The 57,671-nt window shown below is 30.0% G+C and carries 61 protein-coding genes and 1 pseudogene (1 of these 62 running past the window's edge); 23 read left to right on the forward strand and 39 right to left on the reverse strand.

Translation table 11 applies throughout. From position 1 onward, the window contains the following. The first annotated feature begins 161 nt into the window (after positions 1-161). The 16 genes from EG240_RS08780 to EG240_RS08845 all read left to right on the forward strand — a co-directional run bounded on the left by EG240_RS08780 (position 162) and on the right by EG240_RS08845 (position 17,243). The gene (locus tag EG240_RS08780; protein ID WP_125019021.1) at positions 162-479 is read left to right on the forward strand and encodes a hypothetical protein; all 318 of its coding nucleotides are present in this window, start codon (positions 162-164) and stop codon (positions 477-479) included. 52 nt (positions 480-531) lie between these two features. Continuing rightward, positions 532-1,263 carry a GLPGLI family protein gene (locus EG240_RS08785; protein ID WP_125019022.1) on the forward strand — a complete coding sequence of 244 codons (732 nt, stop codon included), beginning with the start codon at positions 532-534 and terminating at the stop codon, positions 1,261-1,263. A 220-nt stretch (positions 1,264-1,483) separates the two neighbouring features. Further along, on the forward strand, positions 1,484-1,792 hold the full coding sequence (locus tag EG240_RS08790) for a hypothetical protein (protein WP_148096343.1): 309 nt from the start codon (positions 1,484-1,486) through the stop codon (positions 1,790-1,792). 35 nt (positions 1,793-1,827) lie between these two features. Then, positions 1,828-2,595 carry a GLPGLI family protein gene (locus tag EG240_RS08795; protein WP_158612013.1) on the forward strand — a complete coding sequence of 256 codons (768 nt, stop codon included), beginning with the start codon at positions 1,828-1,830 and terminating at the stop codon, positions 2,593-2,595. A gap of 217 nt (positions 2,596-2,812) precedes the next feature. Next, positions 2,813-3,151, forward strand: a complete 339-nt coding sequence (locus tag EG240_RS08800; protein ID WP_125019025.1) for a hypothetical protein — start codon at positions 2,813-2,815, stop codon at positions 3,149-3,151. A 204-nt stretch (positions 3,152-3,355) separates the two neighbouring features. Continuing rightward, complete coding sequence (locus EG240_RS16965; protein ID WP_262674742.1) at positions 3,356-3,487, forward strand: hypothetical protein; 132 nt, start codon at positions 3,356-3,358, stop codon at positions 3,485-3,487. A 2-nt stretch (positions 3,488-3,489) separates the two neighbouring features. Continuing rightward, a complete protein-coding gene (locus tag EG240_RS08805; RefSeq protein WP_125019026.1) occupies positions 3,490-4,230 on the forward strand; it encodes a GLPGLI family protein in 741 nt (246 codons plus the stop codon). Then, positions 4,218-6,878, forward strand: a complete 2,661-nt coding sequence (locus tag EG240_RS08810; RefSeq protein ID WP_125019027.1) for a carboxypeptidase regulatory-like domain-containing protein — start codon at positions 4,218-4,220, stop codon at positions 6,876-6,878. Before EG240_RS08805 ends, EG240_RS08810 begins: the two co-directional genes overlap by 13 nt. A gap of 521 nt (positions 6,879-7,399) precedes the next feature. Beyond that, positions 7,400-10,801, forward strand: a complete 3,402-nt coding sequence (ileS, locus tag EG240_RS08815) for an isoleucine--tRNA ligase (RefSeq protein ID WP_125019028.1) — start codon at positions 7,400-7,402, stop codon at positions 10,799-10,801. Between the two features lie 11 nt (positions 10,802-10,812). Beyond that, positions 10,813-11,199, forward strand: a complete 387-nt coding sequence (locus tag EG240_RS08820; protein WP_125019029.1) for a TraR/DksA family transcriptional regulator — start codon at positions 10,813-10,815, stop codon at positions 11,197-11,199. 91 nt (positions 11,200-11,290) lie between these two features. Then, the gene (locus EG240_RS08825) at positions 11,291-11,884 is read left to right on the forward strand and encodes a lipoprotein signal peptidase (protein ID WP_125019030.1); all 594 of its coding nucleotides are present in this window, start codon (positions 11,291-11,293) and stop codon (positions 11,882-11,884) included. A gap of 63 nt (positions 11,885-11,947) precedes the next feature. After that, positions 11,948-12,229: a hypothetical protein gene (locus EG240_RS08830; RefSeq protein WP_125019031.1), complete on the forward strand. Its 282-nt coding sequence runs from the start codon at positions 11,948-11,950 to the stop codon at positions 12,227-12,229. Positions 12,230-12,869: 640 nt separating this feature from the next. Next, the gene (gene porZ, locus EG240_RS08835) at positions 12,870-15,164 is read left to right on the forward strand and encodes a type IX secretion system anionic LPS delivery protein PorZ (protein WP_125019032.1); all 2,295 of its coding nucleotides are present in this window, start codon (positions 12,870-12,872) and stop codon (positions 15,162-15,164) included. Then, complete coding sequence (gene recO / locus EG240_RS08840) at positions 15,164-15,877, forward strand: DNA repair protein RecO (protein ID WP_125019033.1); 714 nt, start codon at positions 15,164-15,166, stop codon at positions 15,875-15,877. Before porZ ends, recO begins: the two co-directional genes overlap by 1 nt. Positions 15,878-16,165: 288 nt before the next feature. After that, complete coding sequence (locus EG240_RS16485) at positions 16,166-16,336, forward strand: hypothetical protein (protein WP_158612014.1); 171 nt, start codon at positions 16,166-16,168, stop codon at positions 16,334-16,336. Between the two features lie 145 nt (positions 16,337-16,481). Then, positions 16,482-17,243: a GLPGLI family protein gene (locus tag EG240_RS08845; RefSeq protein WP_125019034.1), complete on the forward strand. Its 762-nt coding sequence runs from the start codon at positions 16,482-16,484 to the stop codon at positions 17,241-17,243. A gap of 115 nt (positions 17,244-17,358) precedes the next feature. Here EG240_RS08845 and EG240_RS16840 read toward each other — a convergent pair whose 3' ends face one another. From EG240_RS16840 to EG240_RS08855, 3 genes are all read right to left on the reverse strand, one after another. After that, a complete protein-coding gene (locus EG240_RS16840; RefSeq protein WP_235830359.1) occupies positions 17,359-17,520 on the reverse strand; it encodes a hypothetical protein in 162 nt (53 codons plus the stop codon). A gap of 25 nt (positions 17,521-17,545) precedes the next feature. Next, on the reverse strand, positions 17,546-17,719 hold the full coding sequence (locus tag EG240_RS16845; RefSeq protein ID WP_235830360.1) for a hypothetical protein: 174 nt from the start codon (positions 17,717-17,719) through the stop codon (positions 17,546-17,548). Between the two features lie 286 nt (positions 17,720-18,005). Beyond that, positions 18,006-18,962 carry an NAD-dependent epimerase/dehydratase family protein gene (locus EG240_RS08855; RefSeq protein WP_125019035.1) on the reverse strand — a complete coding sequence of 319 codons (957 nt, stop codon included), beginning with the start codon at positions 18,960-18,962 and terminating at the stop codon, positions 18,006-18,008. Between the two features lie 198 nt (positions 18,963-19,160). Between EG240_RS08855 and EG240_RS08860 the strand changes: the two genes are divergently transcribed. Both EG240_RS08860 and EG240_RS08865 read left to right on the forward strand, forming a co-directional pair. Further along, positions 19,161-19,772 (forward strand): hypothetical protein, encoded by a 612-nt coding sequence (locus EG240_RS08860; RefSeq protein WP_125019036.1) that lies wholly within the window; start codon positions 19,161-19,163, stop codon positions 19,770-19,772. Then, positions 19,769-20,101, forward strand: coding sequence for a hypothetical protein (locus tag EG240_RS08865; RefSeq protein ID WP_125019037.1), 333 nt, complete (start codon positions 19,769-19,771; stop codon positions 20,099-20,101). Before EG240_RS08860 ends, EG240_RS08865 begins: the two co-directional genes overlap by 4 nt. 145 nt (positions 20,102-20,246) lie before the next feature. Here the strand turns inward: EG240_RS08865 and EG240_RS08870 are convergent, their stop codons facing one another. The 13 genes from EG240_RS08870 to EG240_RS08930 all read right to left on the reverse strand — a co-directional run bounded on the left by EG240_RS08870 (position 20,247) and on the right by EG240_RS08930 (position 28,061). Further along, a complete protein-coding gene (locus tag EG240_RS08870; protein ID WP_125019038.1) occupies positions 20,247-21,026 on the reverse strand; it encodes an NYN domain-containing protein in 780 nt (259 codons plus the stop codon). A 95-nt stretch (positions 21,027-21,121) separates the two neighbouring features. After that, positions 21,122-21,460: a cupin domain-containing protein gene (locus EG240_RS08875; RefSeq protein ID WP_125019039.1), complete on the reverse strand. Its 339-nt coding sequence runs from the start codon at positions 21,458-21,460 to the stop codon at positions 21,122-21,124. Further along, complete coding sequence (locus EG240_RS08880) at positions 21,441-22,124, reverse strand: hypothetical protein (protein WP_125019040.1); 684 nt, start codon at positions 22,122-22,124, stop codon at positions 21,441-21,443. The genes EG240_RS08875 and EG240_RS08880 overlap by 20 nt, the downstream gene beginning before the upstream one ends. Before the next feature lie 17 nt (positions 22,125-22,141). After that, positions 22,142-22,585 (reverse strand): DinB family protein, encoded by a 444-nt coding sequence (locus tag EG240_RS08885; RefSeq protein ID WP_125019041.1) that lies wholly within the window; start codon positions 22,583-22,585, stop codon positions 22,142-22,144. Between the two features lie 9 nt (positions 22,586-22,594). Then, on the reverse strand, positions 22,595-23,137 hold the full coding sequence (locus tag EG240_RS08890; protein ID WP_125019042.1) for a hypothetical protein: 543 nt from the start codon (positions 23,135-23,137) through the stop codon (positions 22,595-22,597). A 60-nt stretch (positions 23,138-23,197) separates the two neighbouring features. Beyond that, entirely contained in the window at positions 23,198-23,497 is a 300-nt protein-coding gene (locus tag EG240_RS08895; protein ID WP_125019043.1) for a hypothetical protein, read from the reverse strand. 93 nt (positions 23,498-23,590) lie between these two features. Continuing rightward, complete coding sequence (locus tag EG240_RS08900; RefSeq protein ID WP_125019044.1) at positions 23,591-24,229, reverse strand: tetratricopeptide repeat protein; 639 nt, start codon at positions 24,227-24,229, stop codon at positions 23,591-23,593. Positions 24,230-24,303: 74 nt separating this feature from the next. Further along, the gene (locus EG240_RS08905) at positions 24,304-25,056 is read right to left on the reverse strand and encodes a hypothetical protein (RefSeq protein WP_125019045.1); all 753 of its coding nucleotides are present in this window, start codon (positions 25,054-25,056) and stop codon (positions 24,304-24,306) included. A gap of 1 nt (position 25,057) precedes the next feature. Next, positions 25,058-25,765, reverse strand: coding sequence for a hypothetical protein (locus EG240_RS08910; protein ID WP_125019046.1), 708 nt, complete (start codon positions 25,763-25,765; stop codon positions 25,058-25,060). Next, positions 25,762-26,436, reverse strand: a complete 675-nt coding sequence (locus EG240_RS08915; protein WP_125019047.1) for a hypothetical protein — start codon at positions 26,434-26,436, stop codon at positions 25,762-25,764. Before EG240_RS08915 ends, EG240_RS08910 begins: the two co-directional genes overlap by 4 nt. A 2-nt stretch (positions 26,437-26,438) precedes the next feature. Continuing rightward, a complete protein-coding gene (locus tag EG240_RS08920; protein ID WP_125019048.1) occupies positions 26,439-27,059 on the reverse strand; it encodes a hypothetical protein in 621 nt (206 codons plus the stop codon). Continuing rightward, positions 27,060-27,716: a hypothetical protein gene (locus tag EG240_RS08925; RefSeq protein ID WP_125019049.1), complete on the reverse strand. Its 657-nt coding sequence runs from the start codon at positions 27,714-27,716 to the stop codon at positions 27,060-27,062. It abuts the gene before it with no gap. Then, entirely contained in the window at positions 27,717-28,061 is a 345-nt protein-coding gene (locus EG240_RS08930; RefSeq protein ID WP_125019050.1) for a PadR family transcriptional regulator, read from the reverse strand. It lies immediately after the preceding gene. A gap of 150 nt (positions 28,062-28,211) precedes the next feature. On the opposite strand from EG240_RS08930, the gene EG240_RS08935 reads away from it, so the two are divergent. Then, entirely contained in the window at positions 28,212-29,261 is a 1,050-nt protein-coding gene (locus tag EG240_RS08935; protein WP_125019051.1) for a 2Fe-2S iron-sulfur cluster-binding protein, read from the forward strand. A 75-nt stretch (positions 29,262-29,336) separates the two neighbouring features. Here EG240_RS08935 and EG240_RS08940 read toward each other — a convergent pair whose 3' ends face one another. The 18 genes and pseudogenes from EG240_RS08940 to EG240_RS09025 all read right to left on the reverse strand — a co-directional run bounded on the left by EG240_RS08940 (position 29,337) and on the right by EG240_RS09025 (position 47,966). Then, entirely contained in the window at positions 29,337-29,993 is a 657-nt protein-coding gene (locus EG240_RS08940) for a response regulator transcription factor (protein ID WP_125019052.1), read from the reverse strand. Between the two features lie 28 nt (positions 29,994-30,021). Next, positions 30,022-33,933 carry a response regulator gene (locus EG240_RS08945; RefSeq protein WP_125019053.1) on the reverse strand — a complete coding sequence of 1,304 codons (3,912 nt, stop codon included), beginning with the start codon at positions 33,931-33,933 and terminating at the stop codon, positions 30,022-30,024. Positions 33,934-34,054: 121 nt separating this feature from the next. Next, positions 34,055-34,399 carry a hypothetical protein gene (locus tag EG240_RS08950; protein ID WP_125019054.1) on the reverse strand — a complete coding sequence of 115 codons (345 nt, stop codon included), beginning with the start codon at positions 34,397-34,399 and terminating at the stop codon, positions 34,055-34,057. Between the two features lie 50 nt (positions 34,400-34,449). Next, complete coding sequence (locus EG240_RS08955; protein WP_125019055.1) at positions 34,450-34,998, reverse strand: hypothetical protein; 549 nt, start codon at positions 34,996-34,998, stop codon at positions 34,450-34,452. A 115-nt stretch (positions 34,999-35,113) separates the two neighbouring features. Further along, on the reverse strand, positions 35,114-35,701 hold the full coding sequence (locus EG240_RS08960) for a hypothetical protein (protein ID WP_125019056.1): 588 nt from the start codon (positions 35,699-35,701) through the stop codon (positions 35,114-35,116). Between the two features lie 87 nt (positions 35,702-35,788). Continuing rightward, positions 35,789-37,123, reverse strand: coding sequence for an argininosuccinate lyase (gene argH / locus EG240_RS08965; RefSeq protein ID WP_125019057.1), 1,335 nt, complete (start codon positions 37,121-37,123; stop codon positions 35,789-35,791). Beyond that, the gene (locus EG240_RS08970) at positions 37,120-38,178 is read right to left on the reverse strand and encodes a M20 family metallo-hydrolase (protein ID WP_125019058.1); all 1,059 of its coding nucleotides are present in this window, start codon (positions 38,176-38,178) and stop codon (positions 37,120-37,122) included. Before EG240_RS08970 ends, argH begins: the two co-directional genes overlap by 4 nt. 7 nt (positions 38,179-38,185) lie before the next feature. Beyond that, positions 38,186-38,965 carry an acetylglutamate kinase gene (gene argB, locus EG240_RS08975; RefSeq protein ID WP_125019059.1) on the reverse strand — a complete coding sequence of 260 codons (780 nt, stop codon included), beginning with the start codon at positions 38,963-38,965 and terminating at the stop codon, positions 38,186-38,188. Between the two features lie 67 nt (positions 38,966-39,032). Continuing rightward, positions 39,033-40,031, reverse strand: a complete 999-nt coding sequence (locus EG240_RS08980) for a Rossmann-fold NAD(P)-binding domain-containing protein (RefSeq protein WP_125019060.1) — start codon at positions 40,029-40,031, stop codon at positions 39,033-39,035. A gap of 140 nt (positions 40,032-40,171) precedes the next feature. Beyond that, a complete protein-coding gene (locus tag EG240_RS08985) occupies positions 40,172-41,308 on the reverse strand; it encodes an aspartate aminotransferase family protein (RefSeq protein WP_125019061.1) in 1,137 nt (378 codons plus the stop codon). 77 nt (positions 41,309-41,385) lie between these two features. Next, a complete protein-coding gene (argC, locus tag EG240_RS08990) occupies positions 41,386-42,357 on the reverse strand; it encodes an N-acetyl-gamma-glutamyl-phosphate reductase (protein WP_125019062.1) in 972 nt (323 codons plus the stop codon). A 63-nt stretch (positions 42,358-42,420) separates the two neighbouring features. After that, positions 42,421-43,611: an argininosuccinate synthase gene (argG, locus tag EG240_RS08995; RefSeq protein WP_125019063.1), complete on the reverse strand. Its 1,191-nt coding sequence runs from the start codon at positions 43,609-43,611 to the stop codon at positions 42,421-42,423. 18 nt (positions 43,612-43,629) lie between these two features. Beyond that, positions 43,630-44,313 carry a GNAT family N-acetyltransferase gene (locus tag EG240_RS09000; protein WP_125019064.1) on the reverse strand — a complete coding sequence of 228 codons (684 nt, stop codon included), beginning with the start codon at positions 44,311-44,313 and terminating at the stop codon, positions 43,630-43,632. 590 nt (positions 44,314-44,903) lie between these two features. Next, positions 44,904-45,359: pseudogene (locus tag EG240_RS09005) on the reverse strand (DUF4494 domain-containing protein); the annotation flags it as partial. A 111-nt stretch (positions 45,360-45,470) separates the two neighbouring features. Further along, positions 45,471-45,983, reverse strand: a complete 513-nt coding sequence (locus EG240_RS09010; RefSeq protein ID WP_125019066.1) for an adenine phosphoribosyltransferase — start codon at positions 45,981-45,983, stop codon at positions 45,471-45,473. A gap of 6 nt (positions 45,984-45,989) precedes the next feature. Continuing rightward, positions 45,990-47,018, reverse strand: a complete 1,029-nt coding sequence (locus EG240_RS09015) for a glycosyltransferase family 9 protein (protein WP_235830361.1) — start codon at positions 47,016-47,018, stop codon at positions 45,990-45,992. Next, positions 47,018-47,317, reverse strand: coding sequence for a hypothetical protein (locus EG240_RS09020; RefSeq protein ID WP_125019067.1), 300 nt, complete (start codon positions 47,315-47,317; stop codon positions 47,018-47,020). Before EG240_RS09020 ends, EG240_RS09015 begins: the two co-directional genes overlap by 1 nt. A 43-nt stretch (positions 47,318-47,360) precedes the next feature. Continuing rightward, a complete protein-coding gene (locus EG240_RS09025; RefSeq protein WP_125019068.1) occupies positions 47,361-47,966 on the reverse strand; it encodes a DUF4254 domain-containing protein in 606 nt (201 codons plus the stop codon). A 68-nt stretch (positions 47,967-48,034) separates the two neighbouring features. Between EG240_RS09025 and upp the strand changes: the two genes are divergently transcribed. Next, positions 48,035-48,676, forward strand: a complete 642-nt coding sequence (upp, locus tag EG240_RS09030) for a uracil phosphoribosyltransferase (protein WP_125019069.1) — start codon at positions 48,035-48,037, stop codon at positions 48,674-48,676. Here upp and EG240_RS09035 read toward each other — a convergent pair. Then, positions 48,671-49,600 (reverse strand): DUF6427 family protein, encoded by a 930-nt coding sequence (locus tag EG240_RS09035; RefSeq protein ID WP_125019070.1) that lies wholly within the window; start codon positions 49,598-49,600, stop codon positions 48,671-48,673. The two genes, upp and EG240_RS09035, sit on opposite strands and share 6 nt — an antisense overlap. Positions 49,601-49,709: 109 nt before the next feature. Here EG240_RS09035 and EG240_RS09040 point away from each other — a divergent pair, with 109 nt between their 5' ends. The 3 genes from EG240_RS09040 (at position 49,710) to EG240_RS09050 (ending at position 53,381) form a co-directional block, all read left to right on the forward strand. Further along, a complete protein-coding gene (locus EG240_RS09040; protein WP_125019071.1) occupies positions 49,710-49,943 on the forward strand; it encodes a DUF6341 family protein in 234 nt (77 codons plus the stop codon). Between the two features lie 48 nt (positions 49,944-49,991). Beyond that, positions 49,992-50,414 (forward strand): GNAT family N-acetyltransferase, encoded by a 423-nt coding sequence (locus tag EG240_RS09045; protein ID WP_125019072.1) that lies wholly within the window; start codon positions 49,992-49,994, stop codon positions 50,412-50,414. A 153-nt stretch (positions 50,415-50,567) separates the two neighbouring features. Beyond that, entirely contained in the window at positions 50,568-53,381 is a 2,814-nt protein-coding gene (locus EG240_RS09050) for a M16 family metallopeptidase (protein ID WP_125019073.1), read from the forward strand. 42 nt (positions 53,382-53,423) lie between these two features. Here EG240_RS09050 and purD read toward each other — a convergent pair whose 3' ends face one another. The 4 genes from purD to EG240_RS09070 all read right to left on the reverse strand — a co-directional run. Next, a complete protein-coding gene (gene purD, locus EG240_RS09055) occupies positions 53,424-54,698 on the reverse strand; it encodes a phosphoribosylamine--glycine ligase (RefSeq protein WP_125019074.1) in 1,275 nt (424 codons plus the stop codon). 85 nt (positions 54,699-54,783) lie between these two features. Beyond that, positions 54,784-56,124: an exopolysaccharide biosynthesis polyprenyl glycosylphosphotransferase gene (locus EG240_RS09060; protein ID WP_125019075.1), complete on the reverse strand. Its 1,341-nt coding sequence runs from the start codon at positions 56,122-56,124 to the stop codon at positions 54,784-54,786. Then, positions 56,125-57,108 carry a UDP-glucuronic acid decarboxylase family protein gene (locus EG240_RS09065; protein WP_125019076.1) on the reverse strand — a complete coding sequence of 328 codons (984 nt, stop codon included), beginning with the start codon at positions 57,106-57,108 and terminating at the stop codon, positions 56,125-56,127. It lies immediately after the preceding gene. Between the two features lie 51 nt (positions 57,109-57,159). Then, positions 57,160-57,671 carry the final stretch of a glycosyltransferase gene (locus tag EG240_RS09070; protein WP_125019077.1) on the reverse strand. 589 nt of this gene lie beyond the right edge of the window, so the window shows 512 of its 1,101 coding nt (coding positions 590-1,101); the start codon falls outside the window, past its right edge — the gene reads right to left on this strand; its stop codon occupies positions 57,160-57,162.

Consider the following 57,671-nt stretch of genomic DNA (forward strand, 5'->3'; position numbering starts at 1 on the left):
TATACAACTATTTCTTTTTTTTACCAACTATTTTTCTTGATTTATTAATCGAACTCAGGTTATAAAATAATAATAAAAACACTTGTTTCGCATTATTATTATTATTGTATTATAAGTTTTAGAAAAGTTCTATAACATTTTAACTAATTACTTATAATATTATGAAAAAAATGATGTTTAGTGCATTAGCTTGCGTAGCTTTTGCTTTTAGTGGTTTTGCTTCGAGTGAAGTGGTAGAAACGGACAAGATCACTTCTGATTTAGATGTGGAAATAGTTGAGAAACCTGCGGCTGATCCAGTTGTAGGTGTGTATACATGTACTGTTAATGTAGAATTTCCTGACGGAAAGGGAGGGACAATTACTTTAACACATGAACAAAAGTATTATTTTGTGAAGGAGTCTGTTGGAAATAGTAATTGTGCTTCTTTTGTTAATAGTGTGTCTGAAAGGTATCAGAATGTGCTTATGCCAAGCTAAGATTAGAAATATAAACTTCACAGATTTTTTTGTGAAGTTTTAAATTTAAAATATGAAAAAACTTTTTTTAATCATTTTGTTGGTTAACAATCTTCTTTATTCCCAAAATCAATTAAAAGTTGATTATTTAGTGACCTATAATAGATTAAGTTATATTGAACGTTATGCAACACTTTTTATAAATGATAAAATTTCTGTTTTTAATGAAAAAATGGATACTTCTAAAGAAATAAAAAAAGAGATTGTAGATGATGTAATAGATGATAATACACTAAAATTTGACGTAAAATATAACGATAGATATTACAAGTATAGTTCAGAGACAAAAGAAATTGTTTTTGTTGATAATATCATAATGGTTGGTGATTTTATTGTCTATGATAAATTTCCAAATATAAATTGGCAGCTTGAAAGTGAAACTAAAATAATATCTAATTTAAAATGTTATAAAGCGACCGGTGTTTTTAGAGGAAGAAAATGGAATGCTTGGTATTCACCCGAAATCCCTTTTTCAACCGGGCCTTGGAAATTAAATGGTTTACCAGGTCTTATATTAGAAGCCTATGATGAAGATAAAAAATTCTCATTTGTTGCAACTAGCATAAAGTATGGTGTAGTCGATAATTTAGATATACCAACTGATAATCTTAAAAAAATGGACTTCCAAACTTTTATTGAAACTAAAGAAGAGATGCCGTATCTTAAAACAGATTTAAATAGAGATGAAAGTGTAAAAATTAATTTTCCTAGAGCTGAAGAATTAAAATACGAATGGGAAAAATAATTTTTTTCGCTTAAAAGTATATTTAACCTTTTATTTTTCTTTTGAATAATGAAATTGATGTTGGTTTAACTAAATTTATTTTTTTTGATAAATATTTATTTTTTAAGTTAAATTATTATAAAATAATAACAAAAACACTTGTTTTGTATTGTTATTGTAATGTAAGTTTTAGAAAAGTTCTAAAACATTTTAACTAATTACTTATAATATTATGAAAAAAATGATGTTTAGTGCATTAGCTTGCGTAGCTTTTGCTTTTAGTGAAGTATTTGAAACTAAAGATTTAAATCTAAAAATAATTGAAACTATTGAAAATGACGACCCATTTGTACCTGTTTATAAAGTGATTTGTACGGTTTATGTTCATTTAACCGATTGGTTTGGAAGAGAATATACAGTTGTTGAATCAAAAACTTTTTGGTTTGAAACTGAAATAAGTGGGAATTTAAAATGTGATGCTTTTGCAGGTGAAATGGCAAAAAAACATAACATATCTTATAAACAACCAAACGTAATTTCTCCGAACTAATTCGTTTATAAATAAATATTATCTTGAAAAATTTTTTGTTTTTTTTTATCATTTTTAGTTCATTAAATTGTAAGTCACAGAATGATGTTGTTTTTCTAAATTATAAGGTTTTTTATGATTTTAAAAGGCCTTTATCACGAGATGTTTATATGACTATTAGTGATCAGAAGGCACTTTATGTGGAAAAAAATAATTCTACTGTTTATCTTAAAAATGAAGCGGAATTTGTGATACCTGATAATAAAGATGATGAGAGTTTATATACAGATGTTAGTAACTATGTAATTCAATCAGAATATAAATACGATGATAAATTTATAGTTCAAAATTTAGTTTTAAATAAATTATTTGAAACAGTCCAAGATCCATATTTCGGAAATTTTATTTCAGAAGAATCAATAGCCAACATAACTTGGAATTTAGAAAATGAATTTAAAACTATAAATGAAGTTGAATGCCAGAAAGCAATTGGTAGTTTTCGTGGTTTACAATGGAAAATTTGGTTTTCGATGAAATATCCTATACCATTTGGTCCTTGGAAACTTTTTGGAGCTCCAGGTTTGATTTTCGAAGCTTCAACTTTAGACAAAAAAGTTACTTATCTTTTACAAAGTATAAAATCTGGTAATATGATTATAGATGATACTTTACCAAAATATAAATTAATGACTTTGGAAAATTTGGTGAAATTTATGGATGAAAACTCTGATGTTATTAACGATGCAAGTAGAAACTATGAAAATAGGACTAAAGTTGTTGGATATAGAAATTTACTAGAACCCAAATACGAATGGGAAGAATAATATTTTTTCGTTTAATATTAAGTTTCAAAAACTATATTTCTATTTGTGCTTTATATTTCAAATAAATAATCTAAAACACTATATTTTTACGTATTATTTATTTTTTAAGTTAAATTATTATAAAATATTTACAACAATAACTTGTTTTGTATTATTATTATTGTATTATGAGTTTTAGAAAAGTTCTAAAACATTTTAACTAATTACTTATAATATTATGAAAAAATTATTATTTAGTGCATTAGCTTGCGTAGCTTTTGCTTTTAGCGGTTTCGCTTCGAATGAGGAAGTTGAAGTAATAAATGAAATTATAGAAAATTCTAATTTGAATACTTCAATAATTTGTAAAAATAGCTTAAAAAGTGAAGATTTCTTTTTTTGTTATGTAACTATCCAACTTCTTGATTCAAAAGGAAATAAAACGGATGATATGAAATATGAATATAATGCAACAATAGATCGTGATGGTTGTTATAATTTTGCGAATAAAGTTGTTGCTTATTATATGGCAAATTTTAATGTTGGAGGAGTTGATGTAGATTATAATAATCATTAAAAGTTAGATTATGAAAAGATTATTTTTATTTCTATTTATAAGTATAAATATAAGCGTATTCGCCAATCAAATAGAAAAAACATATACAGAGGATTGTATCCTAAATAATCAATAAAAATTATTCAAGATGAAGATTTTTTCTTAGATTGTTATGCAAATGTAATTAAATTAGATAAAGAAGGTAATTATTTAGAAACATTAACAATGGAAACTTGTGTTGCAGAAAGATTTTCAGATTGTACAAGTCATGTAAAAGATTGGATTAAAGGGTTAGAGGCTCAAGGTTTTTATTTAGGAGCTTCTAGATATTCTTGGGGAGCTCCAATACCAAAATAATTATGAAATTTCTTTTTACTTTTTTGGGAATATTTATTTTAAATGTTACTCATAGTCAAAACATTCTAGCTGAATATGATATTTTTTATAATACAGACCATCCAATGAGAAGAGGTTCTGTTTTGTATTATGATTATAATTCGCAAACTTCAATTTTTAGAGAGAACTATAAAAATCTTCCTTGGGATATAAAAGAAAATGAACACGATGCGGATTTTATTGCAACTGTTGCTAAAAATTTAGATAATGAATTTGTTTTGTTTGATTTTAAAAAAAGGGAATGTTTTTTAATTGAAGATTTTGTTAAATCTACTTACAAAGTTGAGGAGATTTTCCCTGTTTTTGATTGGCAAATTACTTCTGATGAAAAACAAATTGGTAATCTTAATTGTAAGAAAGCAATCGGTAATTATCGTTCTCGAAAGTTTGAAGTTTGGTTTGCTGCGGAAATACCAATTCAAGTTGGACCATGGAAATTTAATGGTTTGCCAGGATTAGTTATTGAAGCATATTCTTTGGAAATGAGATATCATTATGTTTTAAGAAATATTAAATATAATGAAGATGTAAATATTGAATTACCGCAAATAGATAAATTAGTATCAATTCGTGATTATGTTACATTACAAAATGAATTTCATGAAAATTCAACAAAAGCTGCAACACCACGAGGTGCAACCGTGACTGTTATAAAAGCTGATAGAGCTAATTTTTTAGAACCCAAATACGAATGGGAAGAATAATATTTATAATCTTAACCTTATTAACAACCGTTCCTTTACTCGCACAAACCGAGTTTAAAGGTACGGTTTCTTCTATGGAAAATGAGGTTTTGCCAAACGTTTCTGTTATTGTAAAAAACACCGAAGACAAAATTTTGCATTTTGGTTTTACCAAACCAAACGGCGAGTTCTCAATTGCTGTAAACGACTTGGGTACATTCGTTGTCGAAGTAAATTCGTTAGGTTACGTTAAACAAATCGCACAAATTACAATAAAAGCAGAAGATAAAAAATTTACCAAAAACTTTGTTTTAGAGCAATCTACAGAAATCTTAGAAGATATGGTTATCGAGATTGACAATCCCATAAAACTGCGTGGCGACACTTTGGTTTACGATGCCAAAGCTTTTAGTACGGGCAGAGAAGTGGTGGTTGAAGATTTGCTTAAAAACATACCGGGAATTACCGTAGAAAAAGATGGTAAAATAAAATTTGAAGACAGAGAAATTGAAAAAGTCATGGTCGATGGCGATGATTTTTTCAATCGCGGCTATTCTATTTTAACAAAAAATATGCCTTCTAAACCTTTAGATAAAGTTGAGGTTTTACGTCATTATTCCAACAACAAATTACTAAAAGGCGTTGAAAACTCCGATGCTGTTGCGCTTAACTTAACTATTCAAGATGAATACAAAAGCATTTGGTTTGGCGATTTAAGTTTGGGTTATGGCATAGTAACCGAAAATCGCTATCAGATTTCGGGTAACTTAATGAACTTTGGTAAAAAGTACAAAACCTTTTTCACCTTTGGTTTAAACAACATCGGTTACGATAATGTTGGTAATATTGATGATATGTTTTACAATTCATCTGATATGATGAGCATTGGTTATGGCCAACAAAACCGCCAACAAATGTATCTTTCAGGTGGCGGAACCGTTTTAAAAGACCATCGCACACGTTTTAATAATGCTGAAATGCTTTCGTTAAATACTATTTTTCCAATCAATCCTAAAATGAAATTAAAATTAGGTGGATTCTTAGGTTATGATGAATTAGATGCTTTTCGTAATTCGGCTAGTTTTACACAAGTAGGCGAAACTAGTTTTGAAAACATCGAAGCTGAAAAATTTAAAAGCAAACTCCAAAAAGGATATTTGAATGCGTTTTTGACCTACGATATTTCTAAAACTAAAATGCTACAAATTGGTTCGTTATTTAGTTTCGGAAATGCCAACAATAAAAACGATTTGACGTTTAATGGCGTTTCTACTTTAGAACGTTTAGAAACCAAAAATATGTTTTTCGATGCCAAAGCTACGTTTACAACCAAATGGAAAGACAAAAATGCAGCTTTAGTTAAAGCGCGTTTTTTTACTAATAAAATTCCACAGTTTTATAACATTAATGATTATTTAATGGGCGATTTGTTTCCGTATGATGTGCAATCGGTTCGTAATGATATACAAAACAATAAAACCTATGGTGGTATTGAAACCGATTTAAAATTCAAACAGAAAAAAGATGATTTAATCGAGGTTAAAGTAGGTTACGAATTTTCGAACCAAGATTTAAATACGCAGTTTAAACTGTTTACTTCAGATACGCAATTTATAGAACCAACAGATTTTCAAGCAAACATTAATTTTCAAATGCACGATTTTTATGCAAAAAGTGGTTACACTTGGAAATGGAAAAAAGCGCAAATAACGGCCAACGCAGATGTGCATCAGTTGTTTAATACCTTTTCAAATTCGTTACACGAGCAAACCACTAAAGGCGTGTTTTTTGTAAACCCGAATGTGAATGCCAAATGGGATATTAATGCAACAAACATGTTGAGTGGATATTATTCGTATAATTTTTCGAATTTAGATATTCAGCAAGTGAATGATACGTATTTGTTGCAATCATCAAGAAGTTTTTCTAAAGGAGTTGGTGAATTTAATCAGCTTGAAAATTCAAATGCTTCGTTAAATTATTCCATTCGTCATTATTTAAATCGTTTTCGTTTTTCATTCGGAATTACGTATTCCAAACAAAACGATGCGTTGGCTTACCGAACTTCGTTAGAACAAAACAGTTCGCTTTCTGAAAGTTTTTTTATTAAGGGTGGCGATAATTATGGTTTAAATACCGAAGCGAATTTTTATTTACGAAAACTAAAAAGTAATTTAAATTTGAAGTTTAATGCAAGCAAAGGTTTTTCATTCAATGCGATTAACGGAAGCGATTTGCGTAAAAATGTATATGAATCTTTACGTTATAATTTAGCTTGGCGTACCAATTTTAAAACGGCATTTAATTTTCATTTAGGAACCGAATGGACTGAAAGTAAAGTGCAATCTCCAGGTTTTGAAAACACCAATTTAAACGGATTTAGTTTCTTGGATTTGTTTTATAAACTTAACGACCGTTTGGATGTAAAAGCGGTTACCGAACATTATTATTTTGGGAATTTAGAAAAAAATCAACGTGATTATTTTTTCTTGGATATCGAAGCAACGTATAAGTTGAAAGGCGATAAATACACCATTGGTTTAAAAGCAAATAATGTGTTTAATACCGAAAAATTCACAACGTTTAATGCATCAGATGTGGGTTATTCAACCACAAGTTATCGTTTGTTGCCACGTTATGTTTTAGGGAGTTTTAAATTTAGGTTTTAGTGTTTTAAAGTATTAAGATATTAGATTTGAGTATTAAGAAGTTAGAATTGAGGAACTGAATTTGAACGTTGAGAAACTGGATTTGAAAGTTGAGTAGTTGAATTTGAAAGTTGAGAATCTGAATTTGAACATTGAGGAATTGAATTTGAACGTTGAGGAACTGAATTCGATCGTTGAGAAACTGGATTTGAACATTCAGAAGTTTAAAACAAACTTTTATGTTTACTTTTAACTTTTAACTTTTCGACTTTCTTACTTTCTAACTAAATTTGCGTTAGGGATTGCAGTGGAAATCCTTTTTAAAGTTACTTGAGTGAAGCGAATGTAACATGAAAAGATTGTAGCGAAAAGCCCGCCCGAAGGGAACGCCCAAAGGATAAATTATAATATTGAAAAGTAATAACATAAAAAGCGATAATCATTTGAAGATTGTTGCTTTTTTTTGTGACTTGATTTCTAAATAAATAGGTCAGTTTGATAGAAATTGTGTAAATTCGCACTTTGATTACAAAAAATAGATAATGAGCACTAAATTCACAGAATATAAAGGACTTGATTTGCCAAATGTTGCATCGGAAATGTTACAATATTGGAAAGATCAAGCTATTTTCGACAAAAGTATCACGTCGAGAGAAGGGAATCAACCTTTCGTGTTTTTTGAAGGACCACCTTCAGCAAATGGTCAACCTGGAATTCACCACGTGATGGCACGTGCCATTAAAGATATTTTTTGCCGATACAAAACGCAAAAAGGATTTCAAGTAAAACGTAAGGCAGGTTGGGATACGCATGGTTTACCTGTTGAATTAGGTACCGAAAAAGAATTAGGAATTACTAAGGAAGATATCGGAACTAAAATTTCGATTGAAGAATATAACGAAGCGTGTAAACGTACCGTTATGCGTTATACCGATTTGTGGAACGACTTAACAGAAAAAATGGGATATTGGGTAGATATGGAAGATCCGTATGTTACCTACAAACCTAAATATATGGAATCGGTTTGGTGGTTGTTGAAACAAATCTATGACAAAGATTTAATGTACAAAGGCTACACCATTCAACCGTATTCACCAAAAGCCGGAACAGGTTTATCATCACACGAGGTAAATCAACCAGGTTCGTACCGTGATGTTACAGATACAACCATTGTAGCTCAGTTTAAAACGATTGAAAGCTCATTACCAGATTTCTTACAAGGTTACGGAGCTATTCATATTTTAGCTTGGACAACAACTCCTTGGACATTACCATCGAACACAGCGTTAACAGTTGGACCAAAAATAGACTATGTTTTAGTTAAAACATTCAATCAATATACGTTTGAACCGATTACGGTTATTTTAGGAAAACCATTAGTTGCTAAGCAATTTGCTGGTAAATTTTTTGCGATTGAAGATGAAGCTGAATTAACGAACTTCAATTCTGGTGATAAGAAAATTCCTTATTTCATTGTTAAAGATTTTAAAGGTGCTGATTTAGTAGGAATTCGTTACGAACAATTATTGCCTTACACGTTACCATATCAAAATCCAGAAAATGCATTCCGTGTTATTTCTGGAGATTTCGTTACTACAGAAGACGGAACCGGAATTGTGCATACAGCGCCAACTTTTGGTGCAGATGATGCTAAGGTTGCAAAAGAAGCAACTCCAGAAGTTCCGCCAATGTTGGTGTTAGACGAAAACGGAAATGCAGTTCCGTTGGTAGATTTACAAGGTCGTTTTGTGGCTCAAATGGGTGACATGGCTGGTAAATATGTTAAGAATGAATATTACAATGAAGGTGAAGCTCCAGAGAAATCGGTTGATGTTGAAATTGCGATTATGCTTAAAGAGCAAAACAAAGCTTTCAAAGTTGAAAAATATGTACACAGTTACCCACATTGTTGGAGAACAGATAAACCAATTTTATACTATCCGTTAGACTCTTGGTTTATTAAAGTAACTGAAGTTAAAGATCAGATGTTCGAATTGAACAATGACATCAACTGGAAACCAAAAGCAACCGGAGAAGGTCGTTTTGGAAACTGGTTGAAAAATGCAAACGATTGGAACTTATCTCGTTCTCGTTATTGGGGAATTCCATTGCCAATTTGGAGAACGGAAGACGGAATAGAAGAAATTTTAATTGGTTCTGTTGAAGAATTGGTTGCAGAAATTGCTAAGGCTAAAGCAGCAGGAATTGATAACGGAAATGTTTTTGAAGGATTCGTTGTTGGAGATATGTCTGAAACGAATTACGATAAGGTTGATTTACACAAAAACGTGGTAGATAACATTACCTTAGTTTCTGCATCTGGAAAACCAATGAAACGCGAAGCCGATTTAATTGACGTTTGGTTCGATTCTGGAGCAATGCCTTATGCACAATGGCATTATCCTTTTGAAAATAAAGAAATGATCGATGAGAATAAATCATTCCCAGCTGATTTTATCGCAGAAGGAGTAGATCAAACTCGTGGTTGGTTCTATACATTACATGCAATCGGAACTTTAGTTTTCGGAACTAATGCTTACAAAAACGTGGTTTCTAACGGATTGGTGTTAGATAAAAACGGGCAAAAAATGTCTAAACGTTTAGGTAATGCGGTTGATCCATTTACAACTTTAGCTGAACACGGGCCAGATGCTACGCGTTGGTACATGATTTCGAATGCAAATCCGTGGGATAACTTAAAATTCGATTTAGAAGGAATTACAGAAGTTCGTAGAAAATTCTTCGGAACTTTATATAATACATATTCATTCTTTGCTTTATACGCAAATATTGACGGTTTTACTTATAGCGAAGCTGAGGTTCCATTAGAAGAACGTCCTGAAATTGACCGTTGGATTTTATCTGAATTAAATTCATTAATCAAAAATGTTGATGATGCTTATGCAGATTACGAACCAACACGTGCTGCTCGTATGATTTCAGATTTCGTACAAGAAAACTTATCAAACTGGTATGTGCGTTTATGCCGTCGTCGTTTCTGGAAAGGTGATTACGCACAAGATAAAATTGCAGCTTACCAAACATTATATACATGTTTAATTACAGTTGCTAAATTATCTGCGCCAATTGCACCATTCTTTATGGATAAACTTTACAAAGATTTAACTGCTGCAACAAATAAAGATAGTTTTGAATCTGTACATTTGGCTGATTTCCCGAAATTTAATAGCGAAATTGTTAATAAGTCGTTAGAAAGTAAAATGGAGAAAGCGCAGATTGTGTCATCTTTAGTGCTATCATTGCGTAAGAAAGAAATGATTAAAGTTCGTCAGCCGTTACAGAAAATCATGATTCCTGTTTTAGATGAAAATCAAAAGGCAGAAATTGAGGCAGTTGCAGATTTAATCATGGCTGAGGTGAATGTTAAGGAAATTGAATTACTTGATGATGCTTCTGGAGTTTTGGTAAAACAAATCAAACCAAACTTTAAAGCCTTAGGACCTCGTTTCGGAAAAGAAATGAATAATATCGCTAAAGAGATTCAGAATTTAAGTCAAGATCAAATCAATGAAATTGATAAAAATGGAGAGATTTCTATTGTTGTTTCAGGAAATAATGTTATCTTAACCATTGCTGATGTTGAGATTTCTTCACAAGATATTCCGGGGTGGTTAGTGGCTAATTCAAACGGAGTTACGGTTGCGTTAGATATTACTATTTCTGATGAATTGAGAAAAGAAGGGATTGCTCGTGAGTTAATTAATAGAATACAAAATATTAGAAAAGATTCGGGATTTGAGGTTACAGATAAGGTAAAAGTGAAAATTTTATCGCAAGCTGTGATTGAAGAAGCTGTCAATGCGAATTTAGAATACATCAAATCAGAAACATTAACTGATGAATTAAAATTTGTTGATGTTTTAGAAAATGGTATGGAAATTGAATTTGACGAGCTTAATACTCAAATTTCAATAACCAAATAATATGAAAAGATATGGAACAAGAAAATTTACAAATACGTTATTCAGATGCTGATTTAGCTGAGTTTAAGCAAATCATTTTAAAGAAAATCGAAAAAGCGCAAGCGGATTTAGATTTGATTAAAAGTGCTTATATGAACGATTTAAACAATGGAACAGATGATACATCTCCAACGTTTAAAGCATTTGAGGAAGGTAGTGAAACAATGTCTAAAGAAGCGAATTCTGCTTTGGCAATTAGACAAGAAAAATTTATTCGTGATCTAAAGAATGCTTTAATTCGCATTGAAAGTAAAACTTATGGTGTTTGTCGTGTAACTGGAAAGTTAATTGAAAAGGAACGCTTGAAAGTTGTACCTCATGCAACGATGAGTATGGAAGCTAAATTGCAACAACGTTAATTTTTAACTTCTTAAAATAATATTAAAACGCTCTTCGGGGCGTTTTTTTTCTTTGTAAAATAGCCTATATTTGTCAATCAAAATAAAAATAATGTCTTTAAAAAAATCCATTCTATTTGTAATATTAGTACTTGTAATAGATCAAGTGTCCAAAATATATATCAAAACTAATTTTCAATTAGACCAAGAAGTTTATGTCTTTGATTGGTTCCGAATTCACTTTATAGAAAACGATGGAATGGCTTGGGGAGTTGAACTTCCAGGGAATTACGGAAAGTTGTTTTTAACCTTATTCCGAATTTTAGCTGTTGGAGGAATTTTCTGGTGGTTGAAAGATTCAATTGAAAAGAATTCATCTAAAATTTTAATCATTTCTATCTCTTTGATTTTAGCTGGAGCCTTAGGAAATATTGTTGATTGTGTTTTTTATGGTGTTATTTTTAACGATAGCAAACACGAAGTGGCAACATTGTTTTCAAACGAGCCTTATGGAACTTGGTTTCATGGAGAAGTGGTTGATATGTTTTATTTTCCTATTTGGAAAGGATATTTACCAGAATGGTTACCAATTTGGGGAGGTCAGTATTTTACCTTCTTCAATGCGATATTCAATGTAGCTGATGCGGCGATTTCAGTTGGGGTAGCATTGTTAATTATTTTTAATAAACGAATCTTTAAAGATTAATTATATAATAGAAAGTCCTTTTAGTAAGGGCTTTTTTTATGTTTAAATGTAAAATAATATCTGATGGATAAATTTAGTCAATTGCCTATTGTGGATAAAATTGCTGCGTTTTTAGTTTTTATTAGCCTAGCATTTTGGAGTTTATCGAAGCTGCCGCAAATTGCCAATTCAGCTGTTTTTAGTCTGTTTTATGAAATGAGTTGGTTGTATATGATTGTTATGACTTTGGTAACAACCTTCTACTTTTTGTATAAATGGATAAACATGAATTTGAAATTCAAGAATGTGTATTTCTATGGATTTGTAATCGGAGTTTTGACTTTAGTGATTATGCGGTTTATGTAGTTTTTTTATTTAATTTGTTAAATTCGATGTTTTTAAGTGTAGTTTTGAAAATGAAATAATTGAAACGAATATATCTAAATTTCTCTATTTTTCAGGTGTTCCTGATTACCATCAAGAACTCGTTTAGAGTATATTTATTTTGATGATGACGATAATGGATTTTTAAACATCAAATTGGACCCACTTATAATGAACAAGCTATAGAGATACAAAGTAAAGAAACACTTTTTGTAGATAAGGATTTTTCGTAAAAATTGTAAACTTTCAAAAGGCGAATATTAATTTGATTTAAATATAGGTAACTTTGGTGGGTATAAAGTATCTAGAGCGAAATATTATAGGTATAGACACAAAATATTATCAAACAAATCTAACTTCTAAATATTTAAAGTTGTTTTTCGAAGATGTTCTTTCAAGTGAAGAATATAATAGTTTATCTAATAAATACCTAGTTTTTGAAAAGGATAAATTCATTAAAGATTATTACTCTGTTTTTGATATAAAGTAATGTTTAAACAAAAAAGAAAGCTTTTCAGCTTTCTTTTTTTGCTTATAAAACGGAATGTAAAAAAAATCAACTTCAAAATGTACTAACTTTATATAACTTATCGTTTATATTTGTAAGTATTAAATCGTGAATATGAAATTTTTATACAACATATTATTTCTGTTTTTATCAGTAAGTGCATTTGCGCAAAATCAAATTTGGAAAGGTTATTTTTCTTATAACGAAGTTCGTGCAATTGCGTATTCATCCTCTAAAACTTATTTTGCAACAGATAACGCCGTTTTTGCATGGAGCGATGCAGACGAAACTTCTGAAATTTACAATTCAATAAACGGATTTAAAGCGTTTGATATTTCTGCAATTGCACATAGTTCAAATTTTAATAAAATTATTATCGGAAACACGAACGGGCAAATTGCAATTATTGATGAAGTTTCAGGGAATGTTATTTTATTAAACGATATAGTTAATAAAAATTCAATTCCAGATAATATCAAAAAGATCAATGATATTTATGTTGATGAAAATTTGGCCTATGTTTCAACGGATTACGGAATTAGTGTTATTCGATTGAATGATAATAATTTCGGGGATTCGTATTATATTGGTAATTCAGGAGAATATACAAAAGTACTTCAAACAACTGTTGTTGGTGGTTATATTTTTTCAATTACTGAAGATTATGGTTTAAAACGAATTTCAATTTCAAATCAAAATAAAATTGACTATGCTCAATGGCAGATTTACGATGCTTCGAAATGGTTAAGTATTGCAAACTTAGACGGATCTTTAGTCGGAGTTAAAGAAGATTTAACTTTAAATCGTTTTGAAAATGATTTGCCAATTGCTGTTGGTACCGTTTACGGTGGATTTTATAAAATTACTGCTTTCAATAAAGAGTTAACTGTTGTTACACACGAATCAGTTCGTTTATATAATCAAAATTTATCTTTTCAATTTGAATATTTGTTCAATGATAATACAGGGAGATTTAATTGCGCTTTAGTTAAAAACGGAACTTTCTTTTTGGGAACAAAACAAGATGGAGCAATGATTATTGACCGATCAACTAATTCGGAAAGGAATATTTCGCCTACAGGACCATATTCAAACAGAACTTATAAATTATTTTTTGATAATAATGATTTTTATGTTGTTTTTGGAGGAATGACTGTAGATTATGGACCAGTTTATACAACTTTTGGTATAAGTAAATATAACACTCAATCAGGTTGGAATTATTTAAAACCAGCAAACTTACATAATGTACGAGCTACAAATAATATTTCTATAAATCCTCGTAAAAAGGGACATATGTTTTTAAGCTCTTTTTTAGAAGGGATGGTTGATATTACATTAGATTCTGAAAATTTTTCACAAAGTACATCTGAATTGTATGATTATACAAATTCACCTTTGAGTTTTGTTGTTGATGGTAGTGTAAATACAACTCGTGTAAGCGGACCTACTTTTGACAGAAATGGAACAGGTTGGGTTTCAAATAGCTGGTCAAATGCTCCACTTAAATCATTCGATTTAGAAGGTAATTGGAGATCATATTCTTTTTCGCAATTTTTTTCAACAACAGGAAATAATCTTCAAGATAAGGAGAAATTTGGTGTACCGCTGATTGATAAAAATAACACCAAATGGTTGGCAACGAATAATAATGGAATTTTCGCATTTAATGAAACTCGAAATAATAAAAGTTTACAGCTTACATTGGGTACTGGAAATTTACCTTCAGCACAAGTTAATTCTATTGCAATAGATAATAACAATCAATTATGGATTGGAACATTAGATGGATTACGCGTGCTTTCTTCTGTAGATCAATTTATAAATTCGAATGTATTAAGATCTAATTCGATTATTATTCTTCAAGATGGTGTTGCTGAGGAGTTATTTTATAAGCAGCAAATTCTTAGAATCACAGTTGATGGTGCAAATAACAAATGGGTTTCAGTTTCTGGTGGAGGTGTTTTCTTGGTTTCTCCAAATGGTCAAGAAACGATTTATCAGTTCAATATGCAAAATTCACCATTACCAAGTAACGATGTTATTGATATTTCAATAAATGGTAAGACTGGTGAAGTTTTCTTTTTAACTTCTAAAGGAATTGTTTCGTTTTTAAATTTTGCTACTGATTCAAGTGAAAAGCTTGATAATGTAAAGGTTTTTCCTAATCCAGTTCGACCTGATTTTACAGGTGAAGTTAAAATTGCAGGTTTAGTTGATGAATCGAATGTAAAGATTACTGATGTTGCTGGAAACTTAGTTTTCGAAAAGAAATCTGAAGGAGGAACAGTACTTTGGAATACTCATAATTTTTCTGGAAATAAAGTAGTTTCTGGTGTTTATATGATTTTTATTTCTGCTCCAGACGGCGGAGATACTATTGTAAAGAAAGTAATGATTGCTAGGTAATGCTTGTTAAAACAAAAGCTATTGTTTTTAGTGCGATTCGTTATCAAGAGAAAAGTTTAATCGTAAAATGTTTTACAGAACAAGCTGGTGTAAAAACCTATTTCATTCGGAATGCTTTTTCTAAAGCTAAGAATGCGCAAAACCGGGTCTATTTTCAGCCATTAACGCTGTTGGAAATAGAAGCTGATCATAAAAATAAATCGAATTTAGAATACATAAAGTCAGTAAGTTTAGGACATCCGTATCATTCTCTGAATATTGATTACGTAAAGAATGTAATGGGTATTTTTTTAGCCGAATTTCTTTCAAATGCAATAAAAGAAGAAGAGCCAAATAAACAGTTATATTCTTTCATAGAAACTGCTTTGTTGTGGTTTGATAACCATGAAGGAAGTGCTAATTTCCATTTGTATTTTATTCTGGAATTAACCAAATATTTAGGTTTCTATTTTGATGATTCCGATGAAAAGTCGTTTTATTTTAATGCAAGAGAAGGTGTTTTTGTAAATCAATTTAATCCAGATTGTTTTAATGAAGAAGAAACAATTCTGCTTCGAAAATTGATGAGGTTTAATTTAACAGATAATGAAAAAATTTTTAGCGCAAATGAACGTAGAAATTTATTGAGATTGTTAGTTTCTTATTATCAAAAGCATGTTGTAAATTTTAAAGAACCCAATTCGCTAAATGTGTTAATTGAGGTTTTTAGTTAAATGTTTTAAGAACTGTCTTTTGGTGTTTTTTGACAAGATTCTTTTAAAAATTTTTACAACTCTTAAAAAGCAAATACGAATGGGAACAATAGTATTTTTTTTACTTAAAACTAGATTCAACTCTTAATTTTTCTTCTGAATAATAAAACCGACACTTTATTTATCTAAACTTTCTTTTGTCGTTAAAATATTTAAAAAAAGCATGTTTTTAAGTTATTTTTGTTACATTAAACTTTTAAAAAGTTCAAATACATTTTTAAATAAATACATATAGTATTATAAAAAAAGATGCTTACTGCATTAGCTTGCCTAGCTTTTGCTTTTAGCAGTTTCGCTTCGAACGAGGAAGCGCAAAATTTTGCTGAAAATTTTGACTTTGAGCCTAAAACTTCATGTACAGTAAAAGTTATTAATCCAGAGGTGATACAGAATATCACGACGGTAAAGGATGTACCATAACTGAAAGAGAATGAAGTCAATTTAAAGTTAAATATTTAAGCGACCTTAAAGAACAAAAATATATTTTTGATGAAAAAACTGATGTTTCTACCTTTTGTGACTATTAAAATTTAAATTAATATGGGGAGTATCTCCCCCTTTTTTTATGAAGAAAATTATATTCTTGCATTTTATATTTTTTATAAATATTCCATTATCTATTTCGCAAAATATTTTTATTTATGATTATAATTTAAAAAGAAATATTCGAGAAGGAGTTTTACTATATGATAGGGTTAATGATGAATCAGTTTACATTGACTTTTTATCAAAAAAACTGACTCAAACTGAAATTGTTCAGTTTACAGATGAAGAGAAAATTCGTTTTAATATTGACGAAACTTCTACTATCTTCACAGCTTCCACTTCTACAGATGACAGATATTTTTTTAAAAAAAATAATGAAATTTCTTATTTTCAAACATATTTAGGAACTCCATTTTTAATAAATGATATAACGTTTGAATTTAATTGGGTTCTACTAAATGAAAGAAAGAAAATTGGTAATTGGTTAGCTCATAAAGCTTTAGTTGATTTTAGAGGTAGAGAATGGATTGTTTGGTACACGTCTGATATTCCTATTAGTTCAGGTCCATGGAAGTTTGAGGGTTTACCAGGTTTAATTATTGAAGCTCAGGAGGCAAAAGGAGAATTTTGGTTTAAATTGAAATCAGTGGAATCTGTTTCTGATTTAAAACTTCCTTTACTTACAAGTATGAATGGAAAAAAGGTCACTTTACGTCAATATTTAGAAATGGAAGCTGAATCAAAACAAAATATGCCTAATAACTCAAATAGAGATTATGAGGTTGTTTATTATAAACCTTCAAGAAATGGCATCGAACTAAAATACGAATGGGAAGAATAATTTTTCAGTTCGTTCCTGAAATATCTACATAGTTTATTTTTCTTAAAGACAGTTTAAATTTTATTCAATAAATTTTTTATGGCGGCAATTTTGACCATATTTTCGGAGTTTTCCATTAATAATTCATAATTGTAGCATAGCCTTCTATCGCTATCAAGCCAAAAAAAGTCCATTCGTTAATCCATATTTTAGAAATTGGAATAAAACCTGTTTTCTTTTCTTCATTTCTCATTGCTACGCTGATAATATATCCGAATTTATTTTTTATTTCCATCATAACCTTTTAATGAACGATCGCTGCCCTATTTTACACTTTGGTCGTTCATAATTCCTAAACTTGGTTCTATATTTTGATGTCTTTTTAATCTAACTTTTTTACACAATTTCGAAAGTAATAAATCAAAATATTCTGTATTTATCCATTTGTTGTAATAATAATAAACCAATTCCCATTTTGGAAAATCTTGTTGAAGCATACTCCTCTGATAGACAATTTTTACAAAGTATATAATTGCATTCCAGATAACTTTTAATTGATGTTTGTGTTTTCTTTCATTGAAATTGAACGTTTATTAAAAATTACCACTGATTGTCAGTAATGTTTGTAGGATAAACATTCACGTTAACTTATTTGCCTTGACAACAACAAGTTACGAAAAAATCAACACCACAAACATCACAAACAACTGTCAATTAACTTATTAAGTAAGTTTTTTTTAATGCTATTCTGTTATTTTCATTAACTTAATTCTTAAATAGACTCTATATTTCAGCTAATTTTGTTTTCAGATTTTCTAACATGGTTTTCGTCATCTTTTTCATATCGAAATCATGACTCCAACCCCAATCTTTTCTTGCTTCTGAATCATCGATACTTGAAGGCCAAGAATCAGCAATAGCTTGACGGAAATCTGGTTCGTAAGAAATTGTAAAACCATTCTGTTCTTCTGCAATACAAGTAGCTAATTCTTTTGGAGTAAAGCTGATTGCAGATAAATTATAAGAAGAGCGAATTTTCACATCTTCTTTTTTTGCTTGCATGATTCCGATAGTTGCTTTGATAGCATCATCCATATACATCATTGGTAAACCAGTCTCTTCAGAAAGGAAACATTTGTATGTATTGTCTTCGATTGCTTTGTAATAGATATCAACTGCGTAATCGGTTGTTCCACCACCAGGTAAGGTTTTCCAAGAAATTAAACCTGGATAACGAATACTACGAACATCAACACCAAATTTATTAAAGTAATATTCACACCAACGTTCACCAGCTTGCTTAGAAATTCCGTAAACCGTTGAAGGTTCCATAACCGTATATTGAGGTGTGTTATATTTAGGAGTTGTAGGTCCGAAAACAGCTATACTTGAAGGCCAGAAAATTTTCTTGATTTTATTTTCTTTAGCTAAGTTCAACACATGGAAAAGTGAATTCATGTTTAAATCCCAAGCGAAAGCAGGATTTTTTTCGGCAGTTGCAGAAAGTAAAGCAGCCATTAAGTAAACTTCATCTACTTTGTATTTTTCTACAGCAGCAGTAACTTGTTCTAAGTTCATTGCATCAAGTACTTCGAAAGGACCAGTTTGAAAAACTTCTTGTTCTCCTTTTCTAATATCTGAAGCAATTACATTATCAATTCCATAAATTTCTCTAAGCTTTGCGGTTAACTCGGTACCGATTTGTCCGCAGGCTCCAATAATTAATATAGTTGTGTTCATGTTCGTTAGTTTGTTTTCAACAAATATAGTGCATTAAATAATTCTTTAAAATAAATTCAAATAATAAATATTTCATAAAAAACGTTCAAATTTCATCTTGTTTTGATTTTAAATATCGAATTGAAACAAAACTCAGTAGATTTTTCTAATTATATTTTAGAAATTAAGTTGTATATTTAATTACCAACACTTTACAAAATGAGGAAAATATTTTTATTCATATCCATTTTACTATTTAGCAATTCAAATTTTGCTCAAGAAATTATTAAACTTGACGAAAAGTACTTCATTGATTTTAATGAGATTTTTCGGAAAAACGGAATTATTGAAATTAGAGAATTGGTTAATTATGGAATTGAATTCGAGTATCCCGAACCACATAATGAAGAAGAAAGAAGTGAATTAATCGAAAAAGAAAGAAATCATCGAGAAGCATTTAAAATTTTTAAACCTAAAAAAGGAAGCTATCTCTTAGAAGGAAAAGGTTTTACCATGCGTTTTGAGGTTAATGAAAAAGGTGAATTTATTGGAATTACGACAATCAAAATTATAATTGATTCTGAGAATTGCGAAATGAAATTTTCTTTTAAAAATGGAAGATTTACAACAGCTAATTTCAAAGATTCAAAAGGAAATACATTTATTACATATGAAGACATTGGCACTTACACCAAATTAAACCAATTTAATCGTGATGGAAAAATAAACCTAAGTATAATTGTACAAAAAGGAGATGAATATGATAAAGGTATTGAAATCTATTATTATCCGAATGGACAAATTAAGAGCGAAAGAGATAATAAAAAATGACTTACACTAGCTATTACGAAGATGGTTCGGTTGAAGTACTTTCGGATTTGAACACAAATGAAAGTATTACTTTTGATGAAAACGGCCAAAAAAATTCAATTTCATATACGATTGACAATCAAATATACTGTACAGATGTTTACGAAAATGGTGAACACATACGCCAACATTTCACTAAGATTGATTCGGATATAACAACAACCTATTATTACAAAAACGATAACTTAGACTACATTACCATTGAAGATTTTACTAAAAACGAGGTCAGTAAATATGATAAAAATGGCATATTTATAGAAACAAAAAATATAACACCTATTCCTTTTTAATAATTTTATTCTTTCCGTTCAACATTGTCAATGTAGAATTCGCTTGGTGACAAATATTCTAAATTTTTTATTTTAACTTTTGTCATTTCGAAATCTCCTTCTTTATTGATTTAGAATAGTTAAAATCAAAAAAACAACAAGTGATTTATTTTCGTTTTACTAACGGATGATTTAAAGCACCGACTTCATTTCGGATAACTTCGTATTCATCTAGATTTTCAAAAAGTTTAGAAAGTGTAGCAAAATTATAAGTCCGAGTATCGAAACTTGGGTCAATTTTTCTAATATTTGCGCCAACAGTAGAAATATAAGCAATTTCATTTTCGTCTGTAGAAATATCAAAAGCACGAGAAATGGTTTTATTGTCTTTATCAGAAAGAATACTGTTTTTCTTTTTAGATTTAGGAGTCACTTTTGGTATTTTACTTTTTGAGAGCGTTCCAACACGATTCGTTTTAATTTCGGGTTCTTTAACCTCAACAATTTTTGGTGTAATATTTTCTGTAAACGTAAAAATATCACAAGATTGCACGAAAGATTCTGGAGTTTTCTTTTCTCCAATTCCCATTACGAACAAACCTTCTTCACGAATCCGTTTTGCCAATCCTGTATAATCGCTGTCGCTAGAAACTATACAGAATCCTTCAACATTTTTGCTATGTAAAATATCCATTGCATCAATGATTAATGCTCCGTCGGTAGAATTTTTTCCAGTTGTGTAAGAGAATTTCTGAATTGGATTTATCGAATGCTGATTAATCAGAGCTTTCCAAGAATTCATTGCTTGCGAAGTCCAATCTCCATAAATTCGACGAATGGTCGCTTTGCCATATTTGGAAACTTCTTCAATGGTTTCTTTTAAAAGTTTGGGTTGTGCATTATCTCCATCAATCAGAATAGCAATGTTAAATTTCTTTTCGCTCATTATTTTTTAGCATTAAAATATCAGCTAAAAAACAGTTGTTCAAAAGCTCTAACTAAATTACTAAAAAACCAACATAAATGTTAAAAATAAATATTTTATTTAATTACATTTTCAACACGTTCCATTTTATCGAGTTTTGACAACGTTAATCGAATTATCGAATCTTGATTTGCTTTTAAATCATGAGGAATATTCGCGTCTAAAGTAATCAAATCACCTGCGTTCATTTCTTGTATTTCACCTTCAGAACCCAAATTAATAGAACCTTGTAAAACGTGAATCACAATCGAAAATGGCGCTTTATGCTCTTTCATCAATTGTCCTTTTGCTAACAAAATTCGAATTTCTTTTGAGAAAGAAGTTTCGATAATTACTTTGGTTTGAATGCGTTCTTGGTCAAAAACGACATCGGTATTAAAAGATTGTATTTTCATTTTTAGGTTGTATAAATTTTGAATCGTTATAATCAAATTTAAAATCGATATTTTCTGCCTTTATATATTTCATGATTTTATCGTTAAATTTCCAATATTCATATTTGGTCGAATATTGCAAATAGAAATCATATCGACCATATTGAAATGAGATAAAAATATTTGCATTTTTAGCCATTTCTTTTTCCGAATTCGAAATACCATCTTTCAAGAAAAAATTCCATAAATTGTTTTGAAAAACATCAAAATCAGAAGAATAGCCATCTAAATATCCTTTTTTGACTAAAGAAATTTCACCATCTTTATAAAGTAAAAACTTAAAATCTACCTGTTGATAATTGTAGTTATCCATTTTTGTTTTAGAAACGGCAATCAAAAAGCCATCTTCCAAAGTCCAATATTTTATATCGATATAGAAATCTACAGGCTTATTTTTTGCATAACTTTTTTCCATTTGAAGATAGCCCTTTTTTAGATTAAAACGCGATTCGAAATGTGAATCATTAACTTTCAATTTACGATTAGAAATCAGATTTCTTCGTTCAGATTCGGACAAATCGCCAACATAAACATCTGGAATAACATAATACAAATCCAATACATTTTGGGCATATCCAAAATTCAGAGTGAAGAATAAAATAAAAATTTGAATTAGCTTTTTCATAAGTGGTTGATTAGTTTTTATTTTCTACGATAAAATATATAATCTGTATTTGCTGGTTCTATCTGAGCTATTTTCAAATCGGTTATAATTTGTGCACGATGATACGTTGAATGATTGATAACATGGAAAATTACATCATCAATAGTGTTTGAAAATATTTCTCCTTTCGAATTTGAATATGAAATCAGTTCTTCTAAATTTCTATTATCAATAATTTGCATAGTATTTTCAAAATTTGATTCATTAATTTCTACTAAGTCAGAAAAAATACGTGTTTGCCAAACTTCAAATGAAGCTTGATTATTGATTCTTGCATTCCAAATTTGATGTGCGTTTATAATATGATTTATCAACAAAATGGTCTTTTCATTTACTTGATTTAAGTTTTTAGAAATCAAATCGAGTAGTCGTTGATTCATTTCTTTGTTATAGGTAAAAAGTTTTTCGAATTGTGTTTTCATAAATTACATTTATTTACTAATATTTAAAACTTGCTTCAATTTAAGTTCATAGCAACCGTTCAAATCGATACGCGTAATATCGTGAACATTTAACAAAACAAATTTTCTATCCAATGAAATCATGGTTCCATATTCATGCATTACAATTGTTTCATTATCTAAATCGTGAATTTCTCCAATTAAGCAAACTTCAGAATCTAAGTCTTCAATATGAATGGTCAAAAAATCGAAATGTTTTTGAATACTTTCTAAAATTGAATGAATGGAATCTAAATCGATATTAGGTTTTACATCAAGCCTTTTCGAAACATCAATTACTTTAGCAATACTTTGAATTTCATTCCCTTCCCAGCGAATTCTTGAAATGTTTTCTAAAAAGAAAATAGTTAAACCGTCGTAATTATTTTCATCATTAAAACGTTCAACAATTACAAATTCATCATTATAATCTAAAACGAATCCAAAACTCGAACAATTGTAAGCATCGGTATAAAAATCGGCTAACGTATTTGTTTCCTTTAATTGATTGAGAATTTTTGTTTTTACAGTCATTTTTTTATTTCTAATTTACAAAAAAAGCAAAGTCGAAACTCTGCTTTATTACATTTTATTTTATAACCATTGAAAAGAATTTGACCAATTATAAAACGCATCTACTTTTTCTTTGTTTTCTTTTAAAAACTTCATTGCATCTTTATCATTTTTAGCAGCAAAAGCAATATTTGCAAAGGTATTTACTAAGTCTTGCTTTTTCATATCGATAAAATAGGGAGCCAAATATTCCCAATAATAACCCGATTGATTATCTTTGGTTTCGGTCAAACTTCCAAATAAAATCGATAATTTATCTGAAAACTTTTCTACATCTCCTTTGTATTTATTATCATCTGTCATTTCATAGGCTGCACTCATAGAAACCATTAAATTAACAGACGAAAAATCGTTTTCTCGATTTTTATCTTTCTTTACAAAATCGCTTAAAGTAATGTTAACCTCATTAGACCCCTATTTTTCAACACCTTGATTCATCAACTTTAAAATATATTCTATATTATCATTTGCACGAGCCGATTTATTATCTAAACTCAAAAATCGACAAGCCGACATAATCGCTGCAATTCTATTATTTTCATTCAAAATACCTAAAACATTAAACGAACCTGGATGATTTGGTTTTAGAACAGTAGCTGATTGAATCGCTTCTTTTGCTTTTTCGTTTTCGCCTAATCCAGTCAATGCAATTCCTTTATTGAAATAAAGTTGGTATTGGTTAGGATATTTTTGAATCCCTTCATCATAAATTTTAATTGCTTTTTTTGAATCGTTCAATAAATCCGTAGCATTTCCATAAGTAACATATAACATCGAAAGTTCTTCGTTTGGATGTAGTTTTAAAACTTTTTTACATATTTTGATAGATTCCGAATAATCTCGAGTAGCAACTAAAGTCATTGCTTTTTCTGCAAGTGCAAGAAAATTATCTTTATCTACTTTTAATGCATCGTCATATTTTGAAATGGCTTGCGAATATTTTCCTTCATCGTAGAGCGCAACACCTTCTAATACTAATTCTCTGGCAACTTCAGGATTTTGGGCAGAAGTAACCGTAGAAATTAGTAATAATAAAAAACAGATTCTTTTCATAATTAGATTGGTTTAGAATATCAACGAATCAAATATAGAAAAAAAAGCTCCTCAAAAATTCAAGAGCTTATATTTTAGTTTGAATAAGAAATTACATATCTTTTCAAATCGGCTTTTAATTGTTTATGAATCACGAAATAAACTAGAGTTACATTACAAATCATTAATGTTAATAAAATACTCAATTTGATGCTGTTTGTAAAGAAATCATAAGTTTCTGTATTGAAAGAATTCATTGGTTCTACAAAAAAATTAAAAGCAAAATTGGTAATTACAGCATTTAATCCAGTCAAAACAGCAATGATTTTAAAACTGATACTGTTTAATAAAAATCTGTTTTGTGTTCCGTTAATTTTTTCGGTTTGATACATGTTTAATAAAATCAATCCTAATCCGAAGAATAAACAACCTATAGAAACGACGAATTTAACTTGCGAAAACCAAAATTCATCAATCATTAAAAGTTTAAAAATTAGAATTCCGACCAAGAAAACATATAAAATTCTAGGTGACAAGAATAGTTTCTTAAAAGCCGAAAAATACAATTTAGTATATTTGCTTTTCAAAGCTTTTTCTTTGGCTTGTTCTAATTTCTGAAGTTCAGAAACATTCCATTTTTGCTTAGCAATTTCAAAAGCTTCGCTAAACGATTTGTTTTCTGTTTGTATTACATCTTCAATATTCGAAGCTACATGATCGGTCATTTCACACTGAATATCGTAATACAAATGCTTTTTATCTTTTCTTCCAAAAGAATCAAAATCAGTTATTTTCTGATTTGCAATCCAGTTTGATACTTGTTGTAATTGTGTTGTGGTTAATTGCATTTTAAATGGTTTGGTAGCGTTTTTCGGTTTCTTTTATACTTTTGACTAAACTTGGCTTTATTAAATTGTAAAAAACAAAAATAAACAAGAAGTGCATCACAAGAAAAGCGGTTAAAAAATAAATTCCTGCATTGGAAACTGCTAAGTTTTCTTCAAAAAAACGTCCAATCATTGAAAAATAAACCCCACCAAATCCGATAGTTGGAATTGAAAACATCTGTTGCGCCACAGATTGAAGTAGCCAACTTTTACCTTGTTTTTTCTGCTCTTTTTTAATTTTGAATATAAATCGAAACCCATCAAACATAAAAACTATAAAAGATATAATTAAGGCTGCAAGTGCAAATGTTTCGCCTATTGCTCCTGTTTTTTCTAAAATATAATAAACTAGAAAAAACAATAGCGCCGTCAATACAATTTTAGGAATAGTAAAAAACGATTTAATTTCATTCCAAAGCATTTTATTATAGTGCTTATGAAGTTCGTTTTGTTTTTGTTCTACCAAACCAGTAAATCCAAAAATTCCAAACTTTTTAAATTCAGCTTGTAGTGTCTCATCAAACGATAAATTCGGATTTACTTCCCAAGCTGCTTCAATTGCATTTGCTAAATGATCTACCAATTCTACTTGAACATCGTAAAATTCAACATAATGTTTTTTGGTAAATACAAACAGCTGGTCGATTTGTTCTTGAGTTAGTTTTTTCATATATGTTGGAATTTTTTCTCTGTTAAACCAATTTCATTTTTAATTAAAGGTATAATTTTAAAAAACAAAACAGCTACAAATAGTATGTATAAAGTAGTTGTAGTTGAGCTTAAAACAATTGTAAACAAGCTTGGATTACTTTTAACAGAAAAACCAAAAAACACAATTAATGTACAAGGCAAGCTGTAAAAATAATTACTGATAGATTGTATTAAATATTTTTTGTGACTGTTTTTAATTTTTCTGTATTGATAGATCCATAATGCTAAAGTCATTATCAATAAAACAACTTCTAAACTAAACCATAGTTGTTCTCCAAGTTCAGTTGGATTAGAATAAAACCGAAACAAAACATAAAATAAGGCAAGGGTTAAAACGATTTTTGGAATAGAAAAAAAGCTGCGGATTTCTCTTTTAATTACATTCCAATAATGATTTTGTAACGTAGCTTGTTTTTGTTCTACCAAACCAGAAAATCCAAAAACACCAAAGTTTTTATATTCTTTTTCTAAGGCAGCTGTAAACGAAATGTTTGGATTTATTTCCCATTCGGCTTCAATAGCGTTTGCTAAATGATCCACTAATTCTACCTGAACATCATAATGTTCTACCAAATGTTTTTTGGTAAATACAAATAATTGATCGATTTGTTCTTGAGAGAGTTTTTTCATTTTTATTGAAATAAATTTTGATATTTTTTATCGTTTTTAATCTTGAAATAAACAGGTAAATAATAAAGCATTAAACTTGTTGCTATACCAAATGAGATAAAACCAATTAATGTTAAACCAGAGGATTCTTTGAAATAACTAACTAATAAAAGATAACCGTATAACAAATATGAAACAGTGAAAAAATTAGAAAATGAATCTGTTGATTTTCTTTTTGAAATAATAAAATAAATCAAATAGAAAGTAATAGGAATCGACACCAATTGTAATGGAACCACTGTTAAATTTGAAATAGGAAATGCTGTTATATAAGAATTAATAAAAAACAAGAATAAGAAACTAGATACCCAAATAATCCAAAAAATTGGATTGATAATAAAATCACTTAACAATGTTTTTTTGTTCAATATTTTTGAAAGCGTTGATTTTTTAATTGTTTTTAAATAATCGTTTTGTTCAGTGAAAACAGCATTTAAATTAGCTTCAAAATCATTAGATTCTTTTTCTTCAAGCAAACAAAGTAAATGATCTAAAACTTCAATTCGAATATCTATAAAACCAAAACCGTATGTAATTAATCTTTGATTTACTTGTTCTATTTGTTGATTGGTTAGTTTTTTCATCTAAATAACTTTTAAAAGTTGATTTTCTATTTTGATGTTTTTATGAGCAACGAAAGCTCTACCGACCATTAATATTGAGAAATAAATTAAACCATAATAAAGTGGAAATAAGTTATAATTATCTCCGTCTAATGATAAAGCAATATTTAAAACAATAAAAAGAACAAAAGTGATTGAGTTTTTATAGATACGTTTAAAAGCATAGACACTTAAAGTTGTAGATACTTTTGTTGTGATTTTTTTATAGAACAAATAAACATTAGCGCATAATCCAATAAAAATAATTGGAAGAAAAAGTGTAAATACAGACATTCCGTTTTCAATTAATTTATAAAAAACAAAAGTCAATAAAATCGATAATACAAAACTTCCATAATAAAATTTTGAATCTAAAGATTTCCAAAGTTTACAAACCATGTATGGAACATTGCTATAAAAACTTACCGTTTTTGGCAAAATCAACGGATTCCATTTATTCAGAATTTTTATAAAAGCTGTTTTAAAATCAGAATTATTATTGTTCATATCTTCTTCAATCTCAGAAGCTAAATGGTCAACTATTTCTAAACGTACATCATTAAAATCTTTGAAATCGCATTTTTCGATTAAGGCATTCTCAATAAATTGAACTTGTTCGGTAGTTAATGTCTGTTTCATCTAAATTGTTTTTAAATCAGGACCAGTAACAATGTTTTGCATATTGCGAATAAAATTTTCCAGTTCTTCCATACGCGAAACCGTTTCTTTAACTCCGCTTTCAGTTAACTTGTAATATTTACGAATTCGTCCGTCTACTTTATCCATTTCTACATCCAAGAAACCTTCTGCTTCCATTTTGTGTAAAGCCGGATACAAAGCACCTTCGGTAATATTCATTTCACCTTGGGTAATTTCTTTCACCTTTTGGGTAATTTCATATCCGTACATTTTTCCGTTTTGTTCAAGAAGTTTCATAATAATGGTATTCAAACTTCCTTTATATAATTGTTGTTGCTTTTTCATACTAAAGAATTTTAGGTATAGCAAATATACATAATTTTCTTATACATCAAAATTATAGGTATTAAAATTTTATCTTTTTGTAAAACCTGACATTCGTCATAAAAAACACAAATTAAAAATTCGTATTTTTGCACAAATTAACTATTTTATATGTCTACATTTAATTTACTTACCGTTAAGGAAGTTCGTAAAGAAACGCCAAGTGCAGTTTCAATTTTATTTGAAATTCCGGAAACGTTAAAAGATTTGTACACTTTTATTGCAGGACAATATGTTACTGTAAAACACATATTCAACGGAAATGAAATTCGCCGTTCCTATTCGATTTCGTCTTCACCAAAAAGTGGCGATTTCAGAATTGTTGTTAAGGCGATTGAAAATGGAGCTTTTTCTACATTTGCAACTACGCAATTAAAAGCAGGCGACCAATTAGAAGTTGGAACTCCTGAAGGAAAATTTGTTTTTGAACCAAAGGAAACTAAGCAAAATAATTATTGTGGTGTTGCTGCTGGTAGTGGTATTACACCAATTATATCTATAGCAAAATCGGTTTTAGAAAGTGAATCAAACAGTTCATTTGTTTTGATTTATGGAAATAAAAGTCCAGAAGAAACCATTTTCCACAATCAAATTCACGAATTACAACAAAAATACGTAGGTCGTTTCTTTGTACATTATACCTTCACACAGGCGCATCCAGAAGGAAGTTTATTTGGAAGAATTGATCGTTCTACAATGAATTTTGTTTTAAAAAATAAACACAACGAAAAAGAATTTAAGGCTTATTATTTATGTGGACCGGAAGATATGATTAACTTGGTTAGTGATGTTTTAAAAGGAAATAACGTAAATGAAAAGCATATTCATTTTGAATTATTTACACCAAGCACAGATGGTGGAAAACAAATTGAATCAAGCGGAATAGCAAAAATCACGGTTTTAGTTGATGACGAGGAAACTACTTTTGAAATGTCGAAAAAAGAGATTCTTTTAGACGCAGCTTTAAAACAGGGAATTGACGCTCCGTATTCTTGTCAAGGCGGAATTTGTAGTTCTTGTATGTGTAGAATTGTAAAAGGTTCTGCAGAGATGAAAAAGAACTCGATTTTATCTGACGAAGAAGTGGCTGAAGGTTTGATTTTATCTTGCCAAGCGATTGTAACTTCAGATGAGATTTATGTTGATTTTGACGATGTTTAATAGAATCATAAAAAAATCCCGATGTTTAAAAAAGCATCGGGATTTTTAGTTTTATATTGTTGGTTTCAAAAAGAATTAACCAGCATTTTCTTCGTTGTATAATTTAAAAATCTGAATTAAATCAGGAACATTATTGATTTCCAATTTTTCAAAAATTCTATTTTTATACGTACTAACCGTTGATTTTTGCAAATCTAATTCGGCAGAAATCTCAGTATTTCCAAAACCTTTTACCAAAAGCTTAGCAATTTCAAATTCTCTGTTAGAAAGTTGTTGTAATGCGTTAGAAGGCTTCTTGAAAATCAAACTATCCATAATTTGATTTTGGATGTTTCTACTAAAATACTTTCCATTATTCATAACGTCAGTAATCGCATTTTTGATTTCGTTTACTCCGCTTGATTTACTCAAATATCCATTTACGTTTGCGTGAAAATATCTAATCGCATACATATTTTCGTCATGTCCAGAAAAAACTAAAATTTTAATATCTGGTTGAATGGCTTTGATTTTTGGTATAATTGTCAATGTATCACCTTCAGGAAAAGAAATATCTAGAATCAATAAGTCTATTTTCTCCTTCTTTAAAGCTTCAACAATCTCACTTAATTTATCTATTTGATAAATCTCTGCATCTTTATATAAATCTTTAATAATAAAAATTAAAGATTTCGCAATTATTTCGTGATCATCTGCTGTGATAAATTTGAATTTATTAAACTTATTTATCATTTATATTTAAATTATATTATTAGTAATATTAGGTTTTAGCCGAATTATTCATTTGTTGAATGATTCGTTGCGCATTCACGATTTGCTTATGAAGCTCATTACTCATTTCAAAGAAATTGATTGAACTCACTTCTGATTCTTCCCACTTAGTAACTGTTTTTAACAAACCAGCTAAACCAGACATTCCAGCAGTTCCTTTTAATTTATGTAAATACATTTTAACAGACTGACTATTAAAATTATCTTCAATATGTTTTAGATTCAATAATGAACTATTTAACTCAGTAATCAACAAATCTAAAAAATAAGCTTTAAATTTCTCATCTCCACCTGTTTGCGCTTCTAAAACTGATAAATCAATATTCTCTGTATCATCATCTAATTGATTATCAGACAAAGCATCAACTTCAAAATAGGTAGCTAACATGTTTAATAAATCTTGTTGCTTAATTGGTTTGGCTAACATATCTGAAAAACCTGCTTTCATACATTTTTCTTTTTCAATCAAAATATTTCCAGCTGTGACCCCAATAATTGGAACATTATCAAAACTTGATATTTTACGAATTTCTTTGGTAGCTTCAATTCCATCCATAATTGGCATTTGAATGTCCATTAAAATTAAATCAAAGTTTTCTTTTATACAAGCTTCAACTGCTAATTTACCATCTTCTACTTCGACCAATTTTGCATTCGGAACAAGCAATTCCATAATTTTCAAATTCAAAGCCATATTTACAGGATTATCATCTGCTAAAAGGACTTTAATTTCTTGAGAAATGATTTTAGCTTTCACAACCTCATTTTCATTATTTGTAGCAATTTTGCTCAACTGCGTACTAGCACGATGTAAAACCGAATAAAGTTCGTTTGATTTAATTGGTTTCAACAAACAATATGATTGTTCTTCTTTCCTAACATTTGCTATAACTTCTTGCTCTTCTGATGAAGTATGTAAAACGATTAACGGAACTTTATTATCTTGATTTTTAAATAGTTCTTTGATCTTTTCGATAGTTTCTAAACCTGAAAGAATTGGCATATGATAATCCATCAAAATAGCATCATATTCATTTCCTTTCATCAACATTTGAATCGCTTCTAAACCATTTGCAGCTAAATCTGCATTTATTCCTTTAAATGAAAGCATTTGTTTTAGAATAATTCGGTTTTTTTCGTTGTCATCTACTACAAGTACATTTTGTAAATCAATAGTTTCTTCGTCATCAATTGTTGTATTTTCAAACGGAACTTCAATATCAAAATAGAAAACCGAGCCAAGACCTAATTCGCTTTTTAAAGAAAGAGAACTTCCCATATATTTCAAAATATTATTCGAAATAGTCAACCCTAAACCAGTTCCTCCATAACGTTTACTAACAGAACTATCTTCTTGCGTAAACGCATCGAATATTCGCTGTTGTTTATCGACTGGAATACCTATTCCAGTATCACGAACAGCAAATCGTAAAGTTACTTTTCCATTTGCTTGCTCCATTTTACGAATTCGAAGTTCAATTTCTCCACTTTCTGTAAACTTAACAGCATTACCAAGTAAATTCATTAATACTTGTTTGATTCGAGCAACATCAATCCAAACAAAATTTGGTAAATCATGTTCGATATTTAGAAGTAATTCTATTTGTTTTCGCTGTGCTTGATACAAGACAACATTGATTACTTGATCTCCAATATCAGTGATTTTATACTTGTCGATAAATAATTCTAATTTACCTGATTCGATTTTAGAAAAATCAAGAATATCATTTATAATATGCAACAAACTATTACCTGATTCATTAATATAATTCAGATATTGTTGTTGAATTTCGTTCAATGGCGTTTTCAATAATAAATCAGAAAAACCGATAACACCATTTAACGGAGTTCTGATTTCGTGACTCATATTAGCTAAAAATTCCGTTTTGGCTTTACTTGCAATATCAGCAAGTTTTTTTGCTTCTATTAATTCTTGATTAATTTTTACTGCTGGAGTAATATTTTGAGTAAACAAAATAATTCCTCCTATTTCGCCATCAGAACCATACCAAGGTTTAACCGCCCAATTGTAATGTTGAGGATTTTCTTCTTTTAAATCTAAAAAAACTTCATTTTCATTTACATACGTTAGCCCTTTCAATGCATCGCTATATATTTGTTTTCTCTCCTCAGGAATATTTGGAGAGATATCATACATATGTTTTCCAACAAGTTTTTTATTTTCTTTATTATAATCATCTGACCATTGTTTACTAACAGTCATATAATTTAAGTCGGAATCAAACATCGCTACAGCAGCAGGTACATCTTTAACAAAAGCCTGAAGCATCGCCTCTTTATTCGCTAAATCTAAATAAACTTTTTTAGTTTCGTCAATATCTTGAATAATACCAAACAGACGTACACAAACATCACCTTTAAATTCAGGTATTCCTTTAACACGAACCCAAATAATAGTTCCGTCTAAACGAACTAATTCTAATTCTTGATCATAAGGTATCCCTTCGTTTATAGCTTTTGAAATTAAACTATTTACAAACTCCTGACTTTCATCTGTGTAAAACTGAATTGCTGTATCAAGATTTGGATCATAATCTTCAGAAACTCCATGAATCTTTTTGGTGTTTTTAGACCAAGTTATTTCGTTTGTTTCTACATTTAATTCCCAACCTCCTACTTGAGCCACATCATTCGTTTGTTCTAGAATTTGTTGAATGTGTTTGAATTTCTTTTCTAACAGAATGCGTTCTGTGATATTTAAAGCAGTACTTACAACATAAGGTTCACCGTTTTCATCAATTTCTAACATGTTATGGTACATCCAATACAATTTGGAACCATCTTTTGCATTCAAACGCATTAAACCTTTTGCTACTTTATTTTTGGCAATTGTATCTAAATATCTTGTGATATCATTTTTTTCAGCTTCATCAACCAAAGAATATAAGCTCATCTGGCTAACTTCACTTTCATCATACAACAAAGCGCTTCTTCCTTGTTCATTAACAGCCAGCATATTTCCTTGAAGATCATGAAGACTCATCAAACCGATAGAATTTTCAAAGAACTTTTTAAATTTTTGTTCTGAATTTGCTAGTTTGATTTTTTCTTTATTTTCTTCAGTGATATTTCTTCCAAAACATAAAATTTCTGTTTTAGAAGCATTCAATTTAATATGCCAATCAATTTCAATTAGTTCACTTGTATCTAATGTTGATTGAGTTAAAATATGAACATCTTCAAAATTTTGCAAATTTGTTTTTGAAAGTTTGTCCCAGTTATCAATACCATTAAACAAATCTGTGAATAACAACGATAACGTTTTTTCTTTTGAGAATTTGAAAAGATTATCAAAAACAGGATTCGTTTCTTTGATTTTAAAAGTACTATCTAAAACGCAAATAATATTATTTGTTAAATTAAAAGTATCCATAAAATATTCTGCATAAGCATTTTTCTTTTTGCTTAATAAGATTTTAGTTATAGATTCTCCTAATTTTTTTAAAGAATGAACTTGCTTACAAGAGATTTTCTTAGGTTGAAAATCAAAAGCACAAATAGTTCCTAATGCCACACCTTCTTCATCTAATAGCGGAACTCCAACATAAAAACGAACACCAGCCTGAATCATCATTTCGTTAAAACGAGAACGATCATCTAGTAAAGTATCTTCAATTACCAAAACTTCATTACTCATAATGGTGTATTGACAGATTGTACTTTGACGAGGTACAAAATCTAACTCCATTCCAACACAACTTTGAACGGTTTGTGTTTCAGATTCCATCATTGCAATCAATGATGCTGAACAATCTGTAATCAGACAAGCAGCTTCAGCAAACACATCTAAATCAGAATCTTTTGCTAAATTTTGTAGACCATAATAAGCTAATTTTTCAAGACGCTTATTTTCATTTCCGGGCATTGGAAAATTTATCATCGCATTTATATTTGATGCAAATTTACTATCTTTATTTATAAGTTATGTATCTGATTATAAAAAAACAAAAAAATATTTTTAATAAAAAACTAGATAATTTTTCAGGAAAATAAACAAATCATTAATTTTCTATTAGTTTATAATCTTTAAAGATATATAAATTTTCATTATCCGAATTTATTTCAATAAATTGAATAATTTGAGGAGAAAGAAACTCAAATTGATACGCATCGGTTTGCTCATCTGATTCGCGATATTCGTAAAAAACATCGTCAATTACATACCAATTTCCTGTTTCAAAAAATTGTTCTGCGGTTCCGTCTTCGTAATGTGTTTCAAAAATGATTTCGAACGTTCCGTTTATTTTTCGATGCATCATCCAAAAATTAATTTGCCCTGGAATAACTTTTCCTTCATCAGAACCTTTCCATTTTCCTACAAAACGAGAATCGATTGTTTTTGTCATTTATCTAAATTTCAGAATACAAAACTACAAAAAGCAATTTTGTAAAAACCTCAATTCGCCTTATAAATAACATCTTTATAAAAATCCGATGACAGAAATTGATTTTCGATCAAACTTTCAAAATAGCTTTTTTCTTTCCATTTTAATTCACCTTTGATGTAAATAAATTCCATTCCATAATATTCAGGATTGTTTAATTTTAGAATTTGAATTTCAGATTCAACATCTTTATTTTCTGATCCATTTACTTCGATCAACACATTTTCTAAAACTACATTTTCATCCTGATCTAAATCGAAAGCATTTTCATAATACAAAATATTAAAATCATTGTAATTGAAATAAGCTTTAAAATCACCGGTTAATTCATCGTATTTATAAAAATCATTGAATAAGGGAATGATTCGAATGATGATTTCTTCATTACGAGTAAATGAGCTAACAACCAAATTTCTTTTGATGTTCTTAAAAGATTCATCCTTAAAAAACACATTTAATGAATTTTGAAGACAAATATCAACTTGATTATTAGTTGAATTTTCTTGTGAAAAACCAATTGAGGTAAAAAAAATAAAACTTAAGATTAAGAATCTTTTCATTATGAGATAAAATAAAAAACTAAAATACGAAAAAAAACTCGGTATAAACCGAGCTTATTGTTATTCTTGATCCAAAGCGTTTAAGGCTGATTCCGTATTTTAGAAATTTTCCCATTTAAAAACGATCTAACATTTTTTCAGAAGTATAATAATTATATGAACTAAAGACCATTCCATTTGATTCATTTTCTAAATTAATTTTATAAATGAACTCGATCATATGATAATCTAAAGAATGAAATGTTTCTGAACTATCTGTATATTTTAAAATATTCAACCCTTTTGTTACTTTGTAATCTTCACATAAAAACGCAAAATATTCATTACTTAAATCATTTTCTTTACCTTTTTTCAACTTTATGATTTCATCTTCATTCGAAGAAATATAATGAATGATTTCACCTGTATCGAGATTTTTTATTTTGACACCAACAATTTTATTTACTTTACCATGATTCGGAATACTTCCTAAATATAAATAATAAATTACATTTCTATATTCAGCAAATTGATTTTGATTCTCATCAAAAAAATCAGCTTCAATTTGATTTTTGTAAATTAAAAAATCTTCGAAACTTTTATCTTTCCATCCCGTATTATTTGGAATTGTGGAATCTATTTTTATTATTTCTTCAAATAGCTTTGATTGACAAAACGAAAAATTAAAAGAAAATATGACTAACAAACAATACAAATATTTCATATAACAACTTTAAAAACTCAAAATAAATCATTTTAATTATACATATAAAAATACAAAAAAGTCCGATGTAAAAACATCGGACTTCTATTATTCTTTTACCAAAGCATTCAACGCTTGGTGTACTTTATTAAAATTAAAATCATTAATCACTTTTTCAAAAGCTTCAGAAATTTGCTTGTTCATTAGATTTCCAATACTTCCTTCGTGTGTGTGATTTACTTCTTTTAATGGTTTATAGGTTCCGTCTTCAATAGCTAAACCAATATTCTTGTAAGCTTCACGGAAAGGAACTCCATTTAAAACTTCGTTATTTACCACCTCCACACTAAATAAGTAATCGTATTTAGGATCGTTTAAAATAGTTTCGTTAATCTGAATATGATCTAACATCAAAACCAACAATTTCATACAATCATTTAACGATTCAAAAGCTGGGAATAAATTCTCTTTCAACAATTGTAAATCTCTAAAATAACCCGAAGGTAAATTCGTAGTCATTAAAGCAATTTCATTTGGTAAAGCTTGAATTTTATTGCAACGCGAACGAATCAACTCTAAAACATCCGGATTCTTTTTATGCGGCATAATACTTGAACCGGTTGTTAAATGATCTGGGAATTTCACAAAAGCAAAATTCTGATTCATATACAACGTAATATCCATTGCCATTTTTGCCATTGTTGCAGCAATACTGCTCATTGCTTGGGCTAAAATACGTTCGGTTTTACCACGTCCCATTTGTGCATAAACCACATTGTAGTTTAATTGTTCAAAACCTAACAAATCTGTTGTCATAGTTCTGTTTAACGGAAACGATGATCCGTAACCTGCTGCTGAACCTAACGGATTTTTATTGGTGATTTTCCAAGCAGCCAACATCAATTCTAAATCGTCGATTAAACTTTCTGCGTAAGCACCAAACCATAATCCGAATGAACTTGGCATAGCAACTTGCAAATGCGTATAACCAGGAAGTAAAACGTTTTTATGTTTTTCGCTTAACGAAATCAACGTATCAAATAATTCTTTTACGTGAAGAACCATTTGCTCGATTTCTGAACGGAAAAACAATTTTAAGTCCACCAAAACTTGGTCGTTACGAGAACGTCCGCTGTGGATTTTTTTTCCAGCTTCACCGATGCGTTCTGTCAACATAAATTCAACTTGTGAATGAACATCTTCCGCGTGGTCTTCAATTTGAAAATTTCCAGCTTCGATTTCTCGAAATATATTTTTTAATTCTTTTTGAATTTCTTCTAAATCTTCCGAAGTCAATAAACCAATAGATTCTAACATTTGTGTATGAGCTAAAGAACCCAAAACATCGAATTTTGCTAGATAGAAATCCATTTCTCGGTCGCGACCAACAGTAAATTTTTCAACGGTTTTATCTACTTCTGTATTTTTTTGCCAAAGCTTCATAATACAATTTGGTCTAACATTTTAATATATAAAGGAATTCCTTCCTCAATCTCTTTTACATAAATAAATTCATCTGCTGTGTGTGAGCGAGCCGAATCTCCAGGTCCTAATTTCAACGAAGGAATACTTAACAAAGCCTGATCGCTTGTTGTTGGAGAACCGTAAGTTTCTCTTCCTAGAGCTATTCCAGCCTGAACAATTGGATGTTTTTTGTCAATACAAGATGGCTTTAATCTTGTTGAACGTGGATGAATTTCACTAATGGTATTTTCGTGAATAATATCCAAAACTTCATCGTTTGTGTAAGCATCTGTGATACGAACATCAACTACGAAATCACAACTTGAAGGAACCACATTGTGCTGTGTTCCGGCATTTATCATTGTAACTGACATTTTGATCGGTCCAAAAATTTCAGACTCTTTTTCGAATCTATAATTTTGAAACCAAGCAATATCTTTCATTGCATTGTAAATGGCATTCTCGCCTTCTTCACGAGCTGCATGACCTGATTTTCCAGGTGCTTTACATTCTAAGACCATCAATCCTTTTTCGGCAATAGCCAAGTGCATTTGGGTTGGTTCACCTACAATTGCGAATTCTAATTCACCTAATTTAGGAACAACAAATTCCAATCCGTGTAAACCAGAAATTTCTTCTTCAGCCGTAGCTGCAATAACAAAATTATATTTTAAATCTTGTTTGTCGTAATAATGTAAAAACGTTCCGATTAATGAAACCAAACATCCACCAGCATCGTTACTTCCTAAACCAAATAATTTGCCATCAATAATTTCTGCATTGAACGGATCTCGTGTATAATCTCTATTTGGATGAACCGTATCGTGATGTGAGTTTAATAAAATCGTTGGTTTTGATGAATCGAAATATTTATTGAAAGCCCAAACATTATTTAATTCACGATGTGTTTTAACACCGTGATTTTGTAAATATGTATCAATAATTTGAGCGGTTTTATCTTCTTCTTTACTAAAAGATTGCGTTCGGATTAAATCCATTAACAACCCAATACTTCCTTCTATAATCTTTTCCATTTAATGTTTATTTGGTGACGATTGTTCCAGCAAACGCATCTAATAAGTCATTTGCATTTTTAATAATTACCTTTGAAACACCTTTATCAACTGCTTGTAAGGCATTTGTAATTTTAGGAATCATTCCGTCTGCAATAATTTTTTCTTCAACAAAAGTATTAAAATTCAACTCATTAATAGAATGAATCACAGAATTTTCATCATTAATATCTTTTAAAACTCCTTTTTTCTCAAAACTATAAATCAAATCTACTTCATAAAATTGAGCTAAAGCAATTGAAATTGTTGAAGCAACAGTATCTGCGTTTGTATTAAACAACTGGCCTTGACCGTCGTGAGTTATCGCTGAAAAAACAGGAAGATAATTTCTATCTAACAAATCACGTAAAAAATCGGTATTGATGTTTTCTTCAGTGATATCACCCACAAAACCATAATCAACCTCGAAAATTGGACGCTTTTCTGCAACAATTACATTTCCGTCTGCACCAGTTAATCCCAAAGCATTTTCTTTTAAAGCTTGTAGTTTGGCAACAATGGTTTTATTAGTTAAACCAGCATAAACCATCGTAACTACTTTTAGCATTTCGGCATCTGTAATTCTACGACCTTTTACCATTTCTGGATTTAAACCTAATTTTTGACTTAATTCTGTAGCAATTTTACCGCCACCGTGAACCAAAATCTTTTTACCCTGAATTTGATGAAACAAGTTTAGGAAATCAGTTAACGCTGTTTCGTTATCAATGATGTTTCCACCAATTTTTACAAGTGTTAGTTTTTCCATAGTTGTAATTTTAACCACAGATACACAGATTAAAAAATTATAAATCTGTGAATTTGTGGCAAAATAATTATTTATTTTCTAAAATACGTTTGATAACAACTTGAGCTGCCCAAACGCGATTTCCTGCTTCTTTAACTACTAATGATTTTTCTGAATCTAGAATATCAGACCCTAATTCCAAATCACGGCGAACTGGTAAACAGTGCATTACTTTAGCATCGTTAGTTATTTTTAAACTTTCTAAAGTTGGCATCCATTCACCTTCTACAGGTAATATCTTTCCGTAATCTTTATAGCTAGACCAGTTTTTAACGTAAATAAAATCGGCATCTTTAAATGCATCTTCCTGATTATAAACCAAAGTTGCTCCTGAAGTAAAATCTTCGTTTAACTCATATCCTTCTGGTTGCGCAATAACAAAATCAACTAAACCTTGCTTCTGAGCTTCACACATCCATTCAGAAAATGAATTCGGAACTGCTTGTGGCAAAGCTTTAACGTGAGGTGCCCAAGTTAAAACAACTTTTGGCTTTTTACCGTTTGGAATATATTGTTGCTTAGCTTCATCAAAAGTATAATCACTATTTTCGATAACCGTGATTAAGTCTGTTAAACTTTGTAATGGATGGCGTGTTGCGCTTTCTAAACTCACCACTGGCGTATTGCAGAATTTCAAAAATTTATTGAATAAATCTTCGCTATAATCTTCTTCAGCATCTTTTAATCCTGGGAAACAACGCAATCCTAAAATATCGCAATATTCGCCCATTACAGCAGCTGCTTCACGAATATGTTCTACAGTTGTTCCGTTCATTACAACTCCATCACGAGTTTCTAATGCCCAACCGTCTTTATCCATATTCATCACCATAACATTCATTCCTAAATTCATGGCTGCTTTTTGTGTACTTAAACGCGTACGCAAACTTGGGTTTAGAAAAACTAATCCCATCATTTTGTGTTTACCCAATGCTTCGTTGGCATTTGGAGAAGCTTTTTCTGATAAAGCTTCTTTTACAATTTGTGATAAATTATCAACATCACCAACTGAAAAGAATTTTTCCATTTATCTTGATTTCAAATTGTTATTAATTAGTTTGAATGTTATAAAGTTTGAATGTTATAAAGTTTGAATGTTAACGAGTAGTCATTTGCTCTTTATTCTTTTCTCTTTATTCTTTTCTCTCTCTTCTTTTCTCTAAAAAACTAATATTTATTTAATTGCATTTTTAATGCTTCTAAAAACATATCTGCTTCTACTTTAGAAACGTTTAATGCAGGCAACAAACGAATTACGTTAGGAGCTGCATACCCTGTAAATATTTTATTTTCGAATAGCAATTTATCCTTTACAGCTTTTAATTCCACTGGTAAATCAATTCCAATCATTAAACCTTTTCCACGAACTTCAGTGATTTTGTCGAATGATTTTAATTCGTTCATTACATAATTTCCAACTTCTAAAGCGTTGTTCATTAAATTATCTTTTTTGATAACTTCTAAAACAGCTAAAGCCGCAGCACAAGCCAAGTGATTTCCACCAAAAGTCGTACCTAACTCGCCATGCCAAGGAACAAATTTTTCAGAAATAGAAATTCCACCAATCGGAAAACCATTCCCCATTCCTTTTGCCATCGTGTAAATATCAGCTTCATCACCTGAATAATCTTGCGCATAGAATTTACCTGAACGCCCATAACCACACTGAACTTCATCAGCAATAAAAACAGCATCATACTGCGTAGTTAACGTTCTGATTTTTTGCAAGAAAGAATCTGAAGCCAATTGAATTCCACCAACACCTTGGATACTTTCGATAATTACAGAAGAGATTTCATTACCAAAATCTGCGAATGCTTTTTCTAAAGCAATCTCATCGTTAAATGGTAAGAAAACCACATTATCTGTTTCGTTAACTGGAGCAACAATTTTTGGATTATCTGTTGCAGCAACCGCTAACGAAGTACGCCCGTGAAATGCATTTTTAAAAGCAACAATCTTTTTGCGTTTGTTGTAGAACGAAGCTAATTTTAACGCATTCTCGTTTGCTTCTGCACCTGAATTACATAAAAACAATTGGTAATTTGCTTTACCAGAAACCTCTCCTAATAAAGTTGCTAATTGTTTTTGAATAGGAATTTCAATGGAATTTGAATAGAAACCTAAGTTTTGTAATTGTTCTGTTAATCTGTTTACATAATGTGGATTGGTATGCCCGATTGAAATCACAGCATGACCACCATATAAATCTAAATATTTTGTTCCGTTTGCATCAAAAACATAAGAACCTTGTCCTTTTTGAATTTCGATTGCATTTACTGGATATACATCAAATAATTTCATTCCTTAATCTGTTTAAAGTCTTAATGTCAAATGTCATAAAGCGCTCTTAATACTTTATACTTTTATCTTAATTCTTTTTAGAATACTACAGCTTTCAATTTTAAACCAGCAGTTTCTTCTAAACCGAACATTAAATTCATATTCTGAACGGCTTGCCCGCTTGCTCCTTTCAATAAATTATCGATCACAGAGAAAATAGCTAATTTGTTTCCGTGTTTCTTTACGTATAACAAACATTTGTTGGTATTCACTACTTGTTTTAAATCTATATTGGTTGTAGATACAAACGTGAACGGATGTTCTTTATAATATTCTTGATATAATTTTACAGCATCTTCTTCAGACAAATCTGATTTTAAATAAACTGACGCAAAAATTCCTCTTGAGAAATCGCCACGTTGTGGAATAAAATCAATCTCTTGGTCAAAATTTGGTTGTAATGAAAGAATACTTTCTCCCATTTCATTCAAATGCTGATGTGTAAATGCTTTATACACCGAAATGTTATTGTTTCTCCAACTGAAATGTGAAGAAGCGCTTAATCCTTGTCCAGCCCCTGTAGAACCTGTAATCGCATTGATATGAATATCATCATTCAATAAATTAGCAGAAGCTAATGGCAATAAAGCCAATTGAATGGCTGTTGCAAAACAACCTGGGTTTGCGATATAATTTGCTTGTTTGATTTTTTCACGATTCATTTCAGCCAAACCGTAAACAAATCCATTCGCATTCGCAGCTAAACGATGGTCTTGACTTAAATCGATGATTTTAATGTTTTCGTTGAATGAATTGGTATCTAAAAACTTCTTCGCATCTCCATGACCCACACACAAAAACAATACATCAATATCTTGAGAAATTTCACTAGTAAACAACATATCTGTTTCACCAATTAAATCTGTGTGAACTTTATATAATGGATTACCAGCATTACTATTACTGTGAACAAAAGTAATTTCTGTATTTGGATGATTTACTAAAATACGTAATAACTCACCACCTGTATAACCTGCACCACCAATTATTCCAACTTTTACTTTCTTCATTACTTTATATTTTCAAAAAAAGGCAGAAGCCAAAATGAACTTCTGCCTTAAAGTAGATAAAATTTATTTGTTGTTTACTTTATGCCAAATAGAAACTTGGTTTCCAAAAATTTTCGAGAATCCTTTTACATCATCACCTGTCCAAGAATTATTCATTTCACCGTAAGTACCAAATTTATTTGACATTAAATCGTTTTCAGATTCAATACCAATTACCGTGAAATAGTTAGGTTGTAATTGAACAATTACACGTCCGTTTACTGTTTCTTGAGATGATTGTAAAAAAGCTTCGATATCTCTCATCACTGGGTCGTGGAACTGACCTTCGTGTAAGAAGTTACCATAAAAAGCTCCTAATTGATCTTTCCAAGACAATTGCCATTTTGTCAATACGTGTTTCTCTAACGTGTGGTGCGCTTTTACAATAATGATTGGTCCAGCAGCTTCAAATCCAACACGTCCTTTAATACCAATAATTGTATCACCTACGTGAATATCACGACCAATACCATAAGGCTGTGCGATATCTTGTAATTTTTGAATTACCTCAACAGAAGTCATTGCTTCACCGTTTAAAGCAACTGGCTCACCTTTTACAAAATCAACAGTTACTTGTTCAGTCCCTGATTTAGAAATTGGAGTTGGCCAAGATTCTTCAGGTAAATATTGGTTAGAAGTTAAAGTTTCTTTACCTCCAACTGAAGTTCCCCAAAGACCTTTATTGATTGAATATTTTGCTTTTTCTGCGTTTACTTCGACACCGTGCTTATGTAAATATTCAATTTCTGCTTCACGAGATAATTTTAAATCACGAATTGGAGTAATTACTTCAACATTCGGAACTAAGATTTCAAAAATCATATCAAAACGCACTTGGTCATTTCCTGCACCAGTTGAACCGTGAGCTACGCATTCTGCTCCGATTTTCTTTGCATAATTTGCAATAGCTGTAGCTTGACAAACACGTTCTGCACTTACAGATAATGGGTAAGTTGCATTTTTAAGTACGTTTCCGAAAATTAAATATTTAATACTATCGTTATAGTAATTTGTAGTTTCATCAATAACATTATGAGAAGCTACACCTAAACTTAAAGCCCTTTCTTCGATTTGTTTTAATTCTGCTTCATCGAAACCACCTGTGTTAACAACCACAGAATGTACTTCTAAATTTAAATCTTTAGCTAAATAGATGCAGCAAAATGAAGTATCTAAACCTCCACTGAATGCCAAAACAACTTTCTTTTTACTCATTTTAATACGTATTGATGATTATACAAATAATGTCACGATTTTACTACCTTTAAACTTCATTACCAATCGTTTAAGTAATGAAGATTTTTTTTGCATATTTTTTAAACGCTCTTTCGCTTTTGTTTTTTCTTCGATTTTGCGTTTTAATTCTTTTTCTTTTTCTGCTGGATCCCAAAGCATCGCCGTACATAAACAATTGTTACGTTCTTTACTTTGTAAGATTTGGAAGTTTACACAAGAAGTACATCCTTTCCAGAATTCTTCATCTTGCGTTAATTCAGAATAAGGAACTGGTTCGTAACCTAAATCCGAATTAATTTTCATTACCGCCAAACCAGTAGTCAATCCAAAAATTTTAGCATCTGGATATTTTTCACGTGAAAGCTTGAAAACTCGGTTTTTAATAGATTTTGCTAAACCACATTTTCTAAATTCCGGATTTACAATTAAACCTGAATTCGCTACGTAATTTCCGTGACTCCAAGTTTCGATGTAACAAAAACCTGCCCAGCGACCATCTTTATGAAGTGCGATTACCGATTTTCCTTCTTTCATTTTGTTTGCGACGTACTCAGGTTTTCTTCGGGCAATTCCCGTTCCTCGAGCTTTTGCTGATTCAAACATTTCATCACAGATTTGCTCTGCGTAACCCATATGCGATTCATTCGCTGGTATGATAATAAAATCCGATGGTTTATTCATTTGGAAATTATGGCTGGTCAAAATAATCTGAACAAAACACACGTATAGTGTAATGTTTCAATTAATATTATTAATAAAATTGTTTTTGAATGTTTAGCTAAACTAAGCTGTTTATGCTAAAAGAGATTTCGAAAAGTGTTCGAAAATCAAGCCCTGGCCCTTATAGGCGAAAAGGGAGAAGTGGTATTCACACAACGTCGCAACATAGCTTGGATGCTATATTGGTCGAATAAAATATTTGTGTGAATTGAAATCATTTCCTTTTAGATGAAATTTTATGATGCAAAGTTATCTAATATTTTTTTTAAAAAACAAGAAAAAAAGTTTTTTTTAACTTATACATACATTTGTAAATCAATAATTTACAAACATTTTTTTTTAACATCTAAATAAAAGCAACAAAGCTGTTGTTTGTGTTTTTTTAAAGAAATCATTTTTTTAAATATAAAAAAAACCGACATTCAAAAAAATATCGGCTTCAACTTATATATATTTTAATAATTTAAAAATTATTAACAAAAATTACGTTTTGAAATCACCAGTTTTAAAACATCATTTTAATGTTTTATTTTAAGAAAAGATTAACCTATCAATTTTTCTTCAGAAACTTCTTCACCTTTAAAGAAAGGAAACACATCAACAATCGGCGATTCTGAAATTGCAGGAATCGTAAATTCACCCATTGTGTTTTGCATCACTTGCATGGTATTATCAAAAGCTTCTTTTACATCATTGGCTTGAATTAACAAATAAAAGCTCGTTTTACGCTCTTTACCACTTTCTTCATCATAGGCTAAAAGAGAAACTTTAGACTTAAACCAACGATCAGAGTTTTCGAAATTATGAATCTCAGCAAAATTTGCTACTTTAATGTTTACAATTTTAAATTCTTCAGTAACAAAAGCAGCCATTTCCGTATTAATTCTAGATTCCGCTTCGGTGAACGAAAGTGCATCAACCAAATAAGGTTCAGAAACTACTTTTTGAACTCCACTTTCATCTATTTTTCTATATTTAACTTTGCATTCGTACCAAGTTGCACTCATAATTACTTTAATTTTTAAGGAACGCAAATATAGATTTTAAAGAAAAAGTAATAGTTAAAAACAACAAATAGATATTCACAATTTGAAATATTGTGTCTAAAAGCCGGATAACTAATAATGTATCAAAGCTTGTACATCATAACCTTTTAATTTTTCTTTTCCGTTTAAGAAATCTAATTCCATTAAAAAATTACATTGTACGATTTCACCACCAGCACGTTCAATTAGTTTACAAACTGCAGCAGCAGTTCCTCCAGTTGCCAAAACATCATCGTGAAGCAAAACTTTTTCTCCAGGTTTTATCGCATCAATATGCATTTCTAAGGTATCTGAACCGTATTCTAATTCGTAAGATTCAGAAATAGTATCAAAAGGTAGTTTACGTGGTTTACGAACCGGAACAAAACCCGCATTTAATTCTTGAGCCAAAAGCGTTCCGAAGAAAAAACCTCTACTTTCTATGCCAACAACTTTATCTATTTTTTGTCCGTTTAATTTTCCTACTAATAACTTCAAAGCTTCTTTACGAGCTTCAATATCATTTAAAAGTGGCGTAATATCTTTAAATCCAATTCCTTCTTTTGGGAAATTTTGAATATCTCTGATAAATGATTCTATTTTCATAATCAATTATTTTACAATTTTATTAATTTGATTCACAACCATTTCTGGTAAAATCGTGCGCATAGCATTTTCGTAACCAGGTACAATTTTATTTCCGTAAATAGATGTTGGAATTAACGGATATTGATTTCTGTCTGCGGTTAACGAATTTATTTCAGGTTGATTGAAAGGCACAAAACCTGCAAACGGATGGGTTTGCCCCCAAAGCGAAACCACCGGAATTCCGTACATAGCAGCAATATGTGCATTTCCAGAATCCATTGAAAGCATTACATCTAAATTTTGAATCACGATTAATTCTTCCTTAAAAGAAAGTTTTCCTGCCAAAACAAAAACATTATCAATTTGTTGTTGCATTTGGTTTAACAACTCAATTTCCTTGTTTCCTCCACCAAATAAAAAGATACGATAATTCTGATTTTCTGACAAAATTCGAATCACTTCTTCCATTAAATCTTTTGGATAGACTTTAGAATCATATTGTGCAAAAGGTGCAATTCCAATCCATTTATGTTCTTTATTTTCGACTTTAGAAATAATGTCTTCGTTTAGAATTGGTTTAGTTGGAAAAATCGGATTTTGTAACGAAACATTAAATCCTAATTTCTGTAAGGTTTCTAAATGACGATTTACCATTGATTTTACTGGAGCAAAAACTTTATTTTCTGTACGAGTTAAGGCTTTTTTCTCATCGCGTCCTTTATCTGTAAAAGCAACTTTTGTTCCTGATAAAGCAAAAAAAGTTCGAACAATTTTTGAACGTAAAACATTATGAAAATCGGCAAAATAATCAACTTTCAGCTTCTTTAAATCGGTAAACAATCGGTATAAACCTAAAAATCCTTTGTGCCGATTATTTAAATCAACAGCAAAAAATTCGACATTAGGAATATGATTGAAAAATGGCTTAAAAAACGGACGAGAAACCACGGTAACTTTCACTTCTGGATATTGCGAAACCAAAGCAGAAATAACCGGAACCGTCATTGCAACATCGCCCATTGCCGACAAACGCATCATTACAATATGTTTCATTATTCTGTAAATGCATTTAAAATGGTTATTGAAAATCGGATGAATGTGTTATATCCGTAAGCAAAAGAAAGCAGCGGAACTACAATCATAAATAGGATTAAATATCTCCAAGGTTTGGAAGTTTTAGCACCAATTAATTTCACAAATGAATATAATAAAAGATAATAAACACTTAAAAAACCTAATGGCAAAAGAAAAACTTGTGCGTAAGGATTAAAGAACGACCAAATTACTGCACCAACAATCACCAATAAAATGGTAAATATTAAGATTGAAATGGTTTTTGAAATTTTTTCCATAAATAAAAAAAGACTTTCCGATTTAGAAAGTCTTTCAAAGTTACTATTTTTTGTTCTGATATAAAACAGGGTTTAAATCATCGTCGTTGTACATTTTCATTTGCTTGTACACTTTCATATATTTATCTCCGTTTTCGATATCAGAAATTAATTGACTGATAGAAGTGAACATGTCATTTTTTTGGTCTAATAACACGTCTAATTTCGCTTGACATTTAGCTCTATGTTCTTCAGAAGCTGTTTCACGAGTTGCTTCTTCGTTCATATGATAAATTTTTAAAGCTAAGATAGATAAACGGTCAATTGCCCAAGCTGGACTTTCTGTGTTGATTTTAGCATCTGCTTTTACAACAACATCTTTATATTTATCTAAGAAATAACCATCAATATATTCGACCATATCTGTACGAACTTGGTTAGAAGCATCGATTTTACGTTTTAAATCTAAAGCTGCAATCGGATCAATTTGTGGATCACGAATAATATCTTCATAATGCCATTGTACTGTGTCAACCCAGTTTTTTGCGTATAATAAATGTTCGATTGTTCCTTTTTCGTAAGGATTATTTATAGGCTGATAAACATCATCAAATTTGTGATAGTCAGCAATACTTTGCTCAAATATTGGAAATGCGAATTCTGCAAACATGGTTAAAAATTTTATTTACAAATATACTTTTTATAACTTTATAAACTCAAATTTTTATACAAAAAACCATGCATATTCACTATATATCAGAGCAGAATAGTATTCTAAATCACTTTTTAGCGCAACTTAGAGATGTAAACATCCAAAAAGACAGTATGCGTTTTCGTAAAAACATCGAACGAATTGGTGAGATTATGGCTTATGAATTAAGTAAAACCTTACCATATCAAGAAGTTGCCGTACAAACCCCACTTGGGATTAAAAATACAACCACCATAAAGGACAATGTGGTTCTATGCTCAATTTTACGTGCAGGATTGGCACTTCATACTGGTTTTATGAACTTTTTTGATGATGCTGAAAATGGTTTTGTTTCTGCATCTAGAATTCACGGAAATAAAGAAATCAAAGTGGAATATCAAGCTGCTCCATCATTTGAAGGAAAACATTTATTGTTATTAGATCCGATGTTAGCAACGGGTCATTCTTTAGTAGCGGTTTATAACAAATTGCTAACTGAAGAAACTCCAAAAGAAATCCATATTTGTGTGGTTATTGCTGCTCCAGAAGGAATTAAATATTTACAAGAAAACCTTCCGGATTATTGTCATTTATGGGTTGCAACTCTTGATGATGGATTAAACGAAAAGAATTACATTATTCCTGGATTAGGTGATGCAGGAGATTTAGCTTACGGTGAAAAATTATAATTGCGTAATAAAAATCCAAATACTAATTCCAAGAACGCTTACCAAAGTTAATTCTTTCATCCAATTCTTTGCTAAGCGTTCCATATAATTTGCACCTAAAATAGAAAGTGGAAAGAAAGTGTAAACTAATAAACTATTCATTTTGTGGTCAGAAAGTACATAAATCGAAACCCCTACTAAAAAGGACACAAGTAACAAATTATAGATTGCATGTAAACTTATAGGTAATTTCCTAATTTCTAAAACTTGAGAAAAAGCAAACAAACAAGCGATTGAAGTAAATAGTGCCAAAGCTATATTTTGATAAATATTTTCGAAATAAGTAAAATTAAAACTAACTACAGCGTGATCTTTCCAATAATTAATAAAAGAAATATCAGCATATAAAGTATAGGTATAAAACAAAATACTTACCGAAAACAACGAAATGAAAGGAATAAACCAATTTCGATAATCTTCTGAAACAAACCAAAGAATCGCAAAATACAACAGAATTATAAAAAGAATACTCCAAAAATGAAATAAGGAAGCTACTAAAATCAAAAAAGCAGCGTCAAAAATCTTTTGTTTTACATCTCGTAACGAATGAAGTGAAAAAATCCTACGCAATGCCAGCAAAACAAAAAAATTGGCAACAATAACTTCATTATTATCTAGAATAGTAGAAAATAGGATAAAAAAACAAGTGTAAAAAAACAACGAATACAAATTTTGATTCGCTAATTGATTTTTAAAAGTTATGAATTGAACCACAAAAACAGATAATCCCAAAACTAAAAACAAAATAATTTTATTAACCAAACTAAAACTACTTGTTGACCAAGAAAAATCAGTAAACAAATTCACTAAATACACCAATAACAGAGCTATGGTAATTAAAAAATAGTTGATTGGCCTGCTTTTAGAAAAAAGATTTGTTAACATGTATAATTTTTTTATTATTTATGTAAATAACTTGTTGATAAAATTATTACTTTTGTAGCAAAGTTACTATTTAACTTTTCTCAATCAGCAATTATTTAATAACAATATTATGTGGACATCTTTATTTGAAGGACTAGGTAGTTTTTTTACCGATTTTTTAATGGTACCATTTTTATGGCTATCTAAAGTAGAAAATGCAAACTGGTGGTTAGGTAATATCATTACATTTATTTTCATCATCATTTCTATTATTGCATTCTTCTATTGGATTAAGCAATTACAAATTTTCGAAAAATCTGGCGAAGATGTGCAAGATACAACAGCACATTCTTTCTTAAAATAATATACCTAAGTCACGACGGAATCGTGACTTCTTTTTTATACAAAAATAATGACAATTAAAACCTACCAATCATACAATTTCCCATTTGAACTAAAAAAAGAAATTGTCGATTTTTTATTCACGCATCTTGAACAATTTGGAGACAGTAAGGAAGTAATCACTAAAGCACTAAATTACATTGTTGACAAGGGCGGACATTTAGTTCTTTGCCTTGAAAAAGAAGAGATAACAGGTGTTGCAGTAATTAATCACACACACATGGATAGTTATATACCTGAAAACATTTTAGTTTATTTAGCAACTGATTTAAATCGTCGAAGAACTGGAATTGGAACTTTAATCATGAAAGAAGTTTTAGATGTTTGTAGAGGAAATATTCTTTTGAGAATTGACGCTCATAATCCAGCAATTAAACTTTACGAAAAATTCGGATTCACAAATCCATATTTAGAAATGGTTTTAAAAAGATAAACACCTCATTAAGAAAAATAATTTCACAATCTTTCAAAGCTAACCTCATCATAAAAGGTTGGCTTTATTTTTTACCAATATTTTAACAAAAAAATCATATATTTATACATATTTTTAAAATTCAAAAAAACTAACCGATTTTAATATTAATTTATGAATTTAAGAAAACTAACACTTGGTTTGTTAATTCTTCCAGCATCTTTATTTGCGCAAATTGCAGATTTAAATCAAAAATTACCAACGGATCCAAATGTGAAAATTGGAAAATTAGACAATGGATTAACTTATTACATTAGACACAATCCAAAACCTGAGAAAAAAGTTGACTTACGTTTGGTTTTAAACGCTGGATCTATTCTAGAAACCGATAACCAAGTTGGTTTAGCTCACTTTATGGAGCACATGGTTTTTAATGGAACAAAAACGTTTCCTAAAAACGAACTTATCGATTATTTACAAAGTATTGGTGTAAAATTCGGTCAACATTTAAATGCTTATACAAGCTTTGATGAAACCGTTTATTTTTTACCAATTCCGGCAGATGATCCAGTAAAACTAGACAAAGGTTTTAAAATTCTTGAAGATTGGGCTTTTAACGCAAATTTGGATGCAAAAGACATCGATGATGAACGTGGAGTTGTTATTGAAGAATATCGTACGCGCTTAGGTGCAAATGAACGTATGATGCGTGAATATTTGCCAAAAATGTTATACAATTCAATGTATGCAAAACGTTTACCAATTGGAACGAAAGAGAACTTAGAGACTTTTAAACATGAAGAAATCCGTCAATTCTACAAAGATTGGTATCGTCCAGATTTAATGGCTGTAATCGTTGTTGGAGACATTGATGTGAACGAAATGGAGAAAAAAATCAAAAGTCATTTTGGATCGTATAAAAATCCAAAAAATGCTCCAGCTAGAAAATCATTTGATATTCCAAATCACAAAGAAACTTTTGTTTCGATTAGTACAGACAAAGAAGCTACAAATGCAAATGTTCAAATTTTATATAAAGATCAAGGAATTTCAAAACCTTCAACTACAGTAGGTGATTACAGAAATGACTTAATTGAAGGATTATTTGGACAGATGATCAATGCACGTTTAGAAGAATATACAAACAGTGCGAATCCGCCATTTATTTACGGATATAGTTATTATGGTGGAATGTACGGTAGAAATAAAGATGCGTTCCAATCGTTTGCGATGACAGCTGAAGATAAACAACTAGAAGCTATCAAAACATTAGCAATCGAAAATGAAAGAGCTAAAAGATACGGTTTTACTCAATCTGAATTAGATAGAGCTAAAAGCGAATATTTATCTTCTTACGAAAAAGCTTACAACGATAGAGATAAAAATAATTCTTCTGCATACTTAGGTCAATATCAATCTAATTTCTTAGAAGGAGAAGCAATACCTTCTATTGATTATGAATTTAATTTAGTTAAGGAGTTGCTTCCTACAATTACATTAAACGAAACAAATAAATTAATTCAGAACTACATTAAAGATGAAAACCGTGTAATTATCTTAACTGGACCTGAAAGAAAAGACGGAGGTAAAACTACAGAGAAAGAAGTTTTAGCTGCTTTAGACGTTTCTAAAATTGAAATCACACCGTATCAAGAAGCAACTATTGCGGAATCATTAATTCGTAATGAAATCAAACCTGGTAAAGTTGTAAAAACTACTAAAAATGCAAAATTAGGAACTACAACTTTAGAACTTTCTAATGGAGCTAAAGTAACCTATAAAAAAACAGATTTCAAAAATGATGAAATTCTATTTAATGGAGCTAGTTTTGGTGGATTCAACTCAATTGATACAAAAACATACAAAACAATTAATTTAGCAACAGGAGCGGTTCCACAAGCTGGTATTGCAGGAATGGATCAAAACGCACTAACTAAGTTTAATTCAGGTAAAATTTACCGTGTAAGTCCATATGTTGGTGGAATGACCGAAGGATTTTATGGTAGTTCTACACCAAAAGATTTAGAATATCTATTCCAAACTGTTTATGCATATTTCACTGATTTAAATTATGATGAGAAAGCATACGAATCAGAAAAGAATAAAAATAAATCATACTATGCTAATTTAATGTCACAACCTGAAATGTATTTCTCTAAACAAGTAAATGATTTCATGTATGGACATAACGAACGTTACATCTCTTTCCCACCTAGCGATAGCGATTGGGACAAAACAGATTACAAAAAAGCATACGATTTATATAAAGATCGCTTTGCAGATGCAAGTGATTTTGAGTTCTTCTTCGTAGGAAATGTGACTGATGATGAAATGAAAGCTTATTCTGAAAAATACATTGCTTCTTTACCAGCTCTTAATAGAAAAGAAACTTTCAAAGATACCGGTTCAAGACCAATAAAAGGAGTTCATAAAAAAGAGGTATTCAAAGGAAATGATGATAAAGCTACAGTAAGAATTTCATATACTGGAGAAACTACTTATTCAGAAAAAGAAAATTTAGCAATGCAAGCTTTAGGAGAGATCTTGACGATTAAACTTATTGAAGAATTACGTGAAAAAGAAGGTGGAGTTTATGGAGCTAGCGCACGCGGAGGCTTAAATAAATTACCTTATGGTTCATATAGTTTTAGTATCGGATATCCAACGAATCCTGCTAGTGCTGATAAGTTAATTGAATTGACTTTAAAAGAAGTTGAGAAAATTCAGAAAAATGGTCCTGAAGCCAAAGATTTAGAGAAATTTAAAGAAGGTGAAATGACAGATTACACAATTTCTTTAAAAGAAAACAACTATTGGCTTGATGTTTTAAGTGATTCATATACTGACAAAGAAAATCCTGAAAAAGCATTAGACTTTGAGAAGAACTTAAAAGCTTTGACAGCCAAAGATGTTCAAGATGCAGCAAACAAATATTTGAAAAACAATAGAGTAATTTCAGTTTTAAAACCTGAATCTGCAAAAAAATAATTTAATAAAAAAGAGCTTCGGAAATCCGAAGCTCTTTTACTTTTATTTTAAATCGAAACCTATATCTTTTCTGAAATACATACCGTCAAATTTTACTTTTTCGATACTTGAATATGATTTTTTCAAAGCATCTTCAAAATTATCTGCATAAGAAGTAAAGGCTAAAACACGACCTCCATTAGATACGATTTCATTATCTTTCAAAGCTGTACCCGCGTGAAAAACAATTGAATCTGTTACGTACTCTAAACCAGTAATCACTTTATTTTTTTCATAATCTTCTGGATATCCACCAGAAACAACCATAACTGTTGTTGCTGCTCTTTCGTCAATTTCAAAAGAAACCTCATCTAATTTTTGAGCACCAACTGCTTGGAATAATTCAACTAAATCTGATTTCAATCTTGGAAGAACAACTTCAGTTTCTGGATCACCCATACGAACGTTATATTCAATAACAAACGGGTCATCTCCAACTTTAATTAAACCTATAAATACAAAACCTTTATATTCAATATTATCACTTTGAAATCCATTTACCGTAGGAATTACGATGCGTTCTTCAATCTTTTTCATAAATTCCGCATCAGCAAAAGGAACTGGAGAAACAGCCCCCATTCCACCTGTATTCAATCCTTGGTCACCTTCACCAATTCTTTTGTAATCTTTAGCAGTCGGAAGTAATTTATAAGATTTTCCATCAGTTAAAACAAAACAACTTAATTCAATTCCATCTAAAAACTCTTCGATAACTACTTTTGAAGAAGCATCTCCAAATTTAGCATCAACCAACATGTTTTTTAATTCTTGCTGAGCCTCGGCTAAATCGTTTAAAATTAAAACACCTTTACCAGCAGCTAATCCATCAGCTTTAAGAACGTAAGGCGCATTTAATGTAGTTAAAAATTCACAACCTGCTTCAACCGTATCCTTTGTAAAAGATTGATAACGTGCTGTAGGAATATTATGCTTTACTAAGAATTCTTTAGCAAATTCTTTACTTCCTTCTAATTGCGCTCCAAGTTTAGATGGTCCAATTACTGGAATTTGAGTTAACAAATCATCGTTTTTAAAGAAATCATAAATTCCATTTACTAAAGGATCTTCAGGACCGACAACTACCATTTCGATGTTGCTATTTAAAACAAATTCTTTAACTGCAAAAAAATCGTTTGGATTCATCGCAACGTTAGTCGCAATTGAAGCTGTTCCTGCATTTCCAGGAGCTACAAAAAGTTTCGAACATTTGTTGCTTTGTAACATTTTCCATGCGAAAGCGTGTTCTCTTCCACCTGAACCTAATAGTAAAATATTCATTGTGTTGTGTCGTTTAATAATTTAGGTCAAAAATACTCCTTTCTAATCAATATTAAAAACAAAAAAAGAAGAACATTGTTCTTCTTTAGTATGCTTTTTTATCACCTAAAACTGCATTTTTAACTGTCAAATAAACAATTTTTAAATCAAGTAGTAAGGTCCAATTTTCAAGATAAAATATATCATATTTAACTCGATTGATAATATCTCTTCGATTCTCAATTTCTCCACGACAACCATGCGTTTGAGCCATTCCAGTAATTCCAGGTTTAATGTAATGGCGTAATCTAAATTTAGTTACAACACGCTCATATTGATTGGTCATTGAAACCATATGAGGTCGTGGTCCACAAACAGACATATCACCTAAAAACACATTAAAAAACTGAGGCATTTCGTCTAAACTCGATTTTCTCAGAAACTTACCAATTTTAGTTATTCTCTTATCGTTTTTTGTGGCTTGAATAGTATGCGCTTCATTATTAACATACATAGAACGAAACTTGAAACAATTAAATTCATTATAATATAAACCATTCCTAATCTGATTAAAAAATATTGGCCCTTTTGACTCCAACTTAATAAGTAATCCGATTAACGGAACTAACCATGACAAAACAAAAACAATAACTAAAGAAGATACAATCAAATCAAAAGTTCGTTTAATAAATTTATTAAATGGCTTTTGTAGTGGGAATTTTCGAGATGGAATAATTGGAATAAATCCATAATAATGAACATTAACAGCATTTGATAACATTTCCGTTTTGGTTGGAATGTATTTTAATGTTTTAAAATTATTATCTGCAAAATTGATGTATTTATTTAACTCTGAATTCGTTGTGTCTTCCAAAGAAAAATAAATTTCATCAATATTATTTTCAGAACAATATGTAATTACATCTCTTACATTATCGTTATTCTTAAAATGATTGACCAAAGAATAACCATAATCTGTTTCTTTAATAAAAAAATTAGCTAATTGATTTGACAAAACATCTTTCCCTATAACAACAACTCGTCGATGATTTCCTTTGTAATATTTTCTAAATAATTTTAAAGCATTAAAAATCGTATATTTTACAAATACAATAATTACAAAAGAAGAAATTAAGTATTTGACTAATTCGATATTTGAAAAACTCTTAGAAACAAATCCAACGTAAGCGAAAGAGAAAACTGCAAATAATCCAAATTGCTTTAAAGATTTATCAGCAATCTGTATTAATTTGGTAAATCGATATACTTCATAAAAAGAAGTAATAAACGAACAAACAATCCAAAAAAGTGAGATTACTAAAAATTCTGAAACAGTTAATAAATGAGAATCAAAGAAAAAATAAAACAATAAATTTACTACACTAACATCAAAGAGAATGGTTAGTGGACGAATGTATTTTGAATATCTACCGATGTATTTTTTCACTTATTTAATATAATTAGAAAAATCTTTATGTTCTTCCTTTTTTAATTCTTCAGGAGAAAGTGTTTTAAAATAATTATAGGTTATCTGCATTCCTTCGGTTCTACCAACTTTTGGTTCCCACCCAAGAATATCTTTAGCTTTTGTGATATCTGGTTGTCTTTGCAAAGGATCGTTTATAGGTAACGGATGATATACAATTTTATTATTTGTTTCAGTCAATTTTAAAATTTCTTGTGCGAATTCATTTATTGTGATTTCATCTGGATTTCCAATATTTACGGGTAAATGATAATCAGAAAACAACAATCTATAAATACCTTCAACTTGATCATCGATATAACAAAAAGAACGCGTTTGATTTCCGTCACCAAAAATGGTTAAATCTTCACCTCGTAAAGCTTGTCCCATAAAAGCAGGAATTACACGTCCATCATTTAATCGCATTCGTGGTCCATAAGTATTAAATATACGAACAATTCGAGTTTCTAAACCATGAAACGTATGATAAGCCATTGTTAAAGATTCTTGAAAACGTTTAGCTTCATCATAAACACCACGAGGACCAATTGCATTTACGTTACCGTAATATTCTTCGGTTTGTGGATGAACTAACGGATCGCCATAGACTTCTGACGTCGAAGCAATTAAAATGCGAGCATTTTTAGCACGAGCTAAACCTAATAAATTATGTGTTCCTAATGAACCAACTTTTAAAGTTTGAATTGGAATCTTTAAATAATCAATCGGACTTGCTGGTGAAGCAAAATGTAAAATATAATCTAAATCACCCGCAATGTGAATGAAATTAGTAATATCGTGATGATGGAATTCAAAGTTTTCTAAATGAAAAAGATGCTGAATATTTTTTAAATCTCCAGTAATCAAATTGTCCATTCCAATTACGTGAAATCCTTCAGTATTAAATCTATCACATAAATGCGAACCTAGAAAACCTGCCGCTCCTGTTATTAATATACGTTTCATCACTTAAATTTATAATCGTAAAATTAAGGCTTTAGATTCGTATATAAAAGTTTAATTGTGAATGTTAAAATAATCTTTTTCACAATTATGAACAAAGTTCTGCATTTCATTCGAAAAGCGTTCTTCTGAAAAAGTTTGTGCATGAAGATGTATTTTTGTTGCATCCCAATCACTTTTCTCAAAAGATTCAATTGCATTAAGTAAAGATTCTTTCGTTTGCTTTTCGAAAAAAAATCCAGTTGAGCCATCCAAAACAGTTTCTAGAATTCCTCCAGCTTTAAAAGCAATTACTGGAGTTCCACAAGATTGAGCTTCGATTGGAGCTATTCCAAAATCTTCGACTCCAATATGTATAAATGCTTTTGCTCTTGATATGTATTTACGAACTGTAGAAGAATCAACAAAACCTTTGAATTCAATATTTTCTGTTGCGTTTTCTTTAAGTTTACTTAATTCAGGTCCATCACCTAAAACTATTAATTTTTTATCAGAATTTTTAAAAGCTTCCACAATTAAGTCAAAACGTTTATAGGCTACAATTCGACCAACTGCGACATAGTAAT

The sequence above is a fragment of the Paenimyroides tangerinum genome, from assembly GCF_003865405.1.
GTDB classification, from domain to species: Bacteria; Bacteroidota; Bacteroidia; order Flavobacteriales; family Flavobacteriaceae; genus Flavobacterium; species Flavobacterium tangerinum.

Excerpts from the sequence above, each read along its gene's own strand:
- EG240_RS08780 (WP_125019021.1), top strand. The coding sequence starts at position 162 with ATGAAAAAAATGATGTTTAGTGCATTAGCTTGCGTAGCTTTTGCTTTT.
- EG240_RS08785 (WP_125019022.1), top strand. The coding sequence starts at position 532 with ATGAAAAAACTTTTTTTAATCATTTTGTTGGTTAACAATCTTCTTTAT.
- EG240_RS08790 (WP_148096343.1), top strand. The coding sequence starts at position 1,484 with ATGATGTTTAGTGCATTAGCTTGCGTAGCTTTTGCTTTTAGTGAAGTA.
- EG240_RS08800 (WP_125019025.1), top strand. The coding sequence starts at position 2,813 with ATGAAAAAATTATTATTTAGTGCATTAGCTTGCGTAGCTTTTGCTTTT.
- EG240_RS16965 (WP_262674742.1), top strand. The coding sequence starts at position 3,356 with ATGGAAACTTGTGTTGCAGAAAGATTTTCAGATTGTACAAGTCATGTA.
- EG240_RS08805 (WP_125019026.1), top strand. The coding sequence starts at position 3,490 with ATGAAATTTCTTTTTACTTTTTTGGGAATATTTATTTTAAATGTTACT.
- EG240_RS08810 (WP_125019027.1), top strand. The coding sequence starts at position 4,218 with ATGGGAAGAATAATATTTATAATCTTAACCTTATTAACAACCGTTCCT.
- ileS (WP_125019028.1), top strand. The coding sequence starts at position 7,400 with ATGAGCACTAAATTCACAGAATATAAAGGACTTGATTTGCCAAATGTT.
- EG240_RS08820 (WP_125019029.1), top strand. The coding sequence starts at position 10,813 with ATGGAACAAGAAAATTTACAAATACGTTATTCAGATGCTGATTTAGCT.
- EG240_RS08825 (WP_125019030.1), top strand. The coding sequence starts at position 11,291 with ATGTCTTTAAAAAAATCCATTCTATTTGTAATATTAGTACTTGTAATA.
- EG240_RS08830 (WP_125019031.1), top strand. The coding sequence starts at position 11,948 with ATGGATAAATTTAGTCAATTGCCTATTGTGGATAAAATTGCTGCGTTT.
- porZ (WP_125019032.1), top strand. The coding sequence starts at position 12,870 with ATGAAATTTTTATACAACATATTATTTCTGTTTTTATCAGTAAGTGCA.
- recO (WP_125019033.1), top strand. The coding sequence starts at position 15,164 with ATGCTTGTTAAAACAAAAGCTATTGTTTTTAGTGCGATTCGTTATCAA.
- EG240_RS16485 (WP_158612014.1), top strand. The coding sequence starts at position 16,166 with ATGCTTACTGCATTAGCTTGCCTAGCTTTTGCTTTTAGCAGTTTCGCT.
- EG240_RS08845 (WP_125019034.1), top strand. The coding sequence starts at position 16,482 with ATGAAGAAAATTATATTCTTGCATTTTATATTTTTTATAAATATTCCA.
- EG240_RS16840 (WP_235830359.1), bottom strand. The coding sequence starts at position 17,520 with ATGATGGAAATAAAAAATAAATTCGGATATATTATCAGCGTAGCAATG.
- EG240_RS16845 (WP_235830360.1), bottom strand. The coding sequence starts at position 17,719 with ATGCTTCAACAAGATTTTCCAAAATGGGAATTGGTTTATTATTATTAC.
- EG240_RS08855 (WP_125019035.1), bottom strand. The coding sequence starts at position 18,962 with ATGAACACAACTATATTAATTATTGGAGCCTGCGGACAAATCGGTACC.
- EG240_RS08860 (WP_125019036.1), top strand. The coding sequence starts at position 19,161 with ATGAGGAAAATATTTTTATTCATATCCATTTTACTATTTAGCAATTCA.
- EG240_RS08865 (WP_125019037.1), top strand. The coding sequence starts at position 19,769 with ATGACTTACACTAGCTATTACGAAGATGGTTCGGTTGAAGTACTTTCG.
- EG240_RS08870 (WP_125019038.1), bottom strand. The coding sequence starts at position 21,026 with ATGAGCGAAAAGAAATTTAACATTGCTATTCTGATTGATGGAGATAAT.
- EG240_RS08875 (WP_125019039.1), bottom strand. The coding sequence starts at position 21,460 with ATGAAAATACAATCTTTTAATACCGATGTCGTTTTTGACCAAGAACGC.
- EG240_RS08880 (WP_125019040.1), bottom strand. The coding sequence starts at position 22,124 with ATGAAAAAGCTAATTCAAATTTTTATTTTATTCTTCACTCTGAATTTT.
- EG240_RS08885 (WP_125019041.1), bottom strand. The coding sequence starts at position 22,585 with ATGAAAACACAATTCGAAAAACTTTTTACCTATAACAAAGAAATGAAT.
- EG240_RS08890 (WP_125019042.1), bottom strand. The coding sequence starts at position 23,137 with ATGACTGTAAAAACAAAAATTCTCAATCAATTAAAGGAAACAAATACG.
- EG240_RS08895 (WP_125019043.1), bottom strand. The coding sequence starts at position 23,497 with ATGAGTGCAGCCTATGAAATGACAGATGATAATAAATACAAAGGAGAT.
- EG240_RS08900 (WP_125019044.1), bottom strand. The coding sequence starts at position 24,229 with ATGAAAAGAATCTGTTTTTTATTATTACTAATTTCTACGGTTACTTCT.
- EG240_RS08905 (WP_125019045.1), bottom strand. The coding sequence starts at position 25,056 with ATGCAATTAACCACAACACAATTACAACAAGTATCAAACTGGATTGCA.
- EG240_RS08910 (WP_125019046.1), bottom strand. The coding sequence starts at position 25,765 with ATGAAAAAACTAACTCAAGAACAAATCGACCAGCTGTTTGTATTTACC.
- EG240_RS08915 (WP_125019047.1), bottom strand. The coding sequence starts at position 26,436 with ATGAAAAAACTCTCTCAAGAACAAATCGATCAATTATTTGTATTTACC.
- EG240_RS08920 (WP_125019048.1), bottom strand. The coding sequence starts at position 27,059 with ATGAAAAAACTAACCAATCAACAAATAGAACAAGTAAATCAAAGATTA.
- EG240_RS08925 (WP_125019049.1), bottom strand. The coding sequence starts at position 27,716 with ATGAAACAGACATTAACTACCGAACAAGTTCAATTTATTGAGAATGCC.
- EG240_RS08930 (WP_125019050.1), bottom strand. The coding sequence starts at position 28,061 with ATGAAAAAGCAACAACAATTATATAAAGGAAGTTTGAATACCATTATT.
- EG240_RS08935 (WP_125019051.1), top strand. The coding sequence starts at position 28,212 with ATGTCTACATTTAATTTACTTACCGTTAAGGAAGTTCGTAAAGAAACG.
- EG240_RS08940 (WP_125019052.1), bottom strand. The coding sequence starts at position 29,993 with ATGATAAATAAGTTTAATAAATTCAAATTTATCACAGCAGATGATCAC.
- EG240_RS08945 (WP_125019053.1), bottom strand. The coding sequence starts at position 33,933 with ATGATAAATTTTCCAATGCCCGGAAATGAAAATAAGCGTCTTGAAAAA.
- EG240_RS08950 (WP_125019054.1), bottom strand. The coding sequence starts at position 34,399 with ATGACAAAAACAATCGATTCTCGTTTTGTAGGAAAATGGAAAGGTTCT.
- EG240_RS08955 (WP_125019055.1), bottom strand. The coding sequence starts at position 34,998 with ATGAAAAGATTCTTAATCTTAAGTTTTATTTTTTTTACCTCAATTGGT.
- EG240_RS08960 (WP_125019056.1), bottom strand. The coding sequence starts at position 35,701 with ATGAAATATTTGTATTGTTTGTTAGTCATATTTTCTTTTAATTTTTCG.
- argH (WP_125019057.1), bottom strand. The coding sequence starts at position 37,123 with ATGAAGCTTTGGCAAAAAAATACAGAAGTAGATAAAACCGTTGAAAAA.
- EG240_RS08970 (WP_125019058.1), bottom strand. The coding sequence starts at position 38,178 with ATGGAAAAGATTATAGAAGGAAGTATTGGGTTGTTAATGGATTTAATC.
- argB (WP_125019059.1), bottom strand. The coding sequence starts at position 38,965 with ATGGAAAAACTAACACTTGTAAAAATTGGTGGAAACATCATTGATAAC.
- EG240_RS08980 (WP_125019060.1), bottom strand. The coding sequence starts at position 40,031 with ATGGAAAAATTCTTTTCAGTTGGTGATGTTGATAATTTATCACAAATT.
- EG240_RS08985 (WP_125019061.1), bottom strand. The coding sequence starts at position 41,308 with ATGAAATTATTTGATGTATATCCAGTAAATGCAATCGAAATTCAAAAA.
- argC (WP_125019062.1), bottom strand. The coding sequence starts at position 42,357 with ATGAAGAAAGTAAAAGTTGGAATAATTGGTGGTGCAGGTTATACAGGT.
- argG (WP_125019063.1), bottom strand. The coding sequence starts at position 43,611 with ATGAGTAAAAAGAAAGTTGTTTTGGCATTCAGTGGAGGTTTAGATACT.
- EG240_RS09000 (WP_125019064.1), bottom strand. The coding sequence starts at position 44,313 with ATGAATAAACCATCGGATTTTATTATCATACCAGCGAATGAATCGCAT.
- EG240_RS09010 (WP_125019066.1), bottom strand. The coding sequence starts at position 45,983 with ATGAAAATAGAATCATTTATCAGAGATATTCAAAATTTCCCAAAAGAA.
- EG240_RS09015 (WP_235830361.1), bottom strand. The coding sequence starts at position 47,018 with ATGAAACATATTGTAATGATGCGTTTGTCGGCAATGGGCGATGTTGCA.
- EG240_RS09020 (WP_125019067.1), bottom strand. The coding sequence starts at position 47,317 with ATGGAAAAAATTTCAAAAACCATTTCAATCTTAATATTTACCATTTTA.
- EG240_RS09025 (WP_125019068.1), bottom strand. The coding sequence starts at position 47,966 with ATGTTTGCAGAATTCGCATTTCCAATATTTGAGCAAAGTATTGCTGAC.
- upp (WP_125019069.1), top strand. The coding sequence starts at position 48,035 with ATGCATATTCACTATATATCAGAGCAGAATAGTATTCTAAATCACTTT.
- EG240_RS09035 (WP_125019070.1), bottom strand. The coding sequence starts at position 49,600 with ATGTTAACAAATCTTTTTTCTAAAAGCAGGCCAATCAACTATTTTTTA.
- EG240_RS09040 (WP_125019071.1), top strand. The coding sequence starts at position 49,710 with ATGTGGACATCTTTATTTGAAGGACTAGGTAGTTTTTTTACCGATTTT.
- EG240_RS09045 (WP_125019072.1), top strand. The coding sequence starts at position 49,992 with ATGACAATTAAAACCTACCAATCATACAATTTCCCATTTGAACTAAAA.
- EG240_RS09050 (WP_125019073.1), top strand. The coding sequence starts at position 50,568 with ATGAATTTAAGAAAACTAACACTTGGTTTGTTAATTCTTCCAGCATCT.
- purD (WP_125019074.1), bottom strand. The coding sequence starts at position 54,698 with ATGAATATTTTACTATTAGGTTCAGGTGGAAGAGAACACGCTTTCGCA.
- EG240_RS09065 (WP_125019076.1), bottom strand. The coding sequence starts at position 57,108 with ATGAAACGTATATTAATAACAGGAGCGGCAGGTTTTCTAGGTTCGCAT.